General features: G+C 61.0%; 56 protein-coding genes, 1 tRNA gene and 1 pseudogene (1 of these 58 only partly in view). 32 read left to right on the forward strand and 26 right to left on the reverse strand.

The genetic code is table 11. The annotated features are described in order from the left end of the window. Window positions 1-508 (forward strand): hypothetical protein (locus AC0L28_RS17040; protein ID WP_473479161.1); only part of this gene is annotated, 508 nt, incomplete at its 5' end. 653 nt (window positions 509-1161) lie between these two features. Here AC0L28_RS17040 and AC0L28_RS17045 read toward each other — a convergent pair. Continuing rightward, complete coding sequence (locus AC0L28_RS17045) at window positions 1162-1890, reverse strand: Crp/Fnr family transcriptional regulator (protein ID WP_473478917.1); 729 nt, start codon at window positions 1888-1890, stop codon at window positions 1162-1164. Window positions 1891-2348: 458 nt separating this feature from the next. On the opposite strand from AC0L28_RS17045, the gene AC0L28_RS17050 reads away from it, so the two are divergent. After that, on the forward strand, window positions 2349-2897 hold the full coding sequence (locus AC0L28_RS17050; RefSeq protein WP_287231143.1) for a sigma-70 family RNA polymerase sigma factor: 549 nt from the start codon (window positions 2349-2351) through the stop codon (window positions 2895-2897). A gap of 96 nt (window positions 2898-2993) precedes the next feature. Continuing rightward, window positions 2994-3905, forward strand: a complete 912-nt coding sequence (locus AC0L28_RS17055) for a PhnA-like protein (RefSeq protein ID WP_128170963.1) — start codon at window positions 2994-2996, stop codon at window positions 3903-3905. Between the two features lie 335 nt (window positions 3906-4240). Here AC0L28_RS17055 and AC0L28_RS17060 read toward each other — a convergent pair whose 3' ends face one another. After that, a complete protein-coding gene (locus AC0L28_RS17060) occupies window positions 4241-4459 on the reverse strand; it encodes a hypothetical protein (RefSeq protein WP_128170964.1) in 219 nt (72 codons plus the stop codon). A gap of 93 nt (window positions 4460-4552) precedes the next feature. After that, window positions 4553-5236, reverse strand: coding sequence for a recombinase family protein (locus AC0L28_RS17065; RefSeq protein ID WP_287173767.1), 684 nt, complete (start codon window positions 5234-5236; stop codon window positions 4553-4555). Between the two features lie 172 nt (window positions 5237-5408). On the opposite strand from AC0L28_RS17065, the gene AC0L28_RS17070 reads away from it, so the two are divergent. Further along, window positions 5409-5888, forward strand: coding sequence for a TspO/MBR family protein (locus AC0L28_RS17070; protein ID WP_023798973.1), 480 nt, complete (start codon window positions 5409-5411; stop codon window positions 5886-5888). 260 nt (window positions 5889-6148) lie between these two features. Further along, entirely contained in the window at window positions 6149-6319 is a 171-nt protein-coding gene (locus AC0L28_RS17075) for a hypothetical protein (RefSeq protein ID WP_023798972.1), read from the forward strand. Window positions 6320-6474: 155 nt separating this feature from the next. Here the strand turns inward: AC0L28_RS17075 and AC0L28_RS17080 are convergent, their stop codons facing one another. The 4 genes from AC0L28_RS17080 to AC0L28_RS17095 form a co-directional block, all read right to left on the reverse strand. Continuing rightward, window positions 6475-6726, reverse strand: a complete 252-nt coding sequence (locus AC0L28_RS17080; RefSeq protein WP_473478920.1) for a hypothetical protein — start codon at window positions 6724-6726, stop codon at window positions 6475-6477. 624 nt (window positions 6727-7350) lie between these two features. Further along, window positions 7351-7440, reverse strand: a tRNA-Ser gene (locus tag AC0L28_RS17085). A gap of 58 nt (window positions 7441-7498) precedes the next feature. Continuing rightward, the gene (locus AC0L28_RS17090) at window positions 7499-7918 is read right to left on the reverse strand and encodes a tyrosine-type recombinase/integrase (RefSeq protein ID WP_473478922.1); all 420 of its coding nucleotides are present in this window, start codon (window positions 7916-7918) and stop codon (window positions 7499-7501) included. A 625-nt stretch (window positions 7919-8543) separates the two neighbouring features. Next, window positions 8544-8735: a hypothetical protein gene (locus AC0L28_RS17095; protein WP_023804023.1), complete on the reverse strand. Its 192-nt coding sequence runs from the start codon at window positions 8733-8735 to the stop codon at window positions 8544-8546. Window positions 8736-8991: 256 nt separating this feature from the next. Here AC0L28_RS17095 and AC0L28_RS17100 point away from each other — a divergent pair, with 256 nt between their 5' ends. Continuing rightward, window positions 8992-9333: a hypothetical protein gene (locus AC0L28_RS17100; protein WP_287260468.1), complete on the forward strand. Its 342-nt coding sequence runs from the start codon at window positions 8992-8994 to the stop codon at window positions 9331-9333. A 434-nt stretch (window positions 9334-9767) separates the two neighbouring features. Here the strand turns inward: AC0L28_RS17100 and AC0L28_RS17105 are convergent, their stop codons facing one another. Further along, on the reverse strand, window positions 9768-10208 hold the full coding sequence (locus AC0L28_RS17105; RefSeq protein WP_473478925.1) for a hypothetical protein: 441 nt from the start codon (window positions 10206-10208) through the stop codon (window positions 9768-9770). Between the two features lie 889 nt (window positions 10209-11097). On the opposite strand from AC0L28_RS17105, the gene AC0L28_RS17110 reads away from it, so the two are divergent. From AC0L28_RS17110 to AC0L28_RS17120, 3 genes are all read left to right on the forward strand, one after another. Further along, window positions 11098-11646: an inorganic diphosphatase gene (locus AC0L28_RS17110; protein ID WP_473478927.1), complete on the forward strand. Its 549-nt coding sequence runs from the start codon at window positions 11098-11100 to the stop codon at window positions 11644-11646. Window positions 11647-11855: 209 nt separating this feature from the next. Continuing rightward, window positions 11856-12326, forward strand: coding sequence for a hypothetical protein (locus tag AC0L28_RS17115; protein WP_287173807.1), 471 nt, complete (start codon window positions 11856-11858; stop codon window positions 12324-12326). A gap of 54 nt (window positions 12327-12380) precedes the next feature. Next, window positions 12381-13190 carry an AAA family ATPase gene (locus tag AC0L28_RS17120; RefSeq protein ID WP_473478930.1) on the forward strand — a complete coding sequence of 270 codons (810 nt, stop codon included), beginning with the start codon at window positions 12381-12383 and terminating at the stop codon, window positions 13188-13190. Between the two features lie 436 nt (window positions 13191-13626). On the opposite strand, the gene AC0L28_RS17125 is transcribed toward AC0L28_RS17120, so the two are convergent. After that, a complete protein-coding gene (locus tag AC0L28_RS17125; protein WP_023804016.1) occupies window positions 13627-14109 on the reverse strand; it encodes a DUF992 domain-containing protein in 483 nt (160 codons plus the stop codon). Between the two features lie 242 nt (window positions 14110-14351). Between AC0L28_RS17125 and AC0L28_RS17130 the strand changes: the two genes are divergently transcribed. Further along, window positions 14352-14795, forward strand: a complete 444-nt coding sequence (locus AC0L28_RS17130) for a terminase small subunit (protein ID WP_473478932.1) — start codon at window positions 14352-14354, stop codon at window positions 14793-14795. A 175-nt stretch (window positions 14796-14970) separates the two neighbouring features. Continuing rightward, entirely contained in the window at window positions 14971-15498 is a 528-nt protein-coding gene (locus AC0L28_RS17135) for a hypothetical protein (RefSeq protein WP_473478934.1), read from the forward strand. 1512 nt (window positions 15499-17010) lie between these two features. Here the strand turns inward: AC0L28_RS17135 and AC0L28_RS17140 are convergent. Further along, window positions 17011-18045 carry an adenylate/guanylate cyclase domain-containing protein gene (locus AC0L28_RS17140; RefSeq protein WP_473478936.1) on the reverse strand — a complete coding sequence of 345 codons (1035 nt, stop codon included), beginning with the start codon at window positions 18043-18045 and terminating at the stop codon, window positions 17011-17013. A 440-nt stretch (window positions 18046-18485) separates the two neighbouring features. Here AC0L28_RS17140 and AC0L28_RS17145 point away from each other — a divergent pair, with 440 nt between their 5' ends. Together AC0L28_RS17145 and AC0L28_RS17150 are read left to right on the forward strand one after the other, a co-directional pair. Further along, entirely contained in the window at window positions 18486-18626 is a 141-nt protein-coding gene (locus AC0L28_RS17145; protein ID WP_287173815.1) for an NADPH-dependent FMN reductase family protein, read from the forward strand. Between the two features lie 932 nt (window positions 18627-19558). Then, window positions 19559-21769, forward strand: coding sequence for an adenylate/guanylate cyclase domain-containing protein (locus tag AC0L28_RS17150; RefSeq protein ID WP_473478939.1), 2211 nt, complete (start codon window positions 19559-19561; stop codon window positions 21767-21769). Window positions 21770-21816: 47 nt separating this feature from the next. Here AC0L28_RS17150 and AC0L28_RS17155 read toward each other — a convergent pair whose 3' ends face one another. Then, complete coding sequence (locus tag AC0L28_RS17155) at window positions 21817-22329, reverse strand: YHS domain-containing (seleno)protein (protein ID WP_023799193.1); 513 nt, start codon at window positions 22327-22329, stop codon at window positions 21817-21819. Between the two features lie 25 nt (window positions 22330-22354). Further along, the gene (locus AC0L28_RS17160) at window positions 22355-22981 is read right to left on the reverse strand and encodes an ankyrin repeat domain-containing protein (RefSeq protein ID WP_473478941.1); all 627 of its coding nucleotides are present in this window, start codon (window positions 22979-22981) and stop codon (window positions 22355-22357) included. 153 nt (window positions 22982-23134) lie between these two features. Here AC0L28_RS17160 and AC0L28_RS17165 point away from each other — a divergent pair, with 153 nt between their 5' ends. The 14 genes from AC0L28_RS17165 to AC0L28_RS17230 all read left to right on the forward strand — a co-directional run bounded on the left by AC0L28_RS17165 (window position 23135) and on the right by AC0L28_RS17230 (window position 37611). Then, window positions 23135-23383 carry a hypothetical protein gene (locus AC0L28_RS17165; RefSeq protein ID WP_023799195.1) on the forward strand — a complete coding sequence of 83 codons (249 nt, stop codon included), beginning with the start codon at window positions 23135-23137 and terminating at the stop codon, window positions 23381-23383. A gap of 646 nt (window positions 23384-24029) precedes the next feature. After that, complete coding sequence (locus AC0L28_RS17170) at window positions 24030-24425, forward strand: hypothetical protein (RefSeq protein ID WP_473478944.1); 396 nt, start codon at window positions 24030-24032, stop codon at window positions 24423-24425. Window positions 24426-25237: 812 nt separating this feature from the next. After that, window positions 25238-25546 (forward strand): hypothetical protein, encoded by a 309-nt coding sequence (locus tag AC0L28_RS17175; protein WP_084833709.1) that lies wholly within the window; start codon window positions 25238-25240, stop codon window positions 25544-25546. A 208-nt stretch (window positions 25547-25754) separates the two neighbouring features. Then, on the forward strand, window positions 25755-27134 hold the full coding sequence (locus tag AC0L28_RS17180) for a CHAD domain-containing protein (RefSeq protein WP_473478946.1): 1380 nt from the start codon (window positions 25755-25757) through the stop codon (window positions 27132-27134). A 138-nt stretch (window positions 27135-27272) separates the two neighbouring features. Further along, on the forward strand, window positions 27273-28625 hold the full coding sequence (locus AC0L28_RS17185; protein ID WP_473478949.1) for a SulP family inorganic anion transporter: 1353 nt from the start codon (window positions 27273-27275) through the stop codon (window positions 28623-28625). A 39-nt stretch (window positions 28626-28664) separates the two neighbouring features. After that, window positions 28665-28928: a hypothetical protein gene (locus AC0L28_RS17190; protein WP_287173823.1), complete on the forward strand. Its 264-nt coding sequence runs from the start codon at window positions 28665-28667 to the stop codon at window positions 28926-28928. A 661-nt stretch (window positions 28929-29589) separates the two neighbouring features. Further along, the gene (locus AC0L28_RS17195; RefSeq protein ID WP_473478951.1) at window positions 29590-30813 is read left to right on the forward strand and encodes a septal ring lytic transglycosylase RlpA family protein; all 1224 of its coding nucleotides are present in this window, start codon (window positions 29590-29592) and stop codon (window positions 30811-30813) included. A 107-nt stretch (window positions 30814-30920) separates the two neighbouring features. Then, on the forward strand, window positions 30921-32087 hold the full coding sequence (locus tag AC0L28_RS17200; protein WP_473478954.1) for a D-alanyl-D-alanine carboxypeptidase family protein: 1167 nt from the start codon (window positions 30921-30923) through the stop codon (window positions 32085-32087). Window positions 32088-32151: 64 nt separating this feature from the next. After that, window positions 32152-32823, forward strand: a complete 672-nt coding sequence (tmk, locus tag AC0L28_RS17205; RefSeq protein WP_473478957.1) for a dTMP kinase — start codon at window positions 32152-32154, stop codon at window positions 32821-32823. Further along, window positions 32820-33875 (forward strand): DNA polymerase III subunit delta', encoded by a 1056-nt coding sequence (locus AC0L28_RS17210; RefSeq protein ID WP_128169058.1) that lies wholly within the window; start codon window positions 32820-32822, stop codon window positions 33873-33875. Before tmk ends, AC0L28_RS17210 begins: the two co-directional genes overlap by 4 nt. Before the next feature lie 80 nt (window positions 33876-33955). Next, complete coding sequence (gene metG, locus AC0L28_RS17215) at window positions 33956-35509, forward strand: methionine--tRNA ligase (protein WP_023799204.1); 1554 nt, start codon at window positions 33956-33958, stop codon at window positions 35507-35509. After that, a complete protein-coding gene (locus tag AC0L28_RS17220; protein WP_473478959.1) occupies window positions 35509-36303 on the forward strand; it encodes a TatD family hydrolase in 795 nt (264 codons plus the stop codon). Before metG ends, AC0L28_RS17220 begins: the two co-directional genes overlap by 1 nt. 3 nt (window positions 36304-36306) lie before the next feature. Beyond that, window positions 36307-37125: an MBL fold metallo-hydrolase gene (locus AC0L28_RS17225; protein ID WP_023799206.1), complete on the forward strand. Its 819-nt coding sequence runs from the start codon at window positions 36307-36309 to the stop codon at window positions 37123-37125. 15 nt (window positions 37126-37140) lie between these two features. Continuing rightward, window positions 37141-37611, forward strand: a complete 471-nt coding sequence (locus tag AC0L28_RS17230) for a YbaK/EbsC family protein (protein ID WP_023799207.1) — start codon at window positions 37141-37143, stop codon at window positions 37609-37611. A gap of 57 nt (window positions 37612-37668) precedes the next feature. Here the strand turns inward: AC0L28_RS17230 and AC0L28_RS17235 are convergent, their stop codons facing one another. Continuing rightward, the gene (locus tag AC0L28_RS17235) at window positions 37669-38322 is read right to left on the reverse strand and encodes a TetR/AcrR family transcriptional regulator (protein WP_023799208.1); all 654 of its coding nucleotides are present in this window, start codon (window positions 38320-38322) and stop codon (window positions 37669-37671) included. Window positions 38323-38565: 243 nt separating this feature from the next. Here AC0L28_RS17235 and AC0L28_RS17240 point away from each other — a divergent pair, with 243 nt between their 5' ends. Further along, complete coding sequence (locus AC0L28_RS17240; protein WP_023799209.1) at window positions 38566-39513, forward strand: homocysteine S-methyltransferase family protein; 948 nt, start codon at window positions 38566-38568, stop codon at window positions 39511-39513. A gap of 508 nt (window positions 39514-40021) precedes the next feature. On the opposite strand, the pseudogene AC0L28_RS17245 reads toward AC0L28_RS17240, so the two are convergent. From AC0L28_RS17245 to AC0L28_RS17255, 3 genes and pseudogenes are all read right to left on the reverse strand, one after another. Continuing rightward, window positions 40022-41256: pseudogene (locus tag AC0L28_RS17245) on the reverse strand (MalY/PatB family protein). Between the two features lie 190 nt (window positions 41257-41446). Continuing rightward, on the reverse strand, window positions 41447-42001 hold the full coding sequence (locus AC0L28_RS17250; protein ID WP_473478962.1) for an OsmC family protein: 555 nt from the start codon (window positions 41999-42001) through the stop codon (window positions 41447-41449). A 199-nt stretch (window positions 42002-42200) separates the two neighbouring features. Then, complete coding sequence (locus AC0L28_RS17255; protein ID WP_198032817.1) at window positions 42201-42854, reverse strand: TetR/AcrR family transcriptional regulator; 654 nt, start codon at window positions 42852-42854, stop codon at window positions 42201-42203. A 341-nt stretch (window positions 42855-43195) separates the two neighbouring features. On the opposite strand from AC0L28_RS17255, the gene AC0L28_RS17260 reads away from it, so the two are divergent. Next, the gene (locus tag AC0L28_RS17260) at window positions 43196-43336 is read left to right on the forward strand and encodes a hypothetical protein (protein ID WP_353827742.1); all 141 of its coding nucleotides are present in this window, start codon (window positions 43196-43198) and stop codon (window positions 43334-43336) included. A gap of 428 nt (window positions 43337-43764) precedes the next feature. Here the strand turns inward: AC0L28_RS17260 and AC0L28_RS17265 are convergent, their stop codons facing one another. The 5 genes from AC0L28_RS17265 to AC0L28_RS17285 are packed head-to-tail and all read right to left on the reverse strand — an operon-like array spanning window position 43765 to window position 46486. Then, window positions 43765-44187 carry a DUF2076 family protein gene (locus tag AC0L28_RS17265; RefSeq protein ID WP_287173880.1) on the reverse strand — a complete coding sequence of 141 codons (423 nt, stop codon included), beginning with the start codon at window positions 44185-44187 and terminating at the stop codon, window positions 43765-43767. Then, the gene (locus AC0L28_RS17270) at window positions 44151-44396 is read right to left on the reverse strand and encodes a DUF2076 domain-containing protein (protein WP_473478964.1); all 246 of its coding nucleotides are present in this window, start codon (window positions 44394-44396) and stop codon (window positions 44151-44153) included. The genes AC0L28_RS17265 and AC0L28_RS17270 overlap by 37 nt, the downstream gene beginning before the upstream one ends. A 51-nt stretch (window positions 44397-44447) precedes the next feature. Beyond that, on the reverse strand, window positions 44448-45164 hold the full coding sequence (locus AC0L28_RS17275) for a Bax inhibitor-1/YccA family protein (RefSeq protein ID WP_023799215.1): 717 nt from the start codon (window positions 45162-45164) through the stop codon (window positions 44448-44450). Window positions 45165-45185: 21 nt separating this feature from the next. Further along, window positions 45186-45959 (reverse strand): anti-sigma factor family protein, encoded by a 774-nt coding sequence (locus AC0L28_RS17280; RefSeq protein ID WP_473479148.1) that lies wholly within the window; start codon window positions 45957-45959, stop codon window positions 45186-45188. 8 nt (window positions 45960-45967) lie between these two features. Further along, window positions 45968-46486: a sigma-70 family RNA polymerase sigma factor gene (locus AC0L28_RS17285; RefSeq protein ID WP_287230473.1), complete on the reverse strand. Its 519-nt coding sequence runs from the start codon at window positions 46484-46486 to the stop codon at window positions 45968-45970. A 361-nt stretch (window positions 46487-46847) separates the two neighbouring features. Here AC0L28_RS17285 and AC0L28_RS17290 point away from each other — a divergent pair, with 361 nt between their 5' ends. From AC0L28_RS17290 to mazG, 3 genes are all read left to right on the forward strand, one after another. Continuing rightward, window positions 46848-48014 carry an OpgC family protein gene (locus tag AC0L28_RS17290; protein ID WP_287230471.1) on the forward strand — a complete coding sequence of 389 codons (1167 nt, stop codon included), beginning with the start codon at window positions 46848-46850 and terminating at the stop codon, window positions 48012-48014. 182 nt (window positions 48015-48196) lie between these two features. After that, complete coding sequence (locus tag AC0L28_RS17295; protein WP_473478966.1) at window positions 48197-49381, forward strand: amino acid aminotransferase; 1185 nt, start codon at window positions 48197-48199, stop codon at window positions 49379-49381. Between the two features lie 84 nt (window positions 49382-49465). After that, window positions 49466-50290, forward strand: a complete 825-nt coding sequence (gene mazG / locus AC0L28_RS17300; protein WP_287230469.1) for a nucleoside triphosphate pyrophosphohydrolase — start codon at window positions 49466-49468, stop codon at window positions 50288-50290. Between the two features lie 6 nt (window positions 50291-50296). Here mazG and hflX read toward each other — a convergent pair whose 3' ends face one another. The 5 genes from hflX to AC0L28_RS17325 form a co-directional block, all read right to left on the reverse strand. After that, window positions 50297-51688: a GTPase HflX gene (gene hflX / locus AC0L28_RS17305; protein WP_473478968.1), complete on the reverse strand. Its 1392-nt coding sequence runs from the start codon at window positions 51686-51688 to the stop codon at window positions 50297-50299. After that, window positions 51689-51934, reverse strand: coding sequence for an RNA chaperone Hfq (gene hfq, locus AC0L28_RS17310; protein WP_006202172.1), 246 nt, complete (start codon window positions 51932-51934; stop codon window positions 51689-51691). 145 nt (window positions 51935-52079) lie between these two features. Beyond that, window positions 52080-52940 carry a D-amino-acid transaminase gene (locus AC0L28_RS17315; protein ID WP_023799221.1) on the reverse strand — a complete coding sequence of 287 codons (861 nt, stop codon included), beginning with the start codon at window positions 52938-52940 and terminating at the stop codon, window positions 52080-52082. Window positions 52941-53128: 188 nt separating this feature from the next. Further along, the gene (ntrX, locus tag AC0L28_RS17320) at window positions 53129-54490 is read right to left on the reverse strand and encodes a nitrogen assimilation response regulator NtrX (RefSeq protein WP_027153990.1); all 1362 of its coding nucleotides are present in this window, start codon (window positions 54488-54490) and stop codon (window positions 53129-53131) included. Further along, on the reverse strand, window positions 54480-56535 hold the 3' portion of the coding sequence (locus AC0L28_RS17325) for a sensor histidine kinase NtrY-like (RefSeq protein ID WP_287230465.1). The gene runs 230 nt beyond the window's last position; the window shows 2056 of its 2286 coding nt (coding positions 231-2286); its start codon lies beyond the right edge, outside the window — the gene reads right to left on this strand; it ends in the stop codon at window positions 54480-54482. The genes ntrX and AC0L28_RS17325 overlap by 11 nt, the downstream gene beginning before the upstream one ends.

Consider the following 56535-nt stretch of genomic DNA (forward strand, 5'->3'; position numbering starts at 1 on the left):
CCAATGTTTTCCCCGGTGTGGGAATTCCCACAGCCGAGCCTGGTTCGACTGTCATATCCTTGTTGCAACGTCAGGCCGCCGGCTCGTGTTCAAGCAGGCGAAGGGAAAGGGAACGGTCATGAAATTCTTGGCTCCCTTCACAAAACTTGCTGCGGCGTTTCGCAAATTCGCCGCGCGGCGCTACCGGCCGGAGCTTTATTATATGCGTGGCCCGGGGCCAGCCACCGCCCGCCGTGCGGGCACGCACGCCGAGCGAAAGGCTCTGTTATCGGCAACGGACCAGTTGAGCCGTTTACCCGATGGCGTCCTTGGCGACATCGGCATCTCTCGTGACGAAATCATGTGCGCTTTGCGAAGCCGCGCCACCCGCCCTGCGGAGGCCTTTGCCCACGCCCGCTCTCCCCGAAGAGAGAATGACGCCATTCCGGGCGAGAGTCCAGAAGCTGCGGTAGTGGGTCATTTTGAAATTGCGGAGCAGGGCGTAAGGGGTGACAGCCTGGCTCTGTGATTGTGGCCCCGTGCGTAAACCAGTGTGTGCCGGACTCGGCCGGCTTGAGTTCATTCCGCCAATGATGCCTACCTTGGTCGCCAAGCCGCCCCAAGGCGATGACTGGATGCATGAATCGGTAATTCCGCTGTGTAGAAGCCCTAAGGTGCCCCGCAATGAGTCAATAAGTCTGGCACCGTACTTGCCTGGTCAGGTATGGGGTGGGGTGGAGGCCCGTCGCTTCGCAAATGTAGCGGCGGGTCTTCTGCATACGGGTCGCGCCCCGCCTACGCGCTGCCGTCCGTCTCGCTTTCCTCGTCGATCGCCCGGACCGGCAGATAGGCGTTGGTTTCCAGCCATTCGCGCGGGCGACATTGTTGACGAACTAAATCAGATTACCGTGGCCGTGGGGCACGCGGCCATCGCCGCCACCGCCATCCACAACAAGAATCGCAGAGCGGCGGCGAGAACGTTTGTAGGCGCAACGCCGGACTACAGTTCCTCCGGGGTCTCCCAAGCGTGTGTCCGCAACCACTGCGGTGCGTCGGCCCATCGGCTTCTCGGCGATCGGCAGCGCCTGGTCACATGTTGCGGAAGCCGCTCATAGATCATGTTCAGCTATGCGAAGCTAAAAGCAATCGATCTAGTGGTCGTGGCGAAAACTGCACTCACCATTACCGAGGCTCTCGTATCAAGTTCAAGTAAGTCGGGTCAAAATCCGCCAACTCGTGAAGGCGATCGATATCGAGAACGGTCACCATTTTGCGATCCCATCTGATCAGCCCAGATGCGCGCAACTCCTGGATCATCCGGTTAACGTGTACGACTGATAAACCAACGATATCGGCAATGTCGGACTGCGTAACGGGTAGTTGGAAGCTTTGGCCACGGACAAGCCCCACAGTTTCCAGACGTGCGTAGAGCTCGCAGATCAAGTGAGCAAGGTGAGTATTGGACGGCCGGCGGCCAAGGCAGGTGACCCAGTTCCGCTCTATGGCGGCATCTATCACAGTAGAGAGCCACAGCAGACGACCGAGATGTGGCGACGCAGCGATTATGGCTTGGAGACTGGTATGGGGCACGAACGCAGCGATGCAATCCCCAAGCGACACGACGCTGTGGTCCATGACCTTTAGCAGCATCGAGTGCAGGTCAACGAAGTCGCCCGCTATATGAACTGCCGTAAGTTGGCGCTTGCCCTCGGAGACGTATTGCTGGCGGGCCGCAAAGCCGTTCAGGACAAGACAGCTTTCGGTTGGACGGGAGCTCTCCACCACAAGTTTCTCGCCAGCAGCAAACGTCCGGATTCGGAACGGCAGCTGCTCCAATAACCTCTTCTCTTCCTCGCTGATGTGGTCTCGGCGCTCGAGAGCCAGGATCAGCGCTGTGAAAGTGCCAGTCATAATATGCCGGGGGCACCGACGCCCCAGGGAGGTGGTTGGTCGCGTTGTGGCACAGCCTTCTCCTTCTGGTGCTTATGGTCGCTCATCGGGCGAGGAAACACCGATGATCAGACCAACCCCTTTTTAAGCGATTGCGGTTTGCTGGCCAATCCCCTTTGTCGGTCCGGGGCTCCGTTTCGTCCCACGCGCCGCGCCCATCAGGTCCGAATGTGCGGAACAGAGGTAACCCTCACGGACAGCTAAATGCTTGATGAGGGCGTGTCGTCTCGCTCGCGAAGACGACCGCCAATAAGATTCGAAGCTGTCGTCCCGACCCGCACGATGCCGGAAAATTAGCATTTGTTAGTCTGCACGTAAGTAATTCCAAAACCGCGACGCCAATGTGGAACCGACCTTCTTTCGACGGGTTAGCGTGGGCTTATCAGACCGACCAAGCTTATTCGAACTCGGAGATAAACATGCCAACAGAGCGGAGCGAGTTTGTGACCCTCATCCCTGCCTTGCGGGCCTTCGCCCGCACGCTCTCTAGGGATGCCTACGATGCCGACGACCTGGTCCAGGAGACGCTGATGAAAGGTATCGCAAACATCAACCACTTCCAGCCCGGGACCAATATGAAATCCTGGCTTTTCACCATAATGCGCAACACTTTCTATACGCGCATCAAAATGGCGAATCGCGAGGGACCCGGTCTGCTCGATTGCGCTTCGAGCCGGCCCGCGATCGCGGCGAGCCAGGAATGGTCGCTACGCAGCCAGGAGATGGCGCGGGCCATCGAAGCTTTGCCCGACGATCAGCGCCAGGTTGTTGTTTTGATAGGCGTTCTCGGGACCAGTTACGACGATGCGGCAAGCATATGCGGCTGCGCCATCGGAACGATCAAGAGCCGCTTGAGCCGCGCGCGCCACCGGCTCCTAGGAACGTTTGGCGAAAAGGGTTCGGGCGATGCCGTAACCACCTCGGCCATCTCCGCCGCCGCCCTCCAGTTCGACGAGGCGCGCGTTTAGGAGTGACCCTTTCGATGCAGTCACCAGCAAGCCGAGGCAAATCATTCGCAGCGCTGGTCCCCCAGTAACTCGCCGCAATAATTAAGGATAAAACTGATGAGCGACGCATTTCCCCACTCCCGCCAGGACGAAAACTTGGCTTACACGACCGCCAGTGATGACGCTCACACGATCTTGCTGAACAAAGTTAGCTGGGGCGCCATTTTCGCCGGGGTGGTCGTCGCTCTCGTGGTCCAAGTCCTGCTGACTTTGCTGGGTGCGGGTATCGGCATCGCCACGCTCGATCCCGGGACCGGTGACAATCCCGAAGCATCGACCTTCTCGATTGTAGCCGGTATCTGGTATGTCCTGTCCGGCATTGTTGCTGCGTTTGTTGGCGGCTACATCGCTGCTCGGATGTCCGGCAAGACGCTCCCGACCACGGGCGCCTTCCATGGTCTGACAACGTGGGCACTCACAACCTTGCTGGTCTTATATTTCCTCACCAGCACCGTTGGCATGATTGTTGGCGGAGCTTTCAATGGCATCGCACGTGCCGTCGGCGGCTTGAGCGAGACTGTTGCGCAGACTGCGGCCCCGATCGTCGCAGAGGCCAATCCTCTCGAAGCTATTGAAGCTCAGGTGCGCTCGACCGGAACAGATCCAGAAGCCCTTAACAATGCGGCCATTAACGCGATGCGCGCTCTCATCATGGGCAACGAGGCGGATGCGAACGCAGCGCGTCAAAACGCGGCACAAGCACTGGCGACGGCGCGCGGCATCCCTCTCGAACAAGCCACGCAGCAGGTGACGCAGATGGAACAACAATATCACCAAGCCGTCGAGCAGGCGAAGCAACAAGCGGCGGAAGCCGCAGATATCGCTGCTTCGGTCGTATCGTCCGGCGCACTCCTGGCATTCGCTTCCCTTGTGCTTGGCGCGATTGCGGGCTGGTTTGGTGGCCGTTCCGGGGTGGTTCACCCAGTCTTTGCAGACCGCCTCATACCCACGCGGCACGGTTTGACATGACTCTCACCGCCCCGGACAAAGTCCCTTTCGGCAGGCGAACTGCGGCAAGGGTTACGCCGACTTACCTCGACCAGCAATAGTGCTCCAGAACCTACGGTGCCGGCGCGCGTCGGGCCGGCCCGGGCCTTATCAGAACAGGGAGCATGTTGGCCTCCCATGGTTGGCCCCGGCCCAAAAACGGACGCTTTTCTGCTTTACGGCTGCTCCGTCCCAATTTAGCGATCGCTGATTATAGCGCCGGACACCGCCGGGCAATTCTTCGCCGTCATCGCCCCATTGTAGAAATCGGGATGGTGCGCCGACGGGGATCATGCCTTCCCAACGGGCCGAAAGGCTCAGCCCACGTTATCCGTGCTGTTCGGATCGATCTTCGTCAGTCGCTCTCTGGCATCGATCACGCGCCTTTGCTCGGCCCTTATTCGGCCGCACAACGCGAGATTCAGGGCGACGCCACCGTCCTCGTCCAGCAACTCATTCGCGCGCTTCAGAGAGTTCTCGGCTCGTTTTACACCCTGTCTGGCCTTGGCCACTTCGAGGCGATAAAATTCAAACATTTTTCCCGCGTCCTTTGCGGTTGCGGTCCCTTCGATAGTAGTTAACCGGCGTCGATCCCGTTTGTTCCGGCCGCGCCGGTGGGTATTTCCCGCTTATAAAAGAGTAGGGGCTTGCCGCGCGAGAACGTTGCGCACGTTCGACACCTGCCATTGGCCATTGCGCGCTGTGCGAACGCCGCGGTTGTTTAGAGCGATTGCCAGTCCACGTAGGCTAGTGATGCCGGACTGCTGGATGGAGGCGATGATCGGCAGCACGGTTTGGGCAAATCTGTCAGCCTCCCGGATCGAGATCTTCCGACCTCTCGCTGCAGCTTCCGCTGTGTTGGTCGGATTGCCGAGCTTCATTCCAGTGGTCTTGCGAGAGGCGAGGGCGGGCTTGGTCCGTTCCGAGATCAACCGCCGTTCTTTCTCTGCCAACGCGGCGTAAAGGTGCAGCATGAATGGATCGGCATCGGCGCCAAGTTCGGCGACGATAAACGGGACCCGCTGAACCATCAGGCCGGCAATGAAGGCAACATCGCGCGACAGGCGGTCAAGCTTCGCCACAACGACTGGGCATTTGACCTGCCGGGCAAGGGCGAGGGCAGCGGTCAGTTGCGGACGTCGATCAAGTGCATCCGCGCCCTTTCCGGTTTCGATCTCGGTGAACTCCTGGAGGATGATCATTCCCTCGGCCTCGGCAAAGCGGGCGACCGCGACGCGCTGGGCCTCGATGCCCAACCCAGAACGTCCTTGCCGCTGTGTCGAGACTCGATAGTAGGCGACCGCGCGCGGCATGTTGCTAATCCCCGGGGTGTTCAAACTGCAGCCGGCCCCATCTAGGCAAGTTCTTTCTGGTCTTAGCCGGGTAGGCTTTGTCGCCGCGCAACATATGGGTTTGCGACTGCGGCGGTGAAACTTCGCCGACCCCTCCAGCGTTACTGCGTCTCTGTTCAACACAAGAGGCATCATGATCAATCCGGGGACGAGCACGCTTCTTCTCATTCTGGCGGCTATCGTGCCGGTCGCGGCGGCGGCAATTGCCGGCAATCTCGCTACCATTCCCAACGTACCGACATGGTACGCCCACCTGATCAAACCCTCTTTCAACCCACCGAATTGGGTATTTGCCCCGGTGTGGACGACGCTGTACCTGATGATGGCCTATGCTTTCTATCGCGTGCTGAAAGCTAACGCCGACTGGATCAGCTTTGCGGTGGCGATCTTTCTAATTCAGATCACGCTCAACGCGGCCTGGTCGTGGGTGTTCTTTTCATTCCACAGCCCGCGAGGTGGCCTCGTGGTCATCACGCTTCTCTGGCTTGCGATCGTCCTGACCATCCTGGCGTTCTGGCAGATCGATCCGACGGCCTCGATGCTACTTTGGCCTTACCTGTTGTGGGTCAGCTTCGCGGCAGCATTGAACTGGGAAATCGATCGTCTCAACTGACGCTACTTTGGAATGTGCGACGACCACCTTACACTGAAGAGGGCTTGGAGTGGTTTCTTGAAGTTCAGGCCTTAGTGAGCAAGGTATCCTGATCGTCTTCGTCGTCATCGGCATCGGGTGCCTGGTAGGCGGCGCACATCAGCAACTCATGTGTGGCCTACCGGGGAATAACCTGCGCTCCGTTCAGGTCTGCTGACGCGCGGTCTTGAGCATGGTTAGCCGGTGTCCTATAGGCCACTCTGGGTCATTGGGATTTTACCATGAACGAAAAACTGACAACACTCTCAAAACGTCTCAAGGACGAGCAGCGCGATCTACTTCTCGCCGCCGCCGAGCAGAACACATTACCGAGCGCCAGCACGATTCAACGAGTGGCCATGCTTGAGCTCAATATCGCTGCCATTGAGAATACCCTCGCCGACGAAAAATGATCCGAGCTGGGAAATGAGCTGACCAGCCGTCCGACGAGCCGGGCGTGCCACCTACAGGAGCTTCATATCTTCGTAGGTGGTCACGAAGGTCACTGACGTGTCCAGTTTTCCCTCTAGCTCATGGATAGAGGTCTCCTTCCAGCGCGCCCTGGTCTTCAGCCAGAAAATTGCTGCAGTGACGGCCTCCCGACCTTCACCGGTCGCCTTGCGGTAGAGGCTTTCGGCGCCCGTGCGTTGGCCTTGATGGCGCCGCTCTCGAGCTCATGGGCGTAGGTCGCCTTGAGGTCCTGCTCGTCTGTGGCGAGCACGCAGGCGATGTCGGCCGTGCTAAGCCCGAAGCCGGCCAGCGCCTCCACCCTGGAGCTCAGTGGCCGGTTTTCCTGAGGAGCTTCGATATCGGGGCTCATTCGGCCCGGTCCGCGTCCCGGAGGGTGACGGGAAGGTTTGCTGGTGGTGAGCCGGCAGGAGTCTTAACCAAGCTTGCAGGATCCGGAGCGCGAAGGATGATGCGGCGGATCTCATGCACCTGTTCGATCGGCTTAACGAGCACAGTCGGCGCTCGACACTGCGGTGAGGACAAAACAGGAAAGCCACACGTTCGCCGGCGCTCAGCAAGTTCACGGTGTTGGGCCGACTGGGGAAGGCAGCTTTCCGTTCTCTTAGCCCGAAAGCGGACCGACAACTTGCGTCCCAAACGCGACGTCTGAATAGTGGTTCGGCGATGACCGCTCTTGGGCGGCGAAACGGTCATTCAGCTGCGGTCGCGAGGAAGTTTTTTAGATGCATTCGCCTAGTGAGAGTTCACCCAACCATCAGGCTGCTGGCGCACTGCAAATAGTTGAAATTGTTTGAATTGAAGACTGAGAACCAAAACTGCGGAGTTGAGAGCTTCGGAGAATGTTGAGCCAGAGCACGGCCATTCAGCCCGGGAGGCCGGCAGCGCGGTTGCCAGCTTAAAGTGAAAAGCCCCGCGGTTCTGCGCGGTTCGTGCGCCATCGAACCGAGGTAGAGAATGTTGGGGCAAGGTGCGTTGGCGGAGGGAGTGGGATTCGAACCCACGGTGGGCTTGCACCCACGCCGGTTTTCAAGACCGGTGCCTTAAACCGCTCGGCCATCCCTCCAAGTAATTGACTTTAAATCGTTTTCTGCCTCTCTGCGGTTTGCTCAAAGGGCTGTTTGCTACGCACTTTGCAACGCTTTGGCTTTTCGCCCGTCGCTTATAGCTGCCTGCAGCGCGGCGTCAACTTGCTCGGCGGCATCGGCCTGCATCCCCGGCATGACATGGGAATACAGATCCAAGGTAATCCCGATCGTCGAGTGGCCCAAGCGTTCGCTGGCGACCTTTGGATGAACCCCGGCCGATAGCATCTGCGTGGCGTGGGTGTGCCGAAGGTCATGAAAGCGGATGCGGGGCAGGGCTGTCTTGCCCAAGACGCGCACCCACTCATGCGTAAGCGACCTTGGCTGCAAAGGCGAGCCGTCGACCTGGGCGACTACGAAGCTGTCACCGTCCGGCCGCAGCCCCAACCGGAGCTGTTCCTCTGCTTGCCGAATGCGATGCGCTTTCAGTTCGGCAACGACGCTGGCCGACAGCGCCACGGTCCGCGCCCTGCCGGACTTCGGCTCCTTGTAGCGGACACCCTCTGTAGTCTGTTCGGCACTCTCCACGACGGGATACCTGCCGGCGGTTATCGCCTAGTTCGAGATGGTGCCAGCGCAACGCCAGGATCTCGCCGCGTCGCAATCCGCACGTCACAGCGAGCAGAACCGGGATAAACATGCGCGTCGGTCGGAGCGTTTCAAGCAAGATGGCGGTCTTACTTTCAGTCTTGGTCATGGTGGCGTTCCTTCGCGGGAATCAGGTGACGTTGAACATCACCAGCCTGCCATGACCGCCCCCTCTCAGCGAATTTGCAGAACTCTCAGCACACTACCGAACTATATGCCGCTACATGCATCATTTGCTAATTTCGTAAAATGCTCACGTTCCGTTCCTACGGAAACATCCGGTTGGCAGCGTGCCATCGGACAACGGAGAGAAACTTATGTGTCTATCAGGCAACTGCTCGACATGTCTCACGAGAGAGCGGCTCAACGAGACCGCGAGAGAGTGACTTACCGAGACTGGAAAGGGCGTCCGTTCAACCCCGCCGACCGCGCCGAATGCGAACGAGATCCCCTTACGTGGGATGCGTGGCGTGGACCTTCCAATCCCTGATAAACGCTAGCGACGCTCATCTATCTTCGCCTGAAGTCGAGCTACTGCGTCGAGAAGCGCGACCGTTGCCTCGCTGTCTAGCGCAATCTCCAAGCGGCCACCTGTTGTGCGAACAGAGAGAATGCCGAAAGGGCCCTTGTCGTCCGCGACCGTGCTTATGTGAAACTCGATGGGAACGAAAGGCTTTTCCTTTTTCATCGTTCACCTATCACTCCGTCACACAGCTTACGAACTCTATCGGTGCGACAGGAATTATCCTCGTGCATGGTAGCATGGCAGACGGGGAACTGTCAGCAGAGCAGGCAGGAAGGCCGTTCATTTTTTCGCGAAATGACTGCATCGCATATGGCGCAGGGGTTGCGGGCGGGCACTTGAGGCGCGGGCTATTTTGACCCGTCAAGCAGCCCTCCAGCGCCTGCGGAGATATCGATTATTCGCCGGGTTCCTGGGGCTTGTGCCACCACCATTTCAAGAAGCGAGCAATCGCGATCAGACCACCGAAAGCGAGTTCGAGCTTCTTCGCGTCGAACGCGAGCGGGGCAAGCCCGCATTCGCCCTGATGGCCGAGCCAGGCACCCGGAAATATGTCGGCAGTGCGTTCGTGAGCGTCAATCGCGAGATGCGCGAGCGGCTATGGAAACGGGTCCAGGAACATGCCGGGCCACCGCCAAAGGACATGCCAAAGCGGCCGGCAACGCAGTGGGTCAAGGCGGGAATTAAAGCCCGCGTGAAGCACCTCAGGGGCGAGGACGACCTTCGCCACGCTTCGCTGCAGGACTTCTGGGATGAAAGCTAGCTTTCCGCGTTCTATGCGCTGCCGCTTGTCTCGCTTTCCTCGTCAAGTGCTGGGGCACCGGCAAATAGGCTTTGGCAATCAGCCAAATTAAGCGGGCTAATGGTTTCCAGCAAAGGACGCGCGGCGTGGTATACCATCACTATCCGGGGAAACATTGGATACGCAGCCGCTCAGAGCCATCAAAATCAACACCAAAAATAGTCGCATCTTTCCCTTCGAATTGGGGGCACTTAGCACGGATGTCATGCTGGTGCCTGGCCGCCGACCGAAAGCGAGGCCCGTTCAGAAACTTATGGAGACCGACATTCCCCGGATGAACCCGGTTTCATGCATGGCCCCCCAAGCCCGGCTACCATCGGGCAAGGGCTGCACAAGCGCAAGCTGGGCCCCCGCAAGGGGCGTGCTTGACGATTTCAGCAGGGGCATCCAGCTGGCTAGAACGACAGATAAATGCTCACTCCCGAGCCAGGGTAGTAGCCAGGATAGAAGCCAGGGTAGTAGCCAGGGTAGTAGCTAGGGTAGTAGCCTGGGTAGTAGCCCGGATAGTATCCCGGATAGTACGGCCGATAGTAGCGCGGATAGTAGTTACGGTAGCCGTAGTAGCGGCGTGGATAACAAGAACCATAGTAGCCGCAATTTCGCCATGCGTACCGGTTGTTCCAGTGGCGGCCATTCCGCCTTGCGTACCGGTTGTTCCAGTGGCGGCCATTCCGCCAGTGACGATTACCGTGCCCCTTTTTCCATTTTTTGACGGGTTCGACCACGTTGGCCTGGGCTTGCTCGGGTTTCTGCATGAACATCGGCGCGGCGTTGACCGGCAAGGCGAAAGATACGGCCAAGATTGTGGCTGCTAGTGCTAATAAGAGCCTTTTCATCGCGGACTCCTCTGAATAGGAAGACGCAGTCGCTGGCTATCCAGTTTACGCCAAGGAGCCTGAACCGTCGATGAACGGCGGCGCGTCTACACGATGTCGGGTTTCAGCGGCGCCTCGTGTTTTTGGCCCGCTGCCTCAGGTGGCGGGCTTTTCATCGGGGGCGCTTGAGTTCTGTCGGAGGCGCTTATGCGAGATTCTCGCCAACTGCACTGCTATCAGAACGGACCGGCCTTATAGCGCGGCAATCTCTGCGGTTACCTTCAATTTCTAGGGTAATGCGACCGATACGCGCATATTCGTGAGGGAAGTTAGTTCAAAGCCCCTATAGAGGACAATGGCTTAGCGCAATTTAATTAGCCGGTTCCCGGTTAATGCCCTGCCGCTTATAAAACAGCAGGGAAACAGCGAGAAGCCCACGGCCCAGACCCTTTTGAACCTTTTGAGTGTTCGCCCTAGGGAGAGCCTCATAGGAAATTCCCGATTTAACGGGAACGATACGCGAGTGATGATAAGTGGTCCTCGATGGATAGTCCACCAGGACAAGGCTTGGCGAGCTGACCACACCGGCGCCATATCGGCCGAATGGCAAAAGGGCTGGACGTTCCAATCTCTGATCGACGCGAAGATGACGGTGACGGCGCACTGCCATCATGCGCCGTGTCACCACCGTGACACGCTCGATCTGGTAAAGCTGCGCGATCGGTTCGGCCCTGATGCGCCATCGCGAGGCAAATGACGGCCGCTAGAATGAAGGCCCAAGCACTTGGAACATACGGCGGCAGAAAACATTGTTGGCGCAATGGACAAGAACGATGGCGACAATCTTCCTGAATGATTTGCGATCCGCCATCGGAATAGAGCCATTGGCATGGACTGGCGAGGACCAAACGTGGCGAATTATCTGACACTGCATACGACTACATCGAAGGGTCGGATCAGGGTGGTCGTGGAAACACCGCGTGGCGCCGAAGCAAAGTTGACCTACAAGCCCAAGAAGAAGCTTTTCGAATATACGCGGCCGCTTCCAGCGGGCCTGGCCTACCCGTACGACTGGGGCTTTCTGCCTTCTACATTGGGCGACGATGGCGACGCCCTCGACGGCCTGGTCATCCATGAGGCCACCAGCGCTCCCGGTGTTGTCATCAAGTGCGATCTGCTGGCGGCCCTTTGTGTCATGCAAACGGAGAACGGCGAGACCGTGAGAAACGATCGCTTTGTATTTTGCCCGCACAAGCAAGACGCCCATAGCGAGTCTCTCCTTGGCGAGAATGTTCCGGATCGTCTGCGATCCGAGATCGAGCAGTTTTTCCTCGCGTCGGTGTCCGGCACCGACAAACAAATCGAATTCGAAGGCTGGCACGATTCCAGCCAAGCTCTCCGGAACATCCATCGGGCCATGAGAACTTTCGAGCGGAAACAGCGAGCCGCCGGTCTCTGAGCGCTCCCAATATGAGAAGAATGTAGCTTGAGAACACAAGGCTGCCTGGACGCCGGGGGCGGCACTTTCACAGGTCAACAACGGCGAAGTGCACCCGCAAACTGACCGCTGGTAGCGAAGTCCCGCATCATGCAAGTGCCGCCAAGCGATTTATGCCGTGAAGAATATGATGGCGAAATGATTAGGCGATGGGAAACCGCTGATGCGCGATGCGCCGTCTGTGGCGCTGTGGTTTCGCCGAAGTGCAGCAATGCCTTGATCCGTTGCCCGATGCCGTCCTCATCGACACGCACCACAATCAGCTCATGCGTCAGGCGCGCCGCCTTCCTTGGCGCAAGGCTGATGCTGTCACCAGCCTCACAATAGCGGAAATGGCTTACTTGCATGCGAAAAGGATTCACGCGATGTACGTCCTAGAGGACGAGGATAAATCTGGATCTTATTCTGACCAACGAACGATCAGCGTAGACAGGAAGCGGCAGGCTGTGGCCGATCAAATCCGAGTTCCAGCACCCGATCTCCTGGCCGTTCAATGGAAGCGAGAAGCCGCAAAGGACCGCTATCTGCCGATCGGTGCGGATGAAGTCGCCAAGCTCATCGCGGCGGACGAGGCGGTTCTTGCAGCGCATCCGATCACGAAGCAACCTCGTAGAAAACGTGGGCGGAGCGACCATCACTGAACCGGACAAAAACTGTCATAGCCCGCTGCCTCACGGTGGCGGGTTTTTCTTTGCGTGAACCTCCAATTAGGATTGACACCTAGCGGCGCATTTCTCCCTCGCCGTCATGACCGAACCATCGAACGCAACAAGATCGACTTCGTCTGCCTTGACCCGTTCGTGAAGACGCACGGCCTGACCGAAAACGACAACAACCAGATGGACCAAGTGATCGAGTTCCTCGCCAACTTCGCCATCGAGATGAATATCGCCGTTGACGTACCACACCACACAGCGAAGGGCGCCGCCAACCCCGGCAATGCCGACCGGGGACGCGGCGCCAGCGCCATCAAGGACGGCGCACGCCTTGTCTATACCCTGACGACAATGAGCGACGAGGAGGCCGAGAGATTCGGGGTACCACCTGCCGACCGGCGGCTCTACATCCGGATGGACAGCGGCAAGGTGAACATTACACCGCCCGCCGCCGCCGCGAAGTGGTTCAAGCTGGTCAGTGTAGTGCTGGGCAACGGCAACCACCTCTATCCCGACGGCGACAATGTGCAGACCATCGAGCAGTGGACCCCGCCCGAAACGTGGGAAGGGCTAACCGACGATCTGGTGAACCGAATCCTCACCGATATCGACGCCGGGATGGCGGACGGCGAACGCTACTCCGACGCCGGCGCTGCCAAGGCCCGCGCCGCTTGGAAAGTGGTCCAGAAGCGCGCTCCGAAGAAGACGGAACAACAATGCCGCGAGATCATCGCCACTTGGGTCAAGAACGGCCTGATTCTCAGGGAAACGTATTATAGCCTGGTCACTCGAAAGGACCGAGAAGGGCTCCACGTCGATGATATGAAACGACCGGGAAAGGTCACCTGAAGAGCCCTCTGGACCTGCGCCATTGGCTAGTTGTAATGGCGCACCGTTGGCGCAAAACGGGGTGCGCCATTGATGAAGGTGCCCTAAGAAAATTCAATGGCGCATTGAGTTGCGCCAATTGTATTTCCCGATGGCGCACCAATGGCACAATAGCGCAGACAGGAAGAGTCCCTGTGGCGAAGAGCCAATCCCGCGCTATCCTGCCGCCATGCCGGTCCTCAAGAACAACCGCCGCGAAAATTTCTGTCATGGTGTGGCCAAGGGCCTGAGCGCGACGCAGGCCTATCGCGAGGCGGGTTATCGCGGACAGGGACATGTCGGCGAGGCCGGCGCTTCGTCCTTGGTCGTCAACATGCGGTGCCCGCGCCGATTGTCGCCGAACCGCTAGACCACGTAGGTGATGGCTGGCGGTCTAGGCGCGCCGAGGGCTAACACTCTATTTGGCGGCGCGAAGTTGGAAACTGGTCACGCCGGCTGCAACGTTCAGGCCAGTCTGCACCTGGACACTGAGTGGCTGCAACGTATAGGTCCTGTTGGATCCTCCAACCAGAAGATTGGCACCGGCACCCACGACGACCGTCGCTTCTGCCCCGACGCCGTTGTAGTTGCCGGCCAGCACGCCGGGCGCATAGACGTTACCAGTTGGCGCAAGCACCCGCCACCGCAGCACTGCCTTCGGTGTCGGGCCGACATCCAGACCCAACTTCGTGATGACACCTATGTATGTTTCGCGTGCGACCTTCGGGTTGGCCGACGTGAAGGTGCATGTCAGAGCTTTTTTCGAGCCGATGATGTAGCGAGTGCCAGCTGCGACAACGCAGTCGAGCACACCGAACGTCGTGTTGGCCTCTTGAGCCGCGCTGGGCACAATGGACGCGGCGATCGCGACAAGAGTGATGGCTGCGAGACATTTACGCATTGTGGTTGCTCCTTGTGAGGTGGTCAAGACTTCACTGGAGGCGTGTGCGCTACCTTCAGCATACTACACAAAAGAAGATTACCCGGCACTTTGTTCCGGAACCTGTTGGCCTCTGGCAATTGGGGCAGGTGGCGTCTCGCCCGAGGGCATCACCGCATGGATCTCGGCCAATGGCGCCGGCCAGCTGATTGAGTTTACTTTCTGTGGCGTCAGGAAGGTGACTGCGGTATCCTGACACCACCATGCCCAACGCCAAACTGAACCTAGGGCAGGAGCGTTTCTGCCTTGGCCTCGCCGAGGGCCTCCCCCAATCTCGAGCCTATATCGAGGCTGGCTACCGGGCGCGCGGCAATGCTGCTGAGGTGGAGGCCTCGAAGATGGTCAGGTTGCCTAAGGTGGCCGCCCGCATTGCCGAGCTTCAGGCTGAGGCTGCAAGGCGGTCGGAGATCACGGAGGCGCGCCGGCACACCGCCGCCACCCCCGGCAGCCCCCTCCCGGCTATCATCGGTGGCGGGGGTGGGGGGTGGAAAATGGGGCCCCTATCAGGCGCGCCCGACCGACACCCTCTTCACAGTTCGGGACCGCCCTCATGGCCCGCCGCTCTCGTCCCAAAACCCAACTCTGAACGACCGAGTTCGACCCGTTGCGGAAGTTCGCTCGCCCTCGGTCGAATTCACGACCCATGACCCCGAACCGACCTCCGTCCGAACGACGCCGCACACGTTTAGGGCCCGGATATTTCCTCTAAGGACAATATCATTGCACCTCTTTCCGTGAGAGTATTTTCCGACCGGACGTACGGGGACGGGTATGGTGCCCACATCCACAGAACAATTCAGCCTGCACACGGGAGGAATATTTATGCGAAAATTCATGACACTCATCGCGGCAACGTCAGTAGCACTTTCGTCTGCGATGGCAGCCTACGCACAAGATCAAAACCCCCTTCCCAAGGCCAGCGATGTGCTTGTCCGATACGGGGATGACGTCGAGGGCTGGACCGTCTATGCCAATCAAACCCGCGGAGATTGCTTGATCGTGCGCCAAGATGGGCCAAGTGCGGTGCAAATGGGCGTTACCGCAAATCAGGAGGTCGGGTATCTTGGCGTGTTCACCAAGGAGGACATCGGCCTTCAGAACGGGAAGACGTCAGATATCTTCGTCTCTATCGACGGGCAACTCTTTAAGGGTGTGGCCACTAGCACGAGCGGCGAACTCAAGGGCGGATATTCTGGCGGCTACATCTTGACAGACGATCCGAAATTCAAGCACGCCGTGGCTAAGAGATATAAAATGACCGTGTTTCCGGAAACCAAGGGGGCCTTTGTCGTCGATCTGAAGGGGACTTTCAAGGCAATGGCAATAGGCCGCAAGTGCCTCAAGCAATGAGACCGCGCGCTCGGCAATATTCCACCCATCTCGGCCATTGGCCACAGCCATCTGATTGAGTTTGCCCCTAGAGCGGCAGCGTGTGAGACCGGCGCCGGCGGGGGCGAGCGGATGCCGACGGCACCTGCCCCCTCCGGGTTCATCGGCAGGCCGGGGCGGGGGTGGCTTGTGGGCCCCCATTACGCCGCACGCCGTCCGTACCACACTCCATCAGCAGAATAGAAGCGGCCATAACTACCTCCGAAACTCACCCCGTATCGAGCGCAGCTGTGGGTTGCGACGTGCCCTTCGTTGTCACCTAAAAATTGATGACTTGTCCGAACGTTTCGTCAAGGCGCGAGCTGTGACTTAGGGGTTTGCAGCAGCATGCGGATCGATCATGAGCCTTCTGATCTCGATTGTGTTTTCTATTCTGGCATCAATAGGGCTCGCCTTTGCGAAGGCGACTTCGATCTATGGGCTCATTCGGGACCGACGTTATTCGTGGGTCAATTTCATTGCAATTTCGACGCTATGGCTCGGAGTAACGATACCGAGTGCATACTCGATGTGCGGACAATGGGGATGCAGCTGGGGTCTGCGTTTTGGATGGATTTCAGATATATTGCCTCCCATATTCGCGAAGGATATTTCGTCTGGTGAGACGCTGTTGACGGTGGGCGATGGTCACCTATTTGGGGCTATGCATCTATTTCTTCGGGCATGTCATCGGCTGGTTGTTCTATGCGCTCGTTAACATTGGGAAGGTGTTCGCTAAACGCGCTCCGTAGCCCTCTAGCGTTCAAACCGACGATGTCCCCAACTGATGTGGAGCGCATCACGCCGAGCCTTGCTACCAGTTCGAGCTGCCGCCCGCTTAACTTACGCGGCGCGTCGTTGAGCGAAATGGAGACCCGAACGGGCTCGACGAGGCTCGACGGCGGTCACGATGCTGTGGTGGTGATCGCAGTACACGCGGTCAGGCGAAGTTGGCCCAGCACAAAAGCGGTGACCGCCGGGTACTGACCGGTCTTCGCTCACCGGAAAGCGGCACTGATAGAGGCCTAGCTGAATGAGGGGGACGTCTCTCGAAGTTAGTCTGATATTATCAGGCATGATAGTTTCCTAGTTCATAGCCATTGCCGGCTGACGGCCGCAGTGCGACCGCGCCGGAGCGAGCTTCTCTCGTTTTGGAGGGCTATGGATAACCATATGGTGTTGGTCGCAGCGTCAATGAAGCCCGAGGCCCTGCTTACTGAAGCCAATAGTTTGCGACTTAAGGCCACACCTGCGCGGGTAGGAACACACATGCAAAGCGCCATCGTAGGCGCCCGCGGGCCTCGCCCCGCCGGGTTTTGTCGGTGGCGGGGGTAGGGGTGGCTTGTTGGGGCCCTTATGAGGTGCGCCCGACCGACACGCTTGCCGATTGTGTTTGCAGCTTCGCGGCGTTTGGCGACCATGTTGCGCATTGCGACCGCCGAACCCGGCTGACGCGAGGTTTGGAGTTCCAATGCGTCGCTTCAACCAGCGGCGTCAGAGTCCGTGTTCCGGTACGGTGAACAGGCTCACAGGGTCAGGGATGCCGCGGATGGGGAAGTCGCCCAGTTCCTCGACGGGCTCTTCGATCAATTCAGCAACCCTGTCGGACAGGAGCAAGCGCCGCCCGGTCGTTTTCGATAGCGGTTCGATCCGCGCCGCCAGATTGACAGTGCGCCCAATGGCGGTGAAGTCGAGCCGATCCCTGGATCCGATATTGCCGAAGAATACGGGACCGCGATGCAGCGCAATTCCCATGCTGAGCGGCCGCCAGGACAGGTCGCGCGACGGCTCGCCGGACTGAGCCTCGTTCAGGCTGTCCACCGCAACCAAACCGTTCCGAGCGGCGGCGAGTGCCGCAGCGGCGGCGGCCGGCGCCGACTGCGTGCCGAAAATGGGGAAGGCCGCCAGCATGCCGTCACCGACAAATTTCAGGACCTCACCGCCTTGTTCATGCACCGCATCCACGAGACCTTCGAAAAAGGCGTTCAGCAGCCGGATCATCTCGGCGCTAGCGATGCGATCCGAGAGGCCGGTGAAGTTGCGCATGTCGGATACCCAGATGACCGCCTCGATGGTCTCGCCAAATCCGCGCCTTATGTCACCGGCGAGGACCCGCTTGCCAATGCGTCGGCCGAGATACGCATCGAGCACGTGCTCCGCGATCTTGCCACGCGAGACGATCTCGACATTGAGCGCCAGAGCCGGGCGCAACGCCTCGACGGCTTCGATGGTGGCGCGGGAAAAGCCCCCTGCTTGCCGTGTGGCAAGCGTCATCAGCGTAAACTGGCGGTCGTCCCGCTTCAGCGCGAAGCCCCAATAGTCCGTGTATCCGGCCTCCGCGAGGGTCTGCATGATCGGGTATGTCGACTGCGCCACTGAATCCTGGGGGTTCACCCGAATTGACCGGCCCTCCTCGATGATCGGCCTGAGGGGGCTGGTCAGATAGTCGGTTGTTTCGCGGACATGCGCGTTGACTTCCACCTCATCACAGACACCGAGATCTCCGCGCCAGTGCGCCGTGATGCCCACAAGCTGCGGATGCAGCGTCGACATGTTGAGCGTTGCCCGCTCGATCGGCTGGCCTGCCGCGACCAGTCGGGCGATGACGCCGTCCAGCAGCCCTGCCGGTCCGGCGGATGCTGCCGTCCCCGACATCAGCCAGTCGAGCGCCGTGCCATCATCTGTCGTGACTAGCGAAATGGGTCGGCGCCGGACCAACTGGAGATCAGGCGGATATTCCAACCCCACCGGACCAGTCGACAGCGATGCTTCAGCGAGTTCGGATCGTTGAGCCGGCATCATTCCTCGCGGCGTCATTCAAACGACAGATAGGCTTCCGAGGGGCAATCGCCAAGCTCCTATCATACGGCCTTTGAGCCCATCACTGTCTACAAAACGATCTTGCCGACTTCTGCTTCTCCCTACGTTCCTTTCGTAGACTTCCGTGATCGGGAGCATGAGGTAGCAACATGTCCAAGCTGAAAATCGCGGTCATCATTGGTTTCACGCGCGATTCCCGTTTCGGGCCGGCGCCCGCACAGCGGATCTTCGAACTGGCCCGGAAGCGCGAAGAACACGATGTGGAACTTCTCGACCTGAAGGCGGGTTAGCGGAAAGGTGACTGCAAAGCGCTGCGCCGCAGGTGGATCTGGTCACTCCGCCGAAGCAGGCGCCAGCAATGTCTGGCGCGACCTGCTCGCGCAGATGAGCCAAGGGCAACTTTTCGCTCTCTACGGTCGTTCAGTTGCGAGCGTCGCATGACGCGATCTGACCCGAAGCAGACTCTCCCAAACGGACCCGTACATGACAGCGTTGCGCTTAATGTCGGTCATTGAGATGATCTTTGCTGTTGCCCGATAGCAGACGCTGCCGGCGATCACCCTAGACATCGTAATTGCGCCATTTCGTGACCTTTGCGGACGCCGTCAGAAAGGTCGGGTTCCTGACACATTCTGCCTTCGGACCGCGCAATGACGCCCTGAACCCGTAAGCGTGGCCCCGGCTCGCAGCCCGAGCTAGTGCCGGGTCGGCCGGGGCAGGATTTGACGGAGCACCGTTTGGCACTGCAACCGGTCTCGCTGCATGCCTACTGGGACGGTCTGGTCGGTGACAAAGCAATGCCGCAGAAGGCAGTCGAAGCCGCGCGACGCTGCCGATTGCGCAATCCTCTTCACATTGCTGCATGCGGCGCGGTGCGGGTGCGCGTCCCGCGATAATGCCAGCAAATTGGTGGGCCAGCGTCGCAATCCAGACAACCTGCGCCTGCGCCATGCCTGGGGTCGCGTGTTTGCGAAGCTACATGGCGTCGCGTCTCCCCTTCGGTCCGCGCGGCGGCCTGCTCGAGATCGGCGGTACCGGATCCGCGTTCGCGATCCCTGCAATGCTGCACCAAAACCTGTGTGCTGCACGATTTAGCACAAAGGTTTCCCGCATTGAGCGTTTTCAGAGACTTAGCTTAGTGCTCGACGTGCAGCATTCGACGTTCGGGCTCCTTGGCCGCGCATATGGTCTTACCATGGGGCTTTCCCTATAGTCATGCGCAGTGGAACAGGACCAACATCTGGAACGCAAGCTGGTCGCCATCCTCGCCGCCGATGTGGTGGGGTACAGCCGGCTGATGGGGCTGGACGAGACAGGCACGCTCACCCGGCTCAAGGCGCTTCGCCGCGAATACATAGAGCCGTCGATCGAAGGATATCATGGCCGCGTCGTCAAGCTCATGGGCGACGGCGCGTTGGTCGAGTTCGCCAGTGTGGTCGATGCAGTAGCCTGTGCCGTCGAAATCCAGCGCGTCGCCGCGCAGCAGAACTTCAACGTGCCGGAGAACGCCCGGATCGTGTTCCGCATCGGAATCAACCTGGGTGACGTGATCATCGACAAGGATGATTTTTACGGCGACGGCGTCAATATCGCGGCCCGCCTGGAAGGACTGAGCGATCCCGGCGGTGTCGTCATATCCGGAACAGCCTATGATCAAGCCCGCAACAAGCTCGGCCTGACCTTCAAGTCGCTGGGCGAACAGCGCCTGAAAAACATTGCCGAGCCGGTGCGCGCCTATCGCGTGCTGTTGGAGCAAGCCCCTAGTGCCAGGAAGTTGCGCTCTCGGCGGCCGTTGATCGGCGCTGCAGCGCTTTTCCTGGTGCTGGCGGCGGGCCTCGCGGTGGTTCTCTGGCCGCGGGCGGTCGCGCTTCTGCAGGACCAAAGCTCGACGATCTCCGCAGAGGGCAAGCCCTCCATTGCTGTGTTACCCTTTGCCAATCTCGGCCAGAAGGCGGACCAGGACTATTTCGCCGAAGGGCTCACAGACGATCTCATCACCGATCTCTCGAAGATCTCCGGGCTCCTCGTCATTGCCCGCAACTCCTCGTTCTCCTTTGGGGATCGATCCCTCGACATCAACGAGATCGCGAAGCAGTTGAATGTCCATTACGTGGTCGAGGGCAGCGTTCGCCGGGACGGAAATTCGGTCCGCATCAACGTTCAGCTCATCGACGCCAAAACCGGAAGCAACATCTGGGCCGAGCGCTTCGACCGCGACTACTCCAAGATTTTCGTGCTGCAGGACGAAGTGATCGGGCGCATCGTCGAGGCTCTGTCGGTGCGCCTGACGGAAGGTGAGAAGGCGCAGATTGCTCGCCTGCCGACGCGAAATCTGGAGGCGTACGACTTCTACACCCGCGCCGAGCAGAAAGCGTACGTGGTCGACTTCACGTCTCTCGGTGAGGCTCTGTCCCTGTATCAAAAGGCCATCAAGCTCGATCCGGCGTTCGCGGACGCCTATTCGGGATATGCCCGAGCCACCGTGGACGTGCTCGGCTTCGATTTCCAGCGCCTGATGCTGAGTGCCGTCGCACGGCAGCGCGCCTATCAAGCGGCAGGGCGAGCGCTGGAGCTCAATCCCCAGTCCTCGCGAGCCTATGCCGTGCTGGGCATCCTGCAGATGCTTGACGGCGAGATCGACGAGGCGCTCGCGTCCGTCCGCAAAGCCGTCGCGCTCGACCCGAACGGCGCGGAGGCAGAGCTCAACCTGGCGATCGTGCTGACGTATGCCGGGCAGAACCCGGAGGCACTGGCGGCTATGGAACGGGTGCTGCAGCTCGATCCCAAGCCACGGGCGCAGATCTACGACTATTACGGCTTCGTGCTCTATATGAACCATCAATACGAAAAGGCCCTGCAGGCGCTGAGCCAGGTCCAGCCGGAAGAGCGCAGCGACCTCGGCCTGGAGGCGCTCGCCATGGCAAATGCGCGCCTGGGCCGAATGGCCGAGGCGCGCGATGCGATTGCAGCAATCCTGAAGAAGATTCCCGCGCAGAGTCTCGCCGGCTTTCGCGTCGTATACGCCCACCACCGGCGGCAGCAGGATCTCGATCATCGGCTGGATGCTCTTCGCTTAGCCGGGTTTCCGGAGCGCGCCTTCGATTTTCGTGCGCAGGAGGAGGACCGCCTGGACGCCGAGGCCGTGCGAGCCTTGACGGGCGATCGAACCTGGACCGGACGTCAAAACAATGGCGCACCGTTCGTCATGGAGCTGAGCGCAAACGGAGATTTCGCCCTGAGCTCGCAGGGCAGCATCATCACCGGTACGTCCACGCTGGAGGGCGACCTCTTCTGCACGCAATCCGTAGCGACGTTGCTCGGCCGCAAGTTCTGCGGCCCGCTCTATCGCAATCCCCAGGGGAACCGCGAAACGCAGGACGAGTATGTCTGGCCGGACTCCGTCACGGTATGGTATTTCTCGGTGTCTCAGTGATACGTTCGGTTCGACTCGAGCGACCGCGACATCGCGCCTGAGCCGAGTCAGTTGCCGGCCGCTCTCGCCTCGAATTCCTTCGCTTCGACCGCAGGCCATTCGGCGTCGGCCTTCGCAAGGACAGCGGCGGGGTCGGCATCGAAGTCTTCCTCCAGGCCCTCCTTCCCAGAGAAAAGGAAGAGCTTGCCGTTCACAATGCGCCAGGCTTCCGGGTCAATGTTCGCGGATGCCCCCTTGAATGCCGCATTCAGCGTGCAGAAGCCGCCAAACTGAGGGGCATAGCGCACCGGCTCGGAAGCGAAGGCATCGCGATGTTCGACGCTGGCGAAATACCACGTCGCCCCGAGCCACTTCTTCGAGATCTCGGGCGAACCCATGGTCGCACGACCGTCGGTGAAATACGCCACCGGATCGTAGCCCAGTATGGCGACGTTGCCGAAGTATCCAGTGTTCACTCCATCGACGGCGTAGGATGCGCCAGTGCCAAGGAGCAGGAGGGACGCGGCTGCCACTCCTGCGCAAAGCAAACTGTCAAACGCTCTGGAACGGTTTTGTGTCATGTTTCTCTCCAGTAACTTCGTGAGGTCAGTTTCCCGCGGCCATGCAATCCTTGAGCGCCGCCCCCAATTTTTCCTTGGGTTGGCATTTCGCCCCGCGCTGCTTGAGCAGAACCATCACCTGCGCACTCTGAAAGAACGTCGCCCGGCTGAGAGGTGTAAACCCGTACTCCTGGATTGCCTCGACCTGTGCACCACGCGCGATCAACAGGTCGGCGACGGCCACCTGGTTCTCTTCGGCCGCTACGTGCAGCGGGGTGATCTTGTGCGTGCTCAACGAATCAACCGCGGCCCCGTGGTCGAGCAGCAGTTCCGCTATCTTCAGGCTTCCTGAATACGCCGCCGCATGAAGCGCGGAGAAGCCGCGGTCGTTGCGGGCGTCGACGTCGGCCTTGGCCTCGATCAGCACCGTCGCTACCTCCACCTTGCCGGCAAGCGCGGCGTCGATCAGTGCAGTCTCGCGGCTTTCGTCGCGACTGTTCACATCCTCGCCTTGTGCAAGGAGCTCGCCGACTTTGGCGGCATCGCCCTCGCGCGCAGCGTCGTGAAGCGGCCCGGCAGTCACCGCACCGGCGGCTAACCAGGAAATGAAAGTAACGACGAGAGCCCGACTGAAAATCCGAAGCCGGCCGGTTCGGAAACGCCTGACCCGCATCGGGAAGGCCCTCGGCAGCAACAATCGCCTCGAGATCGTCATCGTCTAACCCTCCGGGCGCCGTTCGCCCGCGGATGGACGTGTATGAGACTACTCTAATACATTCGGCGCAGCGGAGCCATAGGGTGCGCGAGTCGAACTCGCGCGGACGGCGTGCCCAACAAGGCGACGCGAGAGCGTCAGCCGGTCCCTCTCGACGTGATCATCAATCGCATTCGCTGTCACGAGCGCAGTTCCTACCTGGCGCTCAAGGCGAACAATGACGTCGAGGCCGAGCGGCACCTCAAAGAGGCGGACCGCAGCCAGGGCCGCGGTGCCATACGTGATCCGAAGCTGTCCGCGATCGAGATGAACGGCGAGCTTGGGCGCGGGCGTGGTCAACGTCGTCGGGGTAGGCAGTAACGAGGATCGTCGGAATCGCGTAACCCGCCTCGATGAGGTGAAATGTCCGCCTTCCACTCCAATGCGGACCTCCAACGCGGTTCCGTGGAACGGCAGCATCGGGTCACATCCAGACCACCCTTTGAAGTGCAGCGCACGTCCGCTTCCGCACTTCGACTGCCGAAAGCTGTCTGTCCGCTGCCGGCCCCGTTCCCGGTCGTTCCAAGATGCACTTCCGAATGGCTTACTTCTGTCGCAACGTGCTCGTTCTGGCCGTTGAGCCGAACGGCAACTTCCCATCCATTTCGGCCGTTGGCGGCGACCAGCTGATAGAGTTTGACCCTAGAACGCCAGCGTGCGAGATCGCAGCCGCCGGGACGGCCGGCCGCCGGCGCTGAATGTGGGCCCAACCACCCCGCGCGTTCTGGTTCGAATGGCCTACTGACCACATTGTCAGCAGACGCGTCCGACCATCTCCATGACCTGCCACGGTGGTGCTATGGTACTCCGGCATCATCGGCAGCGAGGAGGACATAATCCATGAACGCGATCACCCGCCGTTCCCTTCTCGCGCTGACCGGCGCTGCGGCTGTCATCGACCCGGCGTCTGCTGACGTAAGGGTCTCGCCGGAGCTGCAGGCACTGATCGCGGCGCATGAGGCGGCCTATGCCGCTTTCCACCGCGTTGTTAATCGAGCAGCGAGCAGCAGGGATGACCGCGCGAGAGCTGACCGGCGGGCGCCGAAACTATGCCGAGATTGATGGCGGATCTGAGCTGATTGCGCTCGCAAAGAAGCTGCACCGTTATCCGGTCAATGGCCGGCAGCGGACTCTGGCTGATGTAGCGAAGGCGTTGGCGGACGCGGAGTATCTGTCGAGTGCTGGAACGCAGTACACACCGACTGCAGTATCGAGAATGCTGGCAGCCACGGGAAGTAAGCGTGCCAAGCCACTCAAGGGCGAGGCAAAATCGCCCCTTGAACCAGTTGCTGCCGAGATCAAGGACGATGTGACCGTGACTGCGGATCCCGTTATGCGGACACCGCTTGGTTGGCGCTGGTAGCCATGCGACAATTTCTTGATTTTTGGGGGCGGAAATGGCTCTGCAGCTTTGGATAAACGATTGCGGCCACTATTTCGTCGACACCACGCTTGGCGGCATCCAGGTTGGCTAAACTTGGTGCACGCCCTATGGCGACTGGGCGGTTGAGGTTAACGACGAGGAGCTTTCCGCTCCCGACCTCGAGGCAGCAAAGCGGCTGTTTGTCGACCTATATGATCGATCCAAGATAATGGTGAGCCCATTCGCTATCTCGGCGGAAGGAGACGGCTTGGAAGCGGATTTCAAAATTATCGACCTGCGCCGATGAGAACGCACAGGCAATCTGACATCGTAGGCGCCCCCCGGGCCCCGCCCCGCCGGGTTTGTCGGTGGCGGGGGCAGGGGTGGCCTGTGGGGCCCTTATCAGGTGCGCCCGGCCCTCGTTCAGGTTCAGGACCCTCCGCCTCTCTCGCCCCCAAAACCCAAATCGCTCCGAAAGACGGAGTTCAACCCCAACGGCGCTGCGAATCGCAGCAATGCGCGGCTGATCCGGTCATTCAAATGATCGCGTCCCATCCCCAACAGCGGACATCGTTGGTGACGGAGGCAGCAGCGGCGTGCGCCTTTCTCGGACAATCGCGAAGGCCGCTGCGAGATCGAAGGGCGTGGACCGCATAGAGGTTGGCGCGCGACCTTATTTGCTGCACGCTGGGCCGAACCATTAGCGACGATGCGCAACCTCGTTGACGTGGATCAATGCGGCTGCCGATGCAAATGTGCATCATTACTAAACCAGATTGGACAGGATCGACGAGCAGGCCGGGAGACGGAACTTGGGTAAGAAAAAAATCTATCGAGCTCTTTTGGACGGCGCGACAGATGGGCTGACAGGTTCGCAACTGTCCGACCACGTCTTACAGCTGTTCCCGAACGCAACCAGCAAGAAGATTGTGGGTGCTGCTGCTTTGGCACTCAGCGACATCCATTTGAAGGACAGAAACGTCTTGAGAGTTATATGCGCGCTCGCAATTCAGCACCGAACACGTCCCTTGATCAAAAACAATGGAGGCAAACCTCCAGCGGCGATTAGCAGAAGAAGAGCAACGCCAGCGCCCGGGCATTCCTCGCCCACCAAAGACTAGCGCTCTGCGATCAGCTTCAAAGGCGGCCGCCCGCATAAATCCGCGCTTCGATAGTACAGGAGTTGTCATGTACGAGTTTTCCGCCAAGCCGAGATGCGTTCCGCCCCAGAGAAGTTAAAGGTCAACCATGGCCAACCTGCCCACCCCTGCGAATTCTTGGCCTATGCGGCGGAAGCCGATTATTGCGCCCCGTTGTCCGTTAGACCTGATGCGCCAGGGATCCAAACAAGCAGCAACGCAGGATGTAGAAGCCGTGTCACACCTGCTGGGTTTCGAGGCGAATTTGATCTGTGACGGACGCAGCCCGCCGCGGCCAGTAAACTACCTTCTGGCTGGTATCCGGCGCCCCGAGGGCGTTGTGATCGACCCGATGAAACGCTCCTTGGTGGTAGTGGACGCGCGCGCCGGCCATGGATCAGAGATCGCCGGCTTCCAACCCGACAGCCCGATCAGCGTGATTCTGGAGGAGGATCTCGTAGGCTTCTTGCCCGATCCGGTTCCGGGTCAGACGATGGAGGATGTCACGGTTGCGGAGGCAGCCTTTTGTGAGCACGTCATCGCCCTGAATGCCGTCGGCGAGGGCAAGCCTGGCGTGATCGATAACTGCCAGGCCGGCTCGGAGTGCGGCTCTCTGCTGGCCGAGCAAGAACGGATCGAACCGCCTTTGGCGCCGCAGAATGCCGGAAAGATTGCTCTCGCATCGGATCAGATTGTCGAGCAGGCGGCGCGCGACATCCTTCGAGACTGTCTCGATCAGATCGCGACAAATTTCTTCGTAGTCCGCAAGCTGGACGATATCGAGGGGCCGCATCAACTGAGGGTCGGCCTCAGGCGGCTACGAACCGCCTTCTTGGTCTACAAGTCTGCGCTGGATAGTACCGAAATGGCGCGGCTTAGTGGCGAAGCCAAATGGCTCGGGCAAGAGGTTGGGCGCTTGCGAGATCTGGATGTCGTGGCGCATGTTATCGTTATGCGGGAGGCTACGCTCCATCCGGACGAGCCGGGCCTGTCGGCTCTCGCGGAGGTACTCGCAAAGCAGGCCGCCGAACGGCGAGATCAGATACGTACATTGCTGATAGGGACCCGTGCGCAAGCGTTCCTCAGCGACCTGGCACAGTTCGTCGAGATGCGTGGCTGGCTCGTCCCGGCCGATCTTGCCCAGACCGGACGGCTGGCGGTTCCGGTTGTCGATTTGGCGCCTCGCCTGCTCAACAAACGGTGGAAGAAGGTCTCCAAGGCGGCTCGGGGTCTTGAAACATTGACTGCCGACCAACGGCACACCCTTCGAAAGGAGCTGAAGACGCTGCGATACGCCGTCGAATTTTTCGCCCTCCTATTCCCTGCAAAACGCGTCGACCCATTCTTGAAGGCGCTCAAAACACTGACAACCGTCTTCGGTGACTTGAACGACTCGGCGACGGTACGCGCGATGCTTGCTGACACGGAGCCGGCCGGCCTGGGCGGTTGGACAACCCAGCGGGCTGTTGGCTGGGTGATCGGCGCCAGTCAGGCGCGCGCCGCATTTGCCTGGAGCAGGGCGCAAGCCTTATGGCGATGCCTCGATGGAATCCGACCATTCTGGAAATGATGGCACGGAGAACTGCACAGTCGTTTTTTGCTGTGCCAGCGGAGCGCGATAATTCCTCCTTCACGCCGGGCCGACGCCTAGATCCCAGCCTCGAAGAACGTGCATCCGGACACGTGCGCAGTTTCGTAAGGTAATCGGATGGGCGCAACATCACATCTCGACCAGGATCCGGAGCTAGGACCACATCCGAACTCCGATTCAGCGGCAGGCTGGCAACGCTGGGTGCCGGGGATCGAGACCGCGCGACAGTACAGGCTTTTCTGGCTGCCGCATGATTTGGTGGGCGGTCTCGTTTTGTCAGCTATGTTGGTCCCTGTCGGCATAGCTTATGCGGTGGCATCCGGTGTGCCCGGCATTTACGGCCTCTATGCCACAATCGTTCCGCTACTCGCGTACGCCTTGTTCGGTCCTAGCAGGATCCTTGTGCTGGGACCGGATTCTGCTCTGGCGACGCTGATCCTCGGAACCTTGCTGCCGCTGTCGGGAGGGGATCCGGCGCGTGCCGTGGCCCTGGCCGGGATGATGGCGGTGGTCGCCGGGTTGATATTGATTTTGTCCGGTGTCCTGCGGCTCGGGTTCGTCACCGAACTCCTCTCCAAGCCGATCCGGTACGGTTATATGAACGGCATTGCGCTGACGGTGATCGTGAGCCAGCTTCCCAAGCTATTCCAAGTCTCTATCGAGAGCACCGGGCCGTTGTACGACTTGCTGGGGATCGCGAAGTCGGTACTCACCGGCAAGGCGAACTGGACTGCGTTCGCCATCGGTGCCGGCACGTTGGGGCTGATACTACTGTCGAAGCGCTGGTCCCGAGTCCCCGGCGTTCTCGTGGCGGTCATCGTGGCGACGGTCGTGGTGGGCTTGCTCGGGCTCGGCGGGACCGCAGGGGTCGAGGTGCTCGGCCCATTGCCGGAGGGCTTGCCGTCTTTCACACTGCCGAGGATCCAGGCGAGCGACCTCGTTCCCGTCGTCACCGCTGGATTCGCCGTCGCACTCGTGTCCTTTGCCGACACCAGTGTCCTGTCGCGCTCCTACGCTGCACGGCTGCGGCAAAGCGTAGACCCCAACCAGGAAATGATCGGGCTCGGGGCAGCCAATCTCGCTGCGGGGTTCTTCCAGGGCTTCCCGATCAGCAGCAGTTCCTCGCGTACGCCCGTGGCAGAGTCCGCAGGTGCCAGGATACAGCTAACCGGCGTCATCGGAGCGGGAGGCGTGGCGCTGCTCCTGGTCCTTGCACCGGATCTTCTGCGAAACCTGCCCAGCAGCGGGCTGGCGGCAGTGGTGATCGCAGCCGCTATCGGCTTTTCGAGGTGGCCGACCTCAGGCGTAGCTACCGCATCCAGCGCTGGGAGTTCTGGCTGTCCATGCTGTGCTTCGTGGGGGTCGCCGTCTTTGGCGCCATCCCGGGCATCGGGATCGCGATGTCGTCGCGGTGATCGAGTTTCTCTGGGACGGGTGGCGTCCCTATTTCGCGGTCCTCGGTCGCGTTGACGTCCTGCGTGGCTACCATGACCTGAGGCGCTAACCTTGGTGGCCAAGCCGCCTCATCCTGTCAGAATTGTTCTGGAAGATGATCTTTACGGGGTTCGTTTCCGGACAGACTCCTGCCGACCAGCGAGCGTCCGTGATGACAGCGGCCTTCACTCGCTCATCGATCCGGTTGTTGATCCACCAATAGGCTCCGCCAGCGCAACCGACCGCAACTATCACACCGAGGAGCATGAAAACCTGACGAGGAAACGTGAAGAGCAGGAACAGTCCAATTCCTATTCCGATCACCCAAAACATTGTTAGTCCCCCCACCGCCCGGACCTGCCGATAGTCGCAGGAAATCCTTGGGAGCGCGAGCCCAGAACAGCCAGTGAACGAGTTGCTACGCTTTTTGCAACGCAACGCTACGGTATCGGACAGGACGACGCGGCACGAACGGCGCTGCTGGGTCTTCAAATGCTTGATAGACAAAGCATTGCGGGTACGCGGCGGGATGGGCAGGGATGGCTGGTAGCGAATTTCAAGACCGGTGCCTTAAACCGCTCGGCCATCCTCCATCGTGATTTTTCAACCACCTGGATGCTCGTCCTGATCTCAACGCGTACCCTGTGGGCACGCCTCGGAGATCGTTCGCGCTTCATTGCTCTAGTGCGCCCAACGAAGTCCTGTCAACCGGCTGTTGCCGGTTGCTGCCAAGCGCAGGGCACGGGTGCTTGGCGGCGGGCTTGAGCAGGACGAGCAGCGCTGCGCCGAAGCTCGAAACGCCGTGATTTCTCACAGCGATCGCCGGGACGGCTTGTGCCACAATCTCGCCCGGTTCCGACCATAATCGGTTAATACGGTGATAAACAATTCCTGTGCACAAGGGATTGGGGAATCAAGGCGGCGCTGGCATTGTCGGGTAGGTTTTGGCCCGGCCGACGGTCAAGTCGCGGCGCCTTTGTTGAGAGGGGACAATCGAAAAATGCCAAGCACGACGCGCCCGCGTCTTCGTCGCGCTTCCGCTTTCGCGTTGTGTGCCTTGTCGGCTGCCTTGCTGGCGGCTTGCGCGGCGCCGCCACAGCCGAAGACAATGGTCAACAAGAAGCCTCGCTCCAAGGAATATTTTTCGGAATCCGAATATGGCGTAAAAGCCAGCCCGCGCGTTACCTTCAAGATGTCGGGCCTGCAGCGTGGCGGCGGACGCGATCAGCTCGGCAAGCCCTATCAAGTGCGCGGCAAGTGGTATTATCCGAAGGAAGACAAGCGCTACGCCAAGAAGGGTCTTGCCTCCTGGTATGGCGAAGCCTTCCACGGCAGGCTGACCGCCAACGGCGAAGTCTACGACATGACACATCTGACCGGCGCGCATCCGACAATGCCGCTGCCGAGCTATGTGCGCGTCACCAATCTGAAGACCGGCAGCTCGGTCGTCGTGCGCGTCAACGATCGCGGTCCTTACCATGACGGGCGCATCATCGATGTGTCGAAGCGGGCCGCCGAAATGCTCGACTACGCCAATATCGGCACGGCCAAGGTGAAGGTCGAATATGTCGGACGGGCGCCGCTTCACGGCAATGACGAACAGTATCTGATGGCCTCCTATAATCCAGGCAACAGAGTGCCGGATCCGTCGGACGGCCTGCCCACCGGCGTCATGATCGCCATGAATGGACCATCGCCGAGCACGGCGTTGGCCGCCGCCGCTGCCTTTCCCGGCCAGTTGACGAATTCCGCATCGGCACAGCCTGTCGTGGCAGCGCAGACGTCGGCCGCTGGCAGTGTGACGCTGCCCGATTTCGGGCCGATCGTACCGGAACGGCCGCAGATCAATCTGCCGCCGCAATCGCCGTTCAGGGTAGCGACGCTGTCTTACGCCAACGAACGCGTGCAGCGCGCCTCCACTGTCTTTGCCGCGCTGGATGGCGCCGGGCCCGCCGAAATCCTGCAATCGTGGAAGCGGCAAGTTCCTACGGCCGCTTTGCCCACGGACTATATCGCGGCGGGCTCGTTCGAGGATGCCGCCGAGGCGCAGCAGGTGGCAACCCAGCTTTCCGGCTTTGGCAAGACCGAAATCCAGCGCTCCGAGTTCGAGGGCAAGGACTGGTATTCGGTCAATCTCTACCCGGACGGCCATGGCAGCCTGGACGAGATGCTGCAGGCGGCATGGTCGCATGGCGCGCCGGACGCGCTCGTGGTTCGGAATTGACCGGCAAAATCTGAAGTTTTGGCCAGTTCTCCATCGCGCGGTTGCTCGGCCGGGACAAAGCCTGATAGAGCTTGCCCGGAACTACCGGCTGACAGGTCGAACTTCTCATGAAATTTCGCTTCGCCGCGCCTCTCGCCGGGCTTCTGGGTTTTGGCCTGCTGCTGCTTTCGCTGGCTCCGGCCACGGCGCAGCTTTTCGAAACCAAGGCCGCGCAGGCCTTCATGATCGATGCCGAAACCGGAACGGTGCTGCTTTCCAAGGATGCCGACAGGCCGATTCAGCCGGCGTCGCTGGCCAAGCTGATGACGATGGAAGTGGTGTTCAACGCCATCAAATCGGGGCGCGTGACGCTCGACGATACATACGTGGTGAGTGAGAACGCATGGCGCACCGGCGGCGCGCCATCCGGAACGTCGACGATGTTTGCCCAACTCAAGTCGACGATCCGGCTTCAAGACCTGATCCAGGGCGTGACGGTCCAGGCAGCCAATGACGGCTGCATCATCATCGCAGAAGGGTTTGCCGGGTCGGAGGCGAATTTCGCGACTGAGATGACGGAGCGTGCAAGGCAGATTGGCCTCGAGAAATCGGCATTCGTCAATGCAACCGGTCTGCCGGCCGATGGTCAGCAGACGACGGTTCGAGAGCTTGCGCTCCTGGCCCTGCATATCTGGCTCGAGTACCCGGACCTTTATCGCTACTACGGCCAGAAGGACTTCACTTGGAACAAGATCACCCAGCGGAACCGCAACCCGCTGCTGGCGATGGATATCGGCGCCGACGGCCTGGCTATCGGCAGGAGCGAGGCATCCGGCTTCGGCATCGTCGGCTCGGTCAGCCAAGGTGGCAGGCGGGTCATTGCGGCGATGAGCGGCCTGGCAAGCGACCGCGAGCGCGCCGAAGAAGCGCGAAAGCTGCTCGACTGGGGCCTTCGTTCCTTTGAGAAAACCGAGATTTTCGCCAAGGACGAGGTGGTCGGCGAGGCCCAGGTTTTCGGCGGCGCGAAATCCGGCGTGGCGCTGAAGGCAAAAGCGCCCGTGGTCATCTTCCTGCCGATCGCCAACCGCGACAAGCTGACCGCCAGAATCGTCTATGAGGGACCGGTTGCAGCCCCCGTGGAGGAGGGGCAACCGGTGGGTGCGCTGCGGGTCTGGATCGGGGACACGCTGAGCCAGGAAACGCCGCTTTTCGCCGCCGAAACGGTTGGCGTCGGCTCGCTGCCGCAACGCGCGCTCGATGCCGCCAAGGAACTGGCGGTCGGCTGGCTGCGTTAGCGGCCGCGGCGTGGACCTTTTCTCAAGTCAGGACTATTACGGTCCCGCAGCATGGACAAAGGCTTTGGTGAGCGGATTCTTCATCACCTTCGAAGGCGGAGAAGGGGCAGGCAAGTCGACGCAGATCGAGCGCCTGGCCGGCAAGATGCGCGCCAAGCAATACGATGTCCTTGTCACGCGCGAGCCGGGCGGCTCGCCAGGCGCAGAGGCGGTCCGGCATGTACTGCTTTCCGGCGCTGCCGAGCCATTCGGCCCCAGGATGGAGGCGCTGCTGTTCGCCGCCGCGCGTTCCGACCATGTCGAGCAGGTCATCCGGCCGGCGGTCGAGCGGGGCTCGATCGTGCTTTGTGATCGCTTCATGGACTCCTCGCGCGTCTACCAGGGCGTCACCGGCGGCCTCGATCCAGCCTTCATGGACGCGCTGGAAAAGGTCGCCATCAACGGCATGGTGCCCGACATGACGCTGATCTTCGATGTCGACCCGGCCGAAGGACTGCGGCGCGCCACTGCACGGCGGGGCACCGATGCCGGCGCCGACCGCTTCGAAAAGGAAACGCTCGATATCCACCAGCGCCGCCGCGAAGCCTTTCTGGCGATCGCCGCGGCAGAACCCGAGCGCTGCATCGTCATCGACGCGTCCGCCGAACCCGACACGGTGGAGAATGTCGTCACCGGCGCCGTGTTCGCGGCGCTGGAGACGATGACGCCGAGGCACAGGAAGCAGGCGCCGGGATGATTTTCCAACGGATCGCACCAGAACAGCACGACACGCTTGACGGGGTACCGGAGCCATCCGAGACGCCGCGTCTGGTCGGACATGACCAGGCAGCGAACATGCTGGCGTCAGCCTATCGCTCCGGGAAGCTGCCGCATGCGCTGATCTTTGTCGGGCCGGTCGGCATCGGCAAGGCGACGCTCGCCTTTCATCTGGCGCATCATCTGTTGAAGCATCCGGCGTTCGAACAGGCGCCGGAGGTCCTTGCCGTTCCCGATCCGGCGTCATCGCTGTTTCGCCAGATCGCCACCGGCGCGCATCCCTCGGTGCTGCATCTGACCCGCCCGCCGAACGACAAGACCAAGAGTTTCAAGACGGTCGTCACCGTCGACGAGATCCGCAAGGTTAGCCGTTTCCTGTCGCTGACCTCGCATGACGGCAGCTACCGGGTGGTGATCGTCGACCCGGCCGACGACATGAATACCAATGCGGCCAACGCCTTGCTGAAGAATCTTGAAGAACCGCCGGCACGCACCTTGTTCATCCTCATCGTCCATGCGCCGGGCAGCCTGCTGCCGACCATCCGCTCACGCTGCCAGATGGTGCGGCTGACGCCGCTCGATGCCGAGAGCCTGATGACGGTTTTGGAAAGCGTCGAACCACCGCCTCCGGACGATCCCGCGGCGCGCGCGGCACTGGCCAAGCGGGCAGGGGGCAGCGCCCGCACCGCAATCCTGTTGACGCAGTATGGCGGGCTGGAAATCGCCGAGACGCTCGACGCCCTGGCGACAGCGGCAAAGAGCGATGTTGCCGGCGCCTATCGCCTCGCCGAGGCGGTCGCCGGGCGCGACCGGGCGATCCAGTTCGATATTTTCAATCGCCGTGCGCTCGACCTGCTCTCGACCGGCGCAAGCCAGGCCGCGCTGGCGGGCGATCTGGCGCGGGCCAAAACGCTGTCAGACACTTGGCACGAGGCTTTGAACGCTATATCTGAAACCGACACCTACAATCTCGACAAGAAGCAGCATGCCTTGACCATGATCGACCGCCTGAATTCTGCAATGCGAATGTGACGGCCCATCGGGATGGCAATCGCCGTTTCGATGCGATATCCACCGACATCTTTCATTCAGACATTCATGACGGTTCATTCATGTCACGCGAAAAATACTACCTCACGACGCCGATTTTCTATCCGAACGGCAAGCCACATATCGGTCATGCCTACAATGTCATCGCCAGCGACACGCTGGCCCGTTTTCAGCGGCTCGACGGTAAGGACGTCTTCTTCGTCTCGGGAACCGACGAGCACGGTTTGAAGATGCAGCAGACGGCGGACGCCGAAGGCCTGACGCCGAAAGCGCTTGCCGATCGCAATTCGGCGATCTTCCGCTCGATGCTTGAAGCGACCGGCTGTTCGAACGATATTTTCATCCGCACCACCGAGGAGCGCCACTACAAGGCCTGCCAGGCGATCTGGACACGCATGGCGGAAAATGGCGACATTTATCTCGACCGCTATAGCGGTTGGTATTCGGTGCGGCAGGAAGCCTATTTCGACGAGGCCGAAACCAAGGTCGGCGACGACGGCGTCCGTCGCGAACCGCTCGGCTCGCCCGTCGAATGGACCGAGGAAGAGAGCTATTTCTTCCGCCTTTCCGCCTATCAGGATAGGTTGCTCGCGCTCTATGAGAACAGCCCCGAATTTGTCGGACCGGCGGAGCGGCGCAATGAAATCGTCAGCTTCGTCAAATCCGGGCTGAAGGACCTGTCGATCTCGCGCACCACGTTCAAATGGGGCGTGCCGGTGCCGGGCGACGACAAGCATGTGATGTATGTCTGGGTCGATGCACTGACCAACTACATCACGGCTGCCGGTTATCCGGATGCGGCCGATGACAGATGGTCCTTCTGGCCGGCGAACGTCCACGTCATCGGCAAGGACATCGTCCGCTTCCATGCCGTCTACTGGCCGGCCTTCCTGCTGTCGGCAGGGATCGAACTGCCGAAGCGCGTATTCGCGCATGGCTTTCTGTTCAACCGCGGCGAGAAGATGTCGAAGTCGGTCGGCAATGTCGTCGACCCGTTTGCGATGATCGAGCATTACGGCCTCGATCAGGTACGCTATTTCTTCATGCGCGAGGTGCCGTTCGGCCAGGACGGCAGCTACAGCCACGAGGCCATCGTCAACCGCACCAATGCCGACCTCGCCAACGGCCTTGGTAATCTGGCGCAGCGCTCGCTGTCGATGATCGCCAAGAATTGCGGCGGCGTGGTGCCGAAACGCAGCGATCTGGCGGAGGCCGACAGGGCGATCCTCGACCAGACGGTGGAGGCGGTTGCTGCTGCACGCAAGATGATGGCGGAGCAGGCCATCCATCTGGCGCTGGCGGCGATTTTTGGCGTCGTGGCGGAGGCCGATCGCTACTTCGCCTCGCAGGAACCCTGGGCGCTCAGAAAGACCGATCCGGCGCGCATGGAAACGGTGCTGTGGACGACCGCGGAAGTCGTCCGACGCGTGGCGCTGCTGTGCCAGCCCTTCATTCCGGGGTCGGCCGCCAAGCTGCTCGACCTGCTGGCTGTGCCACAGGACCGTCGCGATTTCGCGCATGTCCACGCGGACTATGCGCTGGTATCGGGGGTTGCCTTGCCCGCGCCGGAGGGCGTGTTTCCGCGTTACGTCGAGCAGCCGGACGCGAACATCTGATGTTGGTCGACAGTCACTGCCATCTCGACTTTCCGGATTTCGCTGAGGAGCGGACGGCCATCGTCGCCCGCGCCTTGGCCGCTGGAATCGGTCGCATGGTGACGATCACGACGCGTGTGAAAAAATTTCAGCAAGTACTTGAGATCGCAGAATCTTTCGACGAAGTCTATTGCTCGGTCGGCACCCATCCGCACAACGCCGCCGAGGAACTGGACGTGACTGTCGAGGCGCTTGCCCGGCTGTCCGCGCATCGCAAAGTGGTGGCGATCGGCGAGGCCGGGCTCGACTATTTCTACGATCATGCGCCGCGCGACGCGCAGGCTCAGGGCTTTCGCACGCACATCGCGGCAGCGCGGGAGACGGGCCTGCCTCTGGTCATCCATGCGCGTGATGCCGACAGCGACATGGCTGATATCCTCGAGGACGAAACAGGGAAGGGCGCCTTCCCCTTCGTCCTGCACTGCTTTTCGTCCGGGCGCAGGCTGGCCGAGATCGGCGTGGCGCTCGGCGGCTATGTTTCCTTTTCCGGCATCGTGACTTTCAAGAATTCGGCCGAGCTGCGCGCCATCGCCGCCGATGTGCCACACGACCGCCTGCTGGTCGAAACCGACGCGCCGTACCTGGCGCCGATCCCGTTTCGCGGCAAGCGCAACGAGCCTGCCTATGTCGCGCATACGGCCAAGGTGCTGGCCGAAACGATCGGCGTCAGCGAGGCCGACATTGCTGCCATTACCACCGACAATTTCTTCCGGCTGTTCAGCAAGATGCCGCGCCCGACCGCGCTGAGCGCCTGACGCATGAGCGACCGGCTGCGCCTCACCATTCTCGGCTGCGGCTCGTCGCCGGGCACGCCGCGCATCACCGGCGACTGGGGCAATTGCGATCCGGCCAATCCGAGGAACCGGCGCATGCGCACCGCAGCGCTCATCGAGCGGATCGCGGCAAACGGCGACAGGACCACAGTCGTCATCGACACCGGGCCGGATTTCCGCGCGCAGATGCTGCTGGCTTCAGTCAGGCGCATAGATGCGGTCGTCTATACGCATCCGCATGCCGACCACATCCACGGCATCGACGATTTGCGCGGCTTCGTGCTCGAGCAGCGTCATCGGATCGATATCCACGCCGACCAGCCGACCATGCTGCGGTTACGGGAAGCATTCGGCTATTGTTTCGAAACACCGTTAGGCAGTTCCTATCCGCCCATTGTCGAGCCCCATATCATCGACCATGCCAGGCCGGTGGTGATCGAAGGCGAGGGGGGTGCCCTGACCCTTGAGCCGCTGCCGCAGATCCATGGCGACATCATATCGCTTGGGTTTCGCATCGGCGGCCTCGCCTATTGCCCCGATGTCAGTGATTTCCCCGACGCCACCGCCGAACGGCTGCGCGATCTCGACGTGCTGGTCATCGATGCGCTGCAATACAGGCCGCATCCGAGCCATCTGTCGCTCGGCCAGGCACTCGGCTGGATCGAAAAACTGGCGCCGAAAAAGGCCGTACTGACGCATATGCATGTGCCGCTCGACTACGCTGCGGTGATGGCCGAGACGCCGGCCGACGTCGACCCGGCCTATGACGGCATGACGATCGAAATCCCTTATGAATCTGCATGATAGGTTCGGTTCTTCATGGCTGGAAGCATTGATCGTGTGACCAGGGCAGCGGCCGATGCCGGCCTCGACATCGAAATCAGGCGCATGGGCGCCTCGACACGCACCGCCGAGGAAGCCGCCGCGCAATGCGGCTGCACAGTCGCCCAGATCGTCAAATCCCTGGTGTTCCAGGGAGAAACCAGCGGAAAGCTGTTTCTCTTCCTGGTTTCCGGCTCCAACCAGCTCGATCTAGCCAAGGCTGCAGCACTGGCCGGCGAGTTGCTGAAGCGCGCCGACCCGCGGCAGATCCGCGACGAGACTGGATTTGCGATCGGCGGCGTGGCGCCGATCGGCCATCTGATTGCAATCCCGGCGTTCGCCGACGAAACGCTGCTCGGTTTCGATCGTGTTTGGGCAGCGGCCGGCGCGCACGACGCGGTGTTCGCCGCCGAGCCACAGGCAATGATCAGGGCAGCGCAGGCTGTCGTGGCGAAGCTGGCAGTCTGAATCGGACGCGCCTGATACGCAGCCTCGGGGGCTGAAGCGAGCGCCGCCCGGCGCACTCTATTCGGCGGCGATGGCGGTGGGCGGCTGCATGATTTCGGGCGCCGCCGGCGCGAACAACATCTTTACGACGTTGCGGAAGGCGAGGATCTGGCGTTCGAGGACACGCGGGTCGCCGAGCCCGCGCGACATGATGATGCCGCCATCGATCACACAGGAGAACATGATGGCGACGTCGTCGAGGTCCATGCCCTTGCGGGCAGGATAAACGGCCGCGATCTCGTTCAGCGCATCGCGAAACCGCCCGTTCCAGGAGCGGACGGCGGCGGCGGCGATGTCGCGAACGGTGCGGTCAAAGAGGCGCTCCTGATAGGTGAACGTCGCGATCAGGCAGCCGGGGTGGCCGTTCGGCAAGTCACCCATCAGCTCGGCAAGCAGCTTGAGCGTGATCAGGAACGACTGCAACGGATCATCGGACAATTGCCTGCCGCGGTGAAACACATCATCGAAGATGCGATCGTTCTCCTCGACGTAGCGCAGCATCAAGGCGCGGGCGAGTTCGTTCTTGTCCTTGAAATGATAGAAGAAGCCGCTCTTGGTGATGCCGGCTTCGGCGATCACCTCCTCGATGGACGTCGCGCCGAACCCCTTGGCGAGCACCGAGGCCTCGGCGATCTCCAGAATGCGTTCGCGCGTTTCCGCACCTTTGCGCATGACCGAATGCCCTCAAATCTACTGTACCGGCGGTATGGTTTTCACACCCGCCACCATCGGCACCGATAGCAATATGACCGGCCCAGCGCGGCTGTCCGTCTGTAATTGCTGCGGTTTCCGCTTCGTTGGAGTACCGGACCACAAGCCTTCTACCGCACCGGCGGCACGTACTGCTAAAACCTGCCTATTGCGAACCGGCCGCCATCAGGGCGGCACGGTGTCATCTTACCACTGGAGACAAACATGGCCAAGTACCGCCAGAATCTGCCGCAACTCGCCAACAGAACATTCCTGAGCGATGGCGGCATGGAAACGACCCTCATCTTTCACGAAGGCCTCGACCTTCCGCACTTTGCTTCATTCACGCTGATGGCAACGCCTGAAGGCCGGCAGAAGCTGAGGGAATATTTCGTCCGTTATCTGACCATTGCGCGCAGAAGCGGGACCGGCTTCATCCTCGACACGCCGACGTGGCGAGCCAACCCCGATTGGGGAACCTTGCTCGGCTACGGGCCGGAAGCGTTGCGGGCCGTCAACGAGGCCTCGATCGAGCTTCTTCTCGACCTGCGCAATGAGTTCGAGACCGCCGAAACGCAGTGCGTCATCAGCGGCGCGATCGGGCCGCGCGGCGACGGCTACAAAGCCGGCAAGATGGACGCCAGCGAGGCAGAAGCCTATCACGCGGCGCAGATCGAGAGTTTCGCGCGGACCGAGGCCGACATGGTTGCGGCCTATACGCTCACCAATTTCCACGAGGCAATCGGCGTGGCGCGGGCTGCCAAGGCGCATGCCATGCCGTGCATGATCTCGTTCACCGTGGAGACGGACGGCAAGCTGGTGACCGGCATGGCGCTCGGCGAGGCGATCGACAGGGTCGACGACGCGACAGACGGTGCGCCGGCCTACTATATGATCAACTGCGCCCATCCGACGCATTTCATGCAGGCGCTGAACAAGGGCGAGCGCTGGCTCGATCGCGTCTATGGCGTGAAGGCGAACGCTTCAACCAAAAGCCATGCCGAACTGGATGAATCGGAAACGCTCGACGCGGGCGACCCGGACGATCTCGGGCGGCGCTACAGCAGGCTGACAGCTTCGTTTCCGACGATGCGCATCCTGGGCGGTTGCTGCGGCACCGACCACCGGCACGTCGCGGCGATCTGCGAGGCCTGCGTGCCACAGGCGGCGTAGGAACTTGTGTGCGTCGCAGGAGGCGCAACGCCATCAACCGCAGTTCCGCTGGTTCCAAAGGAAACAAGGAACTGTGGTTGGGCCGAAAAGCAACGCAATCACAACGCACATCAGTTCCATAATCTATCTTATGCGACTTTCTGATGGGTGGAATTCTCAGCGTGAACCGACGGAAAGCCTCTCTGATTTTTGCGTCGATCGGCTTAGCGTAGGATTTCGTCCCCTACAGCACCGAAATCCTCAAGACCATCAAAATGACGCCTCGCATCCCTTTCTCGGCTTCCCCGATCGTCTCGCCAATGGCCACACGCCCGTGCGGTGATCTTCGGAGCCGGTCACGGCAGCACCTATCCCGGCACGGCAAGCGGTCTGCTGCATCGACGCCGGCGACATCCCGACCACCATGCATGCGGCGACTGAGGCCGAGCACAAGGCCCCCAGCCGAACAGGCCGGTGCCTTCCGCTCTGTCGGCAAAAACCGAAACTTCCGCCGAAGCGATCTTCGGGGTTACCGCAGCGGCCTTGCATCCGCGTTGATTGGTTGGGTCCCTCGCCCCGCAAGCGCCTGATGTATATGCATGAGGGCGCTCGACAGCACTGGCCGTGGGCATGCGATGTTGAGGCGAACATGGCAGCCACCGTTCGACACGAACATCTCACCGCCTTCCAGTACGACGCCTGCTTTTTCCAGGAAGAAGCGCGTCAGGTTGATCGGCCGTGGGAAATAGGCCGACAAGTCGACCCAGGCGAGATAGGTCGCATCGGGGATCTTGAAGCGGGCTTGTTGCAGATGTTGGCCAAGGAAGGCCGCAACCATCCGAAAGTTTTCGTCGAGATAGGTGCGTAGCGCGTCCAGCCACGCACCTCCATCGGTGTAAACCGCGACCGCCGCGGCAAGGCTGATCGGATTGACGAACGGATAGTGCCGCTCGCGCCACTGCGCGCGAAGCGACGGATCCGGGATGATGACGGTCGCGAGCATCAGTCCAGCGAGGTTGAACGTCTTGCTGACCGCCATACAGGTGACGATGTCCTTGCTGTCCGGAAACAGCTTCGCCAGCGGGAGGTGCCGTTTGCCCCGACGCAACAAATCGGCGTGAATTTCGTCCGACACCACACGAACGCCATTGGCGAAGCAGAATTCGCCACACGGCGCAGGTCGTGCTCCGTCCAGGCGCGGCCGGTTGGATTGTGTGGGTGGCACAGGAAGAACAGCGTGACAGACTGGTCCTTCACCTTCGCCTCGAAATCGACGAAGTCGATTTCATAAAGCCCATCCTTCAAGACGAGCGCGGATGACACCAGTTCATGGCCGGTCTGAACGGCTGCGCGCTGGAAATAGCCATAGGCGGGCGTCAGGGTCAGAATTTTGTCCCCTGGCGCGCAAAGATACTCCGCAAGCGCATAGAGCGCCGGGATAACGCCCAGCGACACCTGCAAGGCCTCGCGTTCGAAGCGCCAGTCGTATCGCTCGACGCACCAGGGATGGAACGCGTCGTAGAGTTCGTCGCCCATGTTCATCGTGTACCCGAAGATCGGGTGCGCCAGCCGTTCCGTCATTGCATCGAGGGCAGCTTGCGGCGCGGCGAACTGCATGTCCGCGACCCACATCGAGATCAATTCAGATCGAGGGACTGGCAACTTCAAATCGGCGTCGCCGCCGAACAGATAGTTCTCGAAACCGTCCTCGGCCACGGCGTTGGTCGCGGTGCGTGGAATGATGCGGTCGAAGTCGAAGGTCATGGGTGCGCCAGTATCAACAGGACTGCGAGCGACGGCATTGCCGCCATCATGTTCGGAGGGCCGGCCGACATTGGACGGCCAATGACGACGCGATTGGCAAGGGTAGCGCCCGACAGGCCGCAGGAGGTGAATAGCTGCTCATGGTAGTTGCGGGCGCCCGGTGTCGACAGGAAGGTTGGGTTGGAGGGACCTACGCCTCGACGATCTCCAGCTTCGAGACCATCCGGATCGCCTTTGAGAAGTTCGCCAGGTTGACCGATGTCCTGGTGACGACGGCGTGAAGTTCTTCCAGCCGGTCGCGCGGGGCGTCGGTCGTCAGGCGAACGACGTAACTGACCTCGTCGTAGCCGGGATTGACGCTCTCATCGAGCCCGAGGAAACCGCGAAGGTCGAGTTCGCCATCGGTCTCGATCTCGAGGCCGTGTACGGTGATGCCCATCGCCGCGGCATTGACGACGTAACCGACGGTCAGGCAGGCATTAAGCGCCGCCATCAGCAGCTCCTGGGGATTGGGCGCCGAATTCTGGCCGAGCAGTTCGGTCGGCTCGTCCGCGGCGATCTCGAAGTTGCGCTGATGCTCCAAACCGCCCAGCGAATAGTGGCTGACGGTCGCGACGGAGCGGGTCTGGCCGGCCCACTTCGTCTTGACGTTGAACCGCGCGCTGCGCTTCGACGGGTCTTCGGCAACCCCCATTGCGAACTGCTGCAGGGCGGTAACGTCGATGCCATTGGGATTGTCAGTCATGTGAGTTGTCCTTGTTTCTGGATGTGGAGTGAAGGTGGAAGAGGATCGTTTTCCCAGGCGGCGGGTAGCCGCCTTGTTAAGCCCTTATGGTCACCACAGACTTTGTCGTTGCCGCTCCAACCCGACTAGTTGGTTGGCTTCCATGGGGAAATGAATGCCGCAGTTCACCGAATCCCGGGGCCCGAGCGCGTGCCCGTTCTCAGGTGCCTTCGATGATGAGGCGGATGATGCCGTCGTCGATGACATCGCCGTCTTTGGTTGCCCAGTCGATGAAGCTGGAACCCTCCAGCAAACTTAACAGCATGAAGGCCTTCTGCCTGGCGCCGCACCCGAGCGGAATTTCGCCGCGGCCTATTCCCTGCTCGATGATCCCGCTCAGCCACTTGAGCTGAATGTCGAAGAAGCGTTTGGTCATCTTTTGCAGCCCAGCCGGGAGCGCCGACATTTCCGCGGCCAGCGCACCACACAAGGGCAAAAACCCGCTCTCGGTGCTCTTCCGGAACATTGTAAAGAAGGCTTCGAGACGTGCGATGACGCCACCGTTCTCGGCCTCGATCCGATCGAAGTCACGCCGGACCCGATCAATATAGGCTTCGACGATGGCGGTCCCGAGATCCTCCTTGGCGGGGAAATGATGGTGGATGGTCGGCTTACTGATGCCCACCGTTTTGGCCAGATCCGCATAACTGAAGGCCGCATACCCTTTGGTCCGTATCAGACCCTCCGCGGTCTTTATCAGTGCATCACGTGTTCCGATTGCCATGGTCTTTCCATCCGCCTCGCCTCTTGGCGCGCGCCGTTCCAATTGCTTCACCTTACCGGTCGGCGCGCAGCCAGCCGATCGCTCGATCAAAGCTGCTCATAGGCTTCGAGCGCGCGGGAGGAATAGACATAGGCCCCTCTCTCGCGTGGCGGCCTCCACCTTATGGAAGGCGCTCGTAACCGGCGGGGTCGCTTTTGCCAATCCGCCGACCCGCTTGACCAGCGCGCCCAGTCTTTCGTTCCAGGTGTTCAATCGGATTGTCCCGCCAGCATGAACTTTGACTCTCTAACCTACCTACTAGTCGGTTGATAGAAGAGCGATCGCCCTCTGTCAAGCCCAGATGAAATTGTTGCCACGAAAGCGACGCCCCCTGAGGTAATGCGTTTGCCGGGCTTGACGAGCTACTGGCGGAATTGGGCGTCGGTGAATTGGTGTTATGCGGCGTCAATACGCACGCCTGCATCCGCATGGCTGCGGTGGACGCCTATCAACGGGATTTCCGGGTTGGTCCTGGCCGAAGAATGCGTCGGCTCTTACGACGCAGAGCACGCGCGCCTCCCTGCATTACATGAACGGCTAGATAGCCAAAATAGCGACTGCTTCTGAGATCCTTAAACCTCTCGCGCAATCTAATGAACGTCTGAAAGGCACCGACTGCGGTCATCATCACGAGTACATCCGATAAAGCACAAGCGGGATCAGGCCCACTACAATTGCAATGACGGCGCGTTCTAACCATCGCATAAATTTCGACTTCGAACGATTGCCCGATATCAAGTTACCCAGCATGTCACCGAGAAATTGGAGCAAATCACCCATCGTATATCCGGCCCCAAGTCGTCATCGCCCTGCCGCTGTGAATGCACTACATCATTTACTTTTAGGTTGATGACATGGCGGCTTAGGGCCGCACCCTGCCCTTCGCGTTGTCGTTGCCAGACACTCAAAACCAACGCCGGGAATTCCTGCTCAGACCGCCCTGCGCGCTTGCCGCTCCTTGTCAGAAGTCAATATCGCCGAAATCGCCACCGCCATCGGAGCCGGCATCGTCTGCCTGGTCGGAACCGCCCTCCTCTGCCTGTGACGCCGCCAACTCGGTTGCCTGCGCTTGGCTTCCGCCAAACATGCCGGTGATGGCGTTGCCGAGAAGCACGCCGCCGGCCACGCCCATTGCAGTCTGCGCGGCTCCGGCGAGGAAACCGCCGCCTGCCCTTTGTTGATCATTGCCAGAAAGCGGCTCCTGCGGCGCAGCGGCAGCGGTGCGCCCGACCCGCGGGACCGAACCCGAGCGCCGCCGCCGAAGAGCCCGCCAAGCAATCCGCTGCCGGCAGACTGCTGTGCCTGTTGCTCCAGGTCTTCGATGCGGGACTGCGCCGCGTTCAGCACCTATTCCTGAACAATGATCGTCTGCGCCATGTAGTATGGCGCGCCGGGCTGCCGGGCAATCTGATCGTTGATAAAGCGTTCCGCTTCGGCGTCGCGTGGCGGCGTCTGCCGCTCGACGTTGCCAAGTTTCTCGAAAAGAGTGGCGATCGCCTGCTGGTCGTTCCTGTCCATGCGAAGCAACTCCGATATCCAGTCGCGCCGCGTCCCGAGAGATTTTCGCGGCGCGTTTTCCAAGTCTCTGTTCATGCATGTCGCTGCTGCAAAAATGCTGCCGCGACATGCATGGATTTGACGCGGCTATTCGCGCTCGCCGGTGAAGTTCAACAGCAGCTGGAAGATGTTGATGAAGTTCAGATAGAGTGAGAATGCCCCGAAGACGGCGAGCTTCTGCTGCGATTCAGCACCAAAATTTTCCGCAAACTGCTCCTTGATCGTCTGGGTATCCCAGGCGGTGAGACCGATGAACACGGCGATGCCGATCACCGAGATAGCGAACTGGAGCGCGGTCGAGCCGAGGAAGATGTTGACGATGCTGGCGATCACCACGCCGATCAGACCCATGATCAGGAAGGACGAGAACTGGGTCAGGTCGCGTTTGGTCGTATAGCCGTAAAGGCTGGTCGCGCCGAACATGGTGGCGGCGATGAAGAAGGTGCGCGCGATGCTGGTCCCGGTGAACACCAGGAACACGGAGGCCAGCGACAGGCCCATGACCGCACAGAATGCCCAGAACATCGCCTGAGCGCCGGCTGCGGACATCGTCTGTATCCGGAACGAGAACAACAGCACGAAGGCGAGCGGCGCCAGCATCACCACCCACTTCAACGGAGTGGAAAAGATCGGCACGTAGAGGGCTGGCGTCGAAGCCACGACGAAGGCGATCACGCCGGTAACGACGAGGCCAATTCCCATGTAGTTGTAGACGCGCAGCATGTGCTGGCGCAGGCCCTCGTCATAGACGGCGCCGGTTTGGGCTCCGACGCCGGTGCGGTAACCTAGATTGGGGGTGTTCATGCGGCTTCTCCTTTGTGAAGGTCAGTAAAGCGTGTTGGCGAGCGTTTCTGCGGTGCGATCGAGATCGCGGACACCGCTTCGGGCGACGACTGCGTAAGCAACTTCGCCGATCTGGAAATAGGCCGAGGAAATTTCGCCCGACGGGGCGACGGTCGGCTGGACGACGTCGAACGTTCCGGGCCTGATCGCGAACAGCGAGACCAGTCCCAGGTCTGTTGTTTCGACAGCCATCTCGACGCTCGGGCCGAACTGCGATGGATAGATCTGGACGTCACGGACTTCCCAGTCCTTCGGCAGCGACGGCATGACGATCGCCGTGGCGGCGCGGATTTCGTCCGCATCGTAATCCGGCGCTTCGGGCTGGGATGACATCGCCTCGCGTATGATCGTCGTCCTGTGTGCCCGGATCGCCTCTTCCAGATAGACAGGCGGCTGGGTCGAGGCGACGACTTTCGTCACCGATATCGGCCCGACGATCCCGTTGGCCAACCAGCCCGCAGCCAGCAGGACTGCGACCGCCGCAGCTCGCTGCAACGTGCGCAAGGCGCGCCCTCGAGCCAGTCCCCGTTCCAGCCGCCGTGCCGCATCAGCCGTCGCCGGCCGCGCCATGCCCTTGCATCCGGCAAGCGCCACGCGCAGTTCGTCGCGCGTCCTGAGGTCGGACATGACGCGGGCGGCAGCCTCCGGACGGGCGGAAAGGAACGCCTCGACCTCAATGCGGCGGGCAACGTCCAGCTGGTCGTCGACATAGGCGTCGAGGTCGGCATCGGTCACCGGGTCGCGCAGTTCGCTCATCATGGACATCACGGGCCTCCCACGATCTTGAGGTGGCTTTTCGCATGTGCCGGCAATTTGTCCTCCATCTCGCGAAGCGCTGCGCGCGCCCTGCCGATGCGCGACATCAGCGTTCCCAGCGGCACGCCGCTGGCCTCGGCCGCCTGGCTGTAGGTAAGTCCCTCGATGGCGACGAGATGCAGCGCCGAACGCTGCTCATCCGGCAAATTGAAAAAAGCTTCGCGTACCTGTGCCAGGCGGACGGAATGCTCCTGGGGTGCCTGCATGCTGGCGTCGGCAAGATATCCGGCCTGCTCGACCCGCGCCGCTTCGGATTTGCGGGACCGCAAGCCGTCAATAAAAGCGTTGTGGACGATCGACAGCAGCCATGCGCGCAGGTTTCCGCCGGATCGAAAGGTGCCGCGCCGCTCATAGGCACGCACCAGCGCGTCATGCACAAGATCCTCTGCTTCCGCGCTGTCGCGCGTCAGAGAACGCGCGTAGCGTCGCAAAGAACCAAGCTGTCCTACGATATCGAAGCGTGGCATCGACCCTCTCACGTCCTGTTTACGGAGCATGGCAGGCTTTTAATCCCGCTCTTTGAGTTTTTTGAGTTTTTTGCGATCCGGGATGTCAGGCACAGCCGGTACAACGCCACCAGTGCGCGTACGGCTTCCTTGTCCGGGAACGAGCGGCCCTCCCCGCAGCCGCCTCAATTCGCCGCGCGGTTTTAGCGCCACCGGGGATTTCGATGTTTATCCCTGAATTAATTTGTGACGCGAAAAATCGCGAAAGTGTCATCTTTTTCGGGGCACTTGCGAGTTATAGGCAGGAAACATTCACCGCCGAATCTTCCCTTCGCCGACGGCGCTTTGGGCCCGCTTTTGTTCAACGAATTATCGACCCGACATGACAAGCCCCGACATGACAGGCAATGTGCCAGCCCAGCGGGATACCCGCATCGATGTCTTCCGCGCGCTAGCGCTGCTGACGATCTTCGTCAACCACGTGCCGGGGACGATCTTCGAGTATGTCACGCACAAGAATTTCGGCTTTTCGGATTCGGCCGAAGCATTCGTGCTGATTTCGGGGATTGCCGTTGGGCTCGCCTACGGACTGAAGTTCCAGCCGGGGAATCGGTTGCTCATCACCCTGAAGGCCTGGCGGCGTGCCGGTGTCCTCTATGTCACCCACGTCATGACCACTGTCGCGACGCTGGCGATCTTCTCGGCGGCTGCATTGCATTTCTCGCGGCCCGATCTTTTGAAGCTGATCAACATCCAGATGATCATTGAGGACACGCCGGAAGCGCTGCTCGGCATCGCGGCGCTCGGGCATCAGATCGGCTATAACAACATTCTTTCCATGTATGCCGTCGTACTTCTGATGATGCCGGTTTTCCTGTGGATCGGCACTTTCAGCCTGCGCCTGATGCTCGCTGCGTCCGCTCTCCTCTGGCTCATCGTCGGCGTTTTCCAGATCGCGCCTTCAAATTTTCCCGGCGACGGCTTCTGGTTCCTGAACCCGCTCTCCTGGCAGTTTCTCTTCGTCATCGGCATCGCCGGCATGCTGCATATCAAGCGCGGCGGCGAAATCCGCTTCAACTGGATGATGGCGAGCGCGGCCGTCCTGTATCTGGTCGGCGCGCTGATCTGGGTGCGGTTGCCGCTGTGGGGCATCGAGACGGCCTCCGGCCTGCCTACCGTGCTGACTGGCTTCGACAAGACGTTCCTGTCGCTGTCGCGCCTCATGCACATTCTGGCGATCGCCTATCTGATCGTGGCAATCCCGGCGCTTTCCAATCTGGCGAGGACGAGGCCCGGACACCCGCTCGCGATTCTCGGCAAGCATTCGCTGCCGGTCTTCGTCGCCGGAACGATCCTCGCCATGATCGCGCAGGTGATGAAAGTCGTCAGCCCGGGCGGCCTCCTCTACGACTCGATCCTGATCTCGACAGGCATCGCGCTGCAGTTCGGCTTCGCCTACTACCTCGAATGGTTGCCGCGGATCGGCTGGGGCGGCAAGAAGCGGCAATCTGGAGCCGCCTTGCCGTCTGCTGCTCTCAAACCGGCATGATAGAACGGCGCGACGCGCCGTGCGATCAAGGCCTTTCGCCGGTGCGAGCCTCGCCTCCAGGCCACGCTTTGGATTGCTGTGTCCAGTCGCCCGGTTGGCGGTTTTCAGCCTGGCGCAAATGAAAACCGCTGGCGCAGCACAGCCGATTTGCGTATCACTCCGCCGCCAACGGAGCCGCGCCGATGTTCGAAAACCTCCAGCCTGCCCCTGCCGACAAGATCCTCGCCTTGATCGGCCTCTATCGTGCCGATCCCCGCCCCGGCAAGGTCGACCTCGGGGTTGGCGTCTACAAGGATCGCGATGGCAAGACGCCGGTGATGCGCGCATTGCGCGAAGCCGAAAAGCGATTGCTGCAGAGCCAGGATACCAAGACCTATCTCGGCCTTGCCGGCGATACCGGCTTCAACACGGCGATGGCGAGGCTGGTTTTTGGTCCGGTGGCCGAGCTGACGCGCATCCGTGCGGCGCAGGCGCCCGGCGGCTCGGGCGCGCTGCGGCTGGTGGCCGAGCTGCTCAAGAGGACGCGATCCGACACGACGATCTGGCTGTCGGACCCGACCTGGCCCAACCACATGCCGGTGATGCGCGCCGCCGGCCTGCAGATACGCGAATATCCCTACTTCGACGCAGCCTCAGGTGCTGTTCGCTTCGCCGACATGATGAGCGCGCTGGCGACCGCCAGGAACGGCGACGTGGTGCTGCTGCATGGTTGCTGCCACAATCCGACAGGCGCCAATCTGGACATCGCGCAGTGGGCTGAAATAGCAGACCTCGTCGTCGAGCGCGGCCTGCTGCCCTTTGTCGACATTGCCTATCAGGGGTTTGGCGAGGGCCTTGACGCTGACGCCGCCGGCTTGCGCCTGCTGGCAGCAAAAGTCCCGGAAATGGTCGTTGCCTCGAGCTGCTCGAAGAACTTTGCCGTGTATCGTGACCGCGTCGGCGCGGCGATGATCCTGGCAAAAGACAGCGCGCAGGCGGATGTCGCAATGAGCCAGATGCTGTCGGCGGCGCGCGCCATGTACTCGATGCCGCCGGACCACGGCGCGGCCGCGGTGCGCATCGTGCTTGAAGACGCCACGCTGCGCGCCGACTGGGAAGCGGAGCTCGAGGAGATGCGCCTGCGCATGCTGCGGCTTCGGGTGCAGTTCGCCGATGCGTTGCGGCGGCAGTCCAATTCCGATCGCTTCGATTTCGTCGCCAGCCATCGCGGCATGTTTTCCCGGCTTGGCCTGTCCGAAGCGCAGGTCGAGCGGCTGCGCGCCGAGCACGGCGTCTATATGGTCGGCGACAGCCGCATCAACGTCGCCGGCCTGCCGGAGGACGGCATGGACGCGCTCGCCAAGGCGATCGTCTCCGTGCTCGACTGAGACTTTGAGCGGCGCTGTGGACAATCGCCCCTCGCCGTGCGACGGCGTTGGCTGCACCGTCGGACGCAGGCTAGCATGCGACCGATGAAACCCTCGAAAGACATTTCCAGGCTGATCGAGATCATGGCGGCGCTGCGGGCGCCGGAAACCGGCTGCCCGTGGGACGTCGAGCAGGATTTCTCGAGCATCGCGCCCTACACGATCGAGGAAGCCTACGAGGTGGCGGACGCCATTGCGCGTGGCGACCTGGACGATCTGCGCGACGAGCTCGGCGACCTGCTCCTGCAGGTCGTCTACCATGCGCAGATGGCCGAGGAGGTCGGTGAATTCGCCTTTGGCGACGTGGTCCAGGCCATCACCACAAAAATGATCCGCCGCCATCCGCATGTCTTCGGCGACGATGAGGCGCGCAGCGCCGGCATGGCCAAGGGCATGTGGGAGAAGATCAAGGCCGAGGAAAAAGCCGAAAAGCGAAATGCCCGCCTCGCCCGCGGGCACGATCCGGAGGATCATGGCAAGGGTTTTCTGGACAGCGTACCGGTCGCCCTGCCCGCTTTGACGCGGGCGCTCAAGCTGCAGGAAAAAGCGGCCCGCGTCGGCTTCGACTGGAGCGAGGCCACGCCGATCCTCGACAAGATCGAGGAAGAGATCGGCGAGTTGCGCCAGGCCCTTGCCAAGGGCGATACGGCTTCGATCAAGGACGAGTTCGGCGACATGCTGTTTGCCGTCGTCAATCTCGGGCGTCATCTCAAGGTTGATTCCGAAGCGGCGCTCAGCGGCACCAACGAGAAATTCCGGTCGCGGTTCCACTATGTCGAGCAAGCGCTGGAAAGGTCCGGAAACACCCTGGAAAAGGCGACGCTCGACGAGATGGAGGCGCTTTGGCAGCAAGCTAAAAGCGCGAAGTAACAGAAATTACCCGTTGTTTTTACGGTGCAATCTGGCTTCTATCTCTTCGTGTGCGCTTCGCGTCGCTTTGAGCGACACGGTTATACCGCCATCTTCATTGTCGGTGCGCGAGACCACGTCGCCATTGCGGTAGAGCCAGTCGACGAACCCAAGCTGGTCAGGCTTGAGCGTGACGGTCTGCGTTTCCAGTTCGCCTGAAACTCGTGTCTCGATGATCGCCTTCAGCACATCGATGCCCTCGCCGGTGGCGGCCGATATGGCAATCGGCGGTGCCTTGCTGCCGTCGATCCCGTCGGCGAGCAACCGCTCCCGGTTGCCCTCATCGAGCCGGTCGATCTTGTTCCACACTTCGATGACGCGCCTGCCGTCGCCGGCATCGACGCCGAGATCGGCGAGAATGCGCTCGACATCCTCAGCCTGGGCGGCCGTGTCGGGATCCGAAATATCGCGCAAATGGATGACGAGATCGGCCTCGACCACCTCTTCGAGCGTTGCCCGGAAGGCCGCGATCAGATGCGTCGGCAGGTCCGAAATGAAACCGACCGTGTCCGAAAGGATGACCGGCGTGCCGTGCGGCAGCCGCACCCGACGCAGTGTCGGGTCGAGCGTGGCGAACAGCATGTCCTCGGCCAGCACCCCAGCTCCGGTCAGCCTGTTGAACAGCGTCGACTTGCCGGCGTTGGTATAGCCGACAATGGCCACGACCGGGAACGGCACCTTCTTGCGCTTGGCGCGGTGCAGGTCACGGGTGCGTCGCACTGTTTCCAGCTCGTGCTTGAGCTTGTTGATCTTGTCCTGCAGGACACGGCGGTCCGACTCGATCTGCGTTTCGCCAGGGCCGCCGAGGAAACCGGCACCGCCGCGTTGGCGCTCGAGGTGGGTCCAGCTTCGCACCAGCCGGCCCTTCTGATAGTTGAGGTGCGCCAGATCGACCTGCAGCGTGCCTTCCTTGGTCCGCGCCCGCTCGCCGAAAATTTCCAGGATCAGGCCGGTGCGATCCAGCACCTTGGCGTTCAATTCCTTTTCCAGGTTGCGCTGCTGCACCGGCGTCAGCGGATGATCGACAATGACCAGTTCGACACGGCCCTCTTTGACGATCTCGGCGAACTCCGCGACCTTGCCGCTGCCGAGCAAGGTGGCAGGCCGGGGATCGTTGACGGTCACAACAGCGGTATGGATCGGGTCGAGGTTTATGGCTTGGGCAAGGCCGACCGCCTCGTCGTGGCGGGCCTCGGCAGAACGCGTCAGGCGCGGGCGATTGGTGTCTTCGTCGCTGCGCGGCTGGCGGGTAAGCACCGGCACGATGACCACGGCGCGGGTCGGGCCTTCGGCCTCCGCCCCCGGCTGATATGCTGGTTTTTCGCGAACGCTGCGATCCGCGTCTTTCTTACGTGCCAATCAGGCGCCCTGGCTTTCCTCGCCATCGAACATCTGAACCGGCTGGCTCGGCATGATCGTGGAAATGGCGTGCTTGTAGACGAGCTGGGAGTGGCCGTCTCGACGCAGCAGAACACAGAAATTGTCGAAGGAAGTGACCACACCGGTCAGCTTCACGCCGTTGATGAGGAAGATGGTGAGTGGGTTTTTGCTTTTGCGAACTGAATTCAGGAACAGGTCCTGAAGATTTTGCGATCGTTCCGCCATTGTTCTTGTCTTTCGCCGATCCCCTTCGGTTTGCAGGCCAATGCGCCAAATTAACTGGCACATGTCAAGCGCGCAAACACCGTCTTGCCGTCAACAACGACAAGCAGAACGAGATATATTGATGTTCATTCCACCTGTGCGGTTATCAGGCTGGACTTTTTTCCGCAACGTCAAAAAAGGCGTGCCGCAAGGAAAGTGTTATCGAGCCCGGATGGCCGTTGGCGACCGGAGCACCGTCGATCGCCACGATCGGCATGGCGATTGTGGTCGCGGAGCTGATGAAAACCTCGCGCGCGGCCTTGGCTTCGGCGACCGAAAAGCCCCGCTCCTCGATCGTCAGGCCGAGCTTGGCGGCCACTTCGAACAGCGTGGTGCGGGTGATGCCGCGCAGGATGCCGTGCTCGGCCGGACGCGTCACCAGCACGCCGTCCCTGGTGACGATCCAGGCGTTCGACGACCCACCTTCCTTGACGGTGCCGTCGGCATCGATGAACCAGGCTTCCTGGGCGCCGGCTTCCTTGGCCTTCTGCTTGGCGAGCACGTTTGGCAGCAGGCCGACCGACTTGATGTCGACCCGGTCCCAACGGTTCTCCGGCACGGTGATGACCTTGATTCCGCTTTCGGCCCTCCTGGTGGCAGCAGCGGGGTCGGCTTTCCTGGCGGTAACCACCAGCGACGGCTTCGTGCCCGCCGGGAAAACAAAATCACGGCTGGCGACGCCGCGCGTCACCTGAAGATAGACCAGGCCATCGGCGACATGGTTGCGGCGGACCACCTCGCGCAGGATAATCGGCAACACGCCCGGCGTGACCGGCCAGTCGATCGACAATTCGGTCAGCGAGCGGTTCAGCCGTCCGAGATGGCGAGGCATATCGACGATGAAGCCGCGCGCCACCTCGCAGACCTCGTAGACACCGTCGGCGAACTGATAGCCACGGTCCTCGATATGCACGAAAGCGTCGGCGTGAGCGACATAGCGCCCGTTCACATAGGCAATGCGCGGCATGGGTCACCCCTGAAGAAGTCAGCGCATGGCCCCCGAAAATCGGAATCCATTTTTCGGGGAAGACCATGCGCAAAAAACAAAATGCTACAGCGTCCGTTGCGCGTCCCGAAAGACGTGCGGCAGCGTTTCTTATGCGATTCCGCCGCCGCCGTAACCGATAATTGCGTAGGCCACGACCGGATTGGCTGTCAGACGCCCAGCGACTTCAGCTTCCGGTGAAGCGCCGAGCGCTCCATGCCGATGAACTCGGCCGTCTTCGAGATGTTGCCGCCAAAACGGTTGATCTGGGCGATCAGATAGTCCTTCTCGAACTGTTCGCGCGCTTCACGCAACGGCAGTGCCATGATGTGCTGATCGGATTGGTTTGGCGTGCGCGGCATGACATCGCCGATCTCGGCAGGCAAGAGATCGGCGGTGATCGGTGCGTCGATATCGTCGCCGCGCGCCAGGATCATCAGCCGCTCGACGTTGTTGCGCAACTGGCGAACGTTGCCTGGCCAGTTGTGCGCCTGCAGCACCGCCAGCGCGTCGTCGCCGATGCGCCGCGGCCGGATGCCGGCCTGACGGGCGATCTGCTTCATGAAATTGTCGACAAGATAGGGGATGTCCTCACGCCGCTCGGCCAATCCCGGCACCATGACCGGAACCACCGCCAGGCGGTGATAGAGATCCTCGCGGAAACGACCGTCGGCGATCATCGCCTCCAGGTTCTGCGACGTCGACGAAATGATGCGGACATCGACCTTGACCCGTTTGGTGCCCCCTACCCGCTCGAACTGCTGCTCGACCAGCACGCGCAAGATCTTGTTTTGCGTTTCGCGCGGCATGTCGGCCACTTCGTCGATGTAGAGAATGCCGCGATGGGCTTCCTCAAGCGCGCCGACCTTGCGTTCGACACCGTTTGATTCGGTGCCGAACAGCTCGACCTCCATGCGCTCGGGCGTGATGTTGGCGGCGCTCAGCGTGACAAACGGGGCGCCCTTGCGCGCCGACAGCGTGTGGATGGCGCGCGCCGCGAGTTCCTTGCCCGAGCCGGAGGGGCCGATGATCATGACGCGGCTGTTGGTCGGCGCGACGCGCTCGATGGTCTGGCGCAACTGACTCATCGCCGACGACATGCCGATCAGGTCGAAGGTCTCGCCGCTGCGCAGCTTGAGATCCGAAACCTCGCGTCTCAGCTTCGAGGTTTCAATCGCACGTTCGGCGATGAGGATCAGCCTGTCGGCCTTGAAGGGTTTTTCGATGAAGTCATAGGCGCCGCGGCGGATTGCCGAGACCGCGGTCTCGATGTTGCCGTGGCCCGAGATCATCACCACCGGCAGGCTCGGATGCATCGTCTTGATCTCGTCCAGCAGCGCCAGCCCGTCCAGGCGCGAGCCTTGCAGCCAGATGTCGAGGAAAATCAGCCTCGGCGCCCGGTCGGCGATCGCCGCCAGGGCGCTGTCGGCATCGAATGCCGTGCGGGTTTCGTGACCTTCGTCGCTCAGGATACCGGCGACAAGCTCGCGGATGTCTTCCTCGTCATCGACGATGAGAATGTCAGACGCCATTACCGACCTTTTCAGTTTCTCTTTCGGGTTCCGTCCTGCCTTCGCCACGCGACGGCACGGTGGCGGCGAGCGGCAGGATGATGCTGATCATCGCGCCTCGCCCGTCGTGGAAATCCGCCGGCGCGTCATGCAATTCGAGCCGGCCGCCATGGTCCTCCACTATCTTCTTGACGATAGCGAGGCCGAGCCCGGTGCCCTTCTCGCGTGTCGTCATGTAAGGCTCGAGCAATCGCTGGCGGTTCTCACGCGGCAAGCCCTTGCCGTTGTCGATGACATCGATGCGAACCGCACCATCCTGGCGCCCGGCTTGAATCCGGATTATGCCGTGCGAGCGGTCCTTTTGATCAAGTCCGTCAATCGCCTCGGCTGCGTTCTTGATGACATTGCCAAAAGCCTGCGCCATCAGGCGGCTGTCGAATGTGCCTTTGAGCGGTTCGTTGCCGAATACGCGCTCGAAGGTGATATCGGAGCGGCTCACCTCGACGAGGAACGAGGCTTCGCGCAACGATTCGCGCAAATCAAGGGCCTTCATTTCGGGCTTGGGCATGCGTGCGAAGGCGGAGAACTCGTCGACCATGCGGCCGATGTCCTCCACTTGCCTGATGATCGTATCGGTGCATTGATCGAAAACCTCGCGGTCTTCGGTGATGACCTTGCCGTAGCGGCGCTTGATGCGCTCGGCGGAAAGCTGGATCGGTGTCAGCGGGTTCTTGATCTCGTGGGCGATGCGCCGCGCCACATCCGCCCAGGCCGAGGAACGCTGCGCCTGGACCAGATCGGTGATGTCGTCGACCGTCACGACATAGGATTTCTCCTCCGAACCGTCGTCGCCGGCCTCGACCGTGATCTGCACGTTGAAGGTGCGCTCCGCACCGGCGCGATAGAAGGTCACCTGCTCGCGATGGGCGGGCTTGCCCGACTTGCGGCCGATCTCGAAGACGCGGCCGACATGCGGCAGCACGGCGGAGAGATTTTGCCCGAGTGCGGCGGTGGCGGATATGGCCAGCATCGTTTCGGCCGACCGGTTGACGATGGTGACGATGCCATAGGGATCGACGCCGATCACGCCGGCGGTGACACCGGCAAGCACGGCTTCCGAAAAACGCCGCCGCTCGTCGATCAAATCCTTGGCGGACAGAATCTCGTTACGCTGCGATTTCAGCTCCAGCAGCATCTTGTTGAAGGTGTCGCCGAGCGAGGCGACGTCGCCGTCGGAGGGCCGAACCGGCACGGCAACGTCGAGATTGCCGGTCGCGACCTCGTCGGCGGCGCCGATGAGCTGGCGGATCGGCCGCACCAGGCGGTCGGCCACGGCGATGCCCGTCCAGATGGCGGACAGGATGATGATCAGCGTCAGCGACAGATAGGGAAGTGCAAAGGCCACCTGCGAAGTGCGGCGACTGTCTTCGAGGCCGCGATATTCGTCTGTGTTCGACCTGACAATCTGCCGCGCCTTGATCACCTCGGGATCGACGAGCCGGATGGTGTAGAGATAGAGCCCTTCGATCTCGCGCAGCTTGACGATGGCGCCCATGATGTTGCGCGTCTTCGGCTCGATCAGCACCGGCCTGCCGTCAGCGGCACCGCTCATGGCGCCTTCCGGCGGCTCCGGCATGGCAAAATCGGCGTCGGTCTTGGCGCTCATGACGAACGAACCGTCGGACCTGATCAGTGCGGCATGGGCCAGCGAGCGTCCGACGGCTTCCTTGTTCATCAGATCGAGGAAACCGGTTCGATCGAGGCCGTAGAGCGTGCGGGAGGCGTCGAGATCGTAAGCCATCGACAGGGTTGTTCCCTGGAGATTGCGCGCGTTCTCCTGCACATAGGCATCGGCTATCGACAGCGACGAATTGACAATCGTCTTGGTGCGGATTTCGAACCAGCGATCCAGACCGATGTCGAGGGTGATCGACGCGATGATCGCCACCATGATGGCGGGAATCGCGGCGACCAGTGCGAACATCGCGACGATCCGCACATGCAGCCGCGATGCCGCCTTGCCGCGCCGGCGCGCCATCACGATACGATGTACTTCGCGGCCAACC

The organism is Mesorhizobium sp. WSM4847, assembly GCF_055811335.1.

What these genes read in the sequence shown, in the direction of transcription:
- AC0L28_RS17055 (WP_128170963.1), top strand. Translation starts at nt 2,994, where the DNA reads ATGAGCGACGCATTTCCCCACTCCCGCCAGGACGAAAACTTGGCTTAC.
- AC0L28_RS17295 (WP_473478966.1), top strand. Translation starts at nt 48,197, where the DNA reads ATGTTCGAAAACCTCCAGCCTGCCCCTGCCGACAAGATCCTCGCCTTG.
- AC0L28_RS17125 (WP_023804016.1), bottom strand. Translation starts at nt 14,109, where the DNA reads ATGCGTAAATGTCTCGCAGCCATCACTCTTGTCGCGATCGCCGCGTCC.
- AC0L28_RS17195 (WP_473478951.1), top strand. Translation starts at nt 29,590, where the DNA reads ATGCCAAGCACGACGCGCCCGCGTCTTCGTCGCGCTTCCGCTTTCGCG.
- AC0L28_RS17135 (WP_473478934.1), top strand. Translation starts at nt 14,971, where the DNA reads ATGCGAAAATTCATGACACTCATCGCGGCAACGTCAGTAGCACTTTCG.
- AC0L28_RS17070 (WP_023798973.1), top strand. Translation starts at nt 5,409, where the DNA reads ATGATCAATCCGGGGACGAGCACGCTTCTTCTCATTCTGGCGGCTATC.
- AC0L28_RS17115 (WP_287173807.1), top strand. Translation starts at nt 11,856, where the DNA reads ATGCGCCGTCTGTGGCGCTGTGGTTTCGCCGAAGTGCAGCAATGCCTT.
- AC0L28_RS17290 (WP_287230471.1), top strand. Translation starts at nt 46,848, where the DNA reads ATGACAAGCCCCGACATGACAGGCAATGTGCCAGCCCAGCGGGATACC.
- AC0L28_RS17185 (WP_473478949.1), top strand. Translation starts at nt 27,273, where the DNA reads ATGGGCGCAACATCACATCTCGACCAGGATCCGGAGCTAGGACCACAT.
- AC0L28_RS17050 (WP_287231143.1), top strand. Translation starts at nt 2,349, where the DNA reads ATGCCAACAGAGCGGAGCGAGTTTGTGACCCTCATCCCTGCCTTGCGG.
- AC0L28_RS17180 (WP_473478946.1), top strand. Translation starts at nt 25,755, where the DNA reads ATGCGCCAGGGATCCAAACAAGCAGCAACGCAGGATGTAGAAGCCGTG.
- AC0L28_RS17065 (WP_287173767.1), bottom strand. Translation starts at nt 5,236, where the DNA reads ATGCCGCGCGCGGTCGCCTACTATCGAGTCTCGACACAGCGGCAAGGA.
- AC0L28_RS17210 (WP_128169058.1), top strand. Translation starts at nt 32,820, where the DNA reads ATGATTTTCCAACGGATCGCACCAGAACAGCACGACACGCTTGACGGG.
- mazG (WP_287230469.1), top strand. Translation starts at nt 49,466, where the DNA reads ATGAAACCCTCGAAAGACATTTCCAGGCTGATCGAGATCATGGCGGCG.
- AC0L28_RS17155 (WP_023799193.1), bottom strand. Translation starts at nt 22,329, where the DNA reads ATGACACAAAACCGTTCCAGAGCGTTTGACAGTTTGCTTTGCGCAGGA.
- AC0L28_RS17160 (WP_473478941.1), bottom strand. Translation starts at nt 22,981, where the DNA reads ATGCGGGTCAGGCGTTTCCGAACCGGCCGGCTTCGGATTTTCAGTCGG.
- AC0L28_RS17280 (WP_473479148.1), bottom strand. Translation starts at nt 45,959, where the DNA reads ATGAGCGAACTGCGCGACCCGGTGACCGATGCCGACCTCGACGCCTAT.
- AC0L28_RS17285 (WP_287230473.1), bottom strand. Translation starts at nt 46,486, where the DNA reads ATGCCACGCTTCGATATCGTAGGACAGCTTGGTTCTTTGCGACGCTAC.
- AC0L28_RS17240 (WP_023799209.1), top strand. Translation starts at nt 38,566, where the DNA reads ATGGCCAAGTACCGCCAGAATCTGCCGCAACTCGCCAACAGAACATTC.
- AC0L28_RS17170 (WP_473478944.1), top strand. Translation starts at nt 24,030, where the DNA reads ATGCCGCTTTCCACCGCGTTGTTAATCGAGCAGCGAGCAGCAGGGATG.
- AC0L28_RS17130 (WP_473478932.1), top strand. Translation starts at nt 14,352, where the DNA reads ATGCCCAACGCCAAACTGAACCTAGGGCAGGAGCGTTTCTGCCTTGGC.
- AC0L28_RS17220 (WP_473478959.1), top strand. Translation starts at nt 35,509, where the DNA reads ATGTTGGTCGACAGTCACTGCCATCTCGACTTTCCGGATTTCGCTGAG.
- AC0L28_RS17230 (WP_023799207.1), top strand. Translation starts at nt 37,141, where the DNA reads ATGGCTGGAAGCATTGATCGTGTGACCAGGGCAGCGGCCGATGCCGGC.
- AC0L28_RS17145 (WP_287173815.1), top strand. Translation starts at nt 18,486, where the DNA reads ATGTCCAAGCTGAAAATCGCGGTCATCATTGGTTTCACGCGCGATTCC.
- AC0L28_RS17045 (WP_473478917.1), bottom strand. Translation starts at nt 1,890, where the DNA reads ATGACTGGCACTTTCACAGCGCTGATCCTGGCTCTCGAGCGCCGAGAC.
- ntrX (WP_027153990.1), bottom strand. Translation starts at nt 54,490, where the DNA reads ATGGCGTCTGACATTCTCATCGTCGATGACGAGGAAGACATCCGCGAG.
- AC0L28_RS17315 (WP_023799221.1), bottom strand. Translation starts at nt 52,940, where the DNA reads ATGCCGCGCATTGCCTATGTGAACGGGCGCTATGTCGCTCACGCCGAC.
- AC0L28_RS17105 (WP_473478925.1), bottom strand. Translation starts at nt 10,208, where the DNA reads ATGAAAAGGCTCTTATTAGCACTAGCAGCCACAATCTTGGCCGTATCT.
- AC0L28_RS17080 (WP_473478920.1), bottom strand. Translation starts at nt 6,726, where the DNA reads ATGAGCCCCGATATCGAAGCTCCTCAGGAAAACCGGCCACTGAGCTCC.
- AC0L28_RS17235 (WP_023799208.1), bottom strand. Translation starts at nt 38,322, where the DNA reads ATGCGCAAAGGTGCGGAAACGCGCGAACGCATTCTGGAGATCGCCGAG.
- AC0L28_RS17075 (WP_023798972.1), top strand. Translation starts at nt 6,149, where the DNA reads ATGAACGAAAAACTGACAACACTCTCAAAACGTCTCAAGGACGAGCAG.
- AC0L28_RS17060 (WP_128170964.1), bottom strand. Translation starts at nt 4,459, where the DNA reads ATGTTTGAATTTTATCGCCTCGAAGTGGCCAAGGCCAGACAGGGTGTA.
- hfq (WP_006202172.1), bottom strand. Translation starts at nt 51,934, where the DNA reads ATGGCGGAACGATCGCAAAATCTTCAGGACCTGTTCCTGAATTCAGTT.
- metG (WP_023799204.1), top strand. Translation starts at nt 33,956, where the DNA reads ATGTCACGCGAAAAATACTACCTCACGACGCCGATTTTCTATCCGAAC.
- AC0L28_RS17270 (WP_473478964.1), bottom strand. Translation starts at nt 44,396, where the DNA reads ATGAACAGAGACTTGGAAAACGCGCCGCGAAAATCTCTCGGGACGCGG.
- AC0L28_RS17225 (WP_023799206.1), top strand. Translation starts at nt 36,307, where the DNA reads ATGAGCGACCGGCTGCGCCTCACCATTCTCGGCTGCGGCTCGTCGCCG.
- AC0L28_RS17250 (WP_473478962.1), bottom strand. Translation starts at nt 42,001, where the DNA reads ATGACTGACAATCCCAATGGCATCGACGTTACCGCCCTGCAGCAGTTC.
- AC0L28_RS17275 (WP_023799215.1), bottom strand. Translation starts at nt 45,164, where the DNA reads ATGAACACCCCCAATCTAGGTTACCGCACCGGCGTCGGAGCCCAAACC.
- AC0L28_RS17200 (WP_473478954.1), top strand. Translation starts at nt 30,921, where the DNA reads ATGAAATTTCGCTTCGCCGCGCCTCTCGCCGGGCTTCTGGGTTTTGGC.
- AC0L28_RS17095 (WP_023804023.1), bottom strand. Translation starts at nt 8,735, where the DNA reads ATGAAAAAGGAAAAGCCTTTCGTTCCCATCGAGTTTCACATAAGCACG.